53 protein-coding genes and 1 tRNA gene (2 of these 54 only partly in view) are annotated in these 55,748 nt (G+C 69.0%); 35 read left to right on the top strand and 19 right to left on the bottom strand.

The annotated features are described in order from the left end of the window. Positions 1–1,005: the 5' portion of an ABC transporter permease gene (locus tag PSC72_RS14360; RefSeq protein ID WP_274322106.1), read on the bottom strand. Its footprint begins 33 nt before the window's first position; the window shows 1,005 of its 1,038 coding nt (coding positions 1–1,005); the start codon lies at positions 1,003–1,005; the stop codon falls past the left edge of the window. A 605-nt stretch (positions 1,006–1,610) separates the two neighbouring features. Here PSC72_RS14360 and PSC72_RS14355 point away from each other — a divergent pair. The 4 genes from PSC72_RS14355 to PSC72_RS14340 all read left to right on the top strand — a co-directional run bounded on the left by PSC72_RS14355 (position 1,611) and on the right by PSC72_RS14340 (position 4,441). Next, a complete protein-coding gene (locus PSC72_RS14355; protein WP_274322105.1) occupies positions 1,611–1,949 on the top strand; it encodes a DUF7855 family protein in 339 nt (112 codons plus the stop codon). Further along, positions 1,946–2,824 carry a DUF7856 family protein gene (locus tag PSC72_RS14350; RefSeq protein WP_274322104.1) on the top strand — a complete coding sequence of 293 codons (879 nt, stop codon included), beginning with the start codon at positions 1,946–1,948 and terminating at the stop codon, positions 2,822–2,824. Before PSC72_RS14355 ends, PSC72_RS14350 begins: the two co-directional genes overlap by 4 nt. 76 nt (positions 2,825–2,900) lie before the next feature. Beyond that, positions 2,901–3,758, top strand: coding sequence for a DUF7857 domain-containing protein (locus PSC72_RS14345; protein WP_274322103.1), 858 nt, complete (start codon positions 2,901–2,903; stop codon positions 3,756–3,758). Next, positions 3,755–4,441, top strand: a complete 687-nt coding sequence (locus PSC72_RS14340; RefSeq protein ID WP_274322102.1) for a MinD/ParA family ATP-binding protein — start codon at positions 3,755–3,757, stop codon at positions 4,439–4,441. Before PSC72_RS14345 ends, PSC72_RS14340 begins: the two co-directional genes overlap by 4 nt. 38 nt (positions 4,442–4,479) lie before the next feature. Here the strand turns inward: PSC72_RS14340 and PSC72_RS14335 are convergent, their stop codons facing one another. From PSC72_RS14335 to PSC72_RS14325, 3 genes are all read right to left on the bottom strand, one after another. Further along, positions 4,480–6,450, bottom strand: coding sequence for an ABC transporter ATP-binding protein (locus PSC72_RS14335; RefSeq protein ID WP_274322101.1), 1,971 nt, complete (start codon positions 6,448–6,450; stop codon positions 4,480–4,482). Continuing rightward, positions 6,447–8,360 carry an ABC transporter ATP-binding protein gene (locus PSC72_RS14330; RefSeq protein ID WP_274322100.1) on the bottom strand — a complete coding sequence of 638 codons (1,914 nt, stop codon included), beginning with the start codon at positions 8,358–8,360 and terminating at the stop codon, positions 6,447–6,449. Before PSC72_RS14330 ends, PSC72_RS14335 begins: the two co-directional genes overlap by 4 nt. Before the next feature lie 201 nt (positions 8,361–8,561). Further along, positions 8,562–9,431, bottom strand: a complete 870-nt coding sequence (locus tag PSC72_RS14325) for a transcription initiation factor IIB (protein ID WP_274322099.1) — start codon at positions 9,429–9,431, stop codon at positions 8,562–8,564. A gap of 385 nt (positions 9,432–9,816) precedes the next feature. On the opposite strand from PSC72_RS14325, the gene PSC72_RS14320 reads away from it, so the two are divergent. Both PSC72_RS14320 and PSC72_RS14315 read left to right on the top strand, forming a co-directional pair. Beyond that, positions 9,817–10,398 (top strand): helix-turn-helix domain-containing protein, encoded by a 582-nt coding sequence (locus PSC72_RS14320; RefSeq protein ID WP_274322098.1) that lies wholly within the window; start codon positions 9,817–9,819, stop codon positions 10,396–10,398. Positions 10,399–10,469: 71 nt separating this feature from the next. Beyond that, entirely contained in the window at positions 10,470–10,919 is a 450-nt protein-coding gene (locus PSC72_RS14315) for a DUF4870 domain-containing protein (protein WP_274322097.1), read from the top strand. A 203-nt stretch (positions 10,920–11,122) separates the two neighbouring features. Here the strand turns inward: PSC72_RS14315 and PSC72_RS14310 are convergent, their stop codons facing one another. Then, positions 11,123–12,160, bottom strand: coding sequence for a Gfo/Idh/MocA family protein (locus PSC72_RS14310; protein WP_274322096.1), 1,038 nt, complete (start codon positions 12,158–12,160; stop codon positions 11,123–11,125). A 124-nt stretch (positions 12,161–12,284) separates the two neighbouring features. Here PSC72_RS14310 and PSC72_RS14305 point away from each other — a divergent pair, with 124 nt between their 5' ends. Further along, on the top strand, positions 12,285–12,803 hold the full coding sequence (locus PSC72_RS14305) for a DUF7858 family protein (RefSeq protein WP_274322095.1): 519 nt from the start codon (positions 12,285–12,287) through the stop codon (positions 12,801–12,803). Between the two features lie 72 nt (positions 12,804–12,875). After that, positions 12,876–13,379: a helix-turn-helix domain-containing protein gene (locus PSC72_RS14300; protein ID WP_274322094.1), complete on the top strand. Its 504-nt coding sequence runs from the start codon at positions 12,876–12,878 to the stop codon at positions 13,377–13,379. 331 nt (positions 13,380–13,710) lie between these two features. Here the strand turns inward: PSC72_RS14300 and PSC72_RS14295 are convergent, their stop codons facing one another. From PSC72_RS14295 to melA, 3 genes are all read right to left on the bottom strand, one after another. Then, positions 13,711–15,048, bottom strand: coding sequence for a sulfatase-like hydrolase/transferase (locus PSC72_RS14295; protein ID WP_274322093.1), 1,338 nt, complete (start codon positions 15,046–15,048; stop codon positions 13,711–13,713). Positions 15,049–15,115: 67 nt separating this feature from the next. Next, positions 15,116–15,895, bottom strand: coding sequence for an IclR family transcriptional regulator (locus tag PSC72_RS14290; protein WP_274322092.1), 780 nt, complete (start codon positions 15,893–15,895; stop codon positions 15,116–15,118). Positions 15,896–16,070: 175 nt separating this feature from the next. Continuing rightward, on the bottom strand, positions 16,071–17,417 hold the full coding sequence (gene melA / locus PSC72_RS14285; RefSeq protein ID WP_274322091.1) for an alpha-galactosidase: 1,347 nt from the start codon (positions 17,415–17,417) through the stop codon (positions 16,071–16,073). A 220-nt stretch (positions 17,418–17,637) separates the two neighbouring features. On the opposite strand from melA, the gene PSC72_RS14280 reads away from it, so the two are divergent. The 7 genes from PSC72_RS14280 to PSC72_RS14250 all read left to right on the top strand — a co-directional run bounded on the left by PSC72_RS14280 (position 17,638) and on the right by PSC72_RS14250 (position 26,025). Beyond that, positions 17,638–18,819: an ABC transporter ATP-binding protein gene (locus PSC72_RS14280; protein WP_274322090.1), complete on the top strand. Its 1,182-nt coding sequence runs from the start codon at positions 17,638–17,640 to the stop codon at positions 18,817–18,819. A 91-nt stretch (positions 18,820–18,910) separates the two neighbouring features. Next, on the top strand, positions 18,911–20,290 hold the full coding sequence (locus PSC72_RS14275; protein ID WP_274322089.1) for an ABC transporter substrate-binding protein: 1,380 nt from the start codon (positions 18,911–18,913) through the stop codon (positions 20,288–20,290). Positions 20,291–20,305: 15 nt separating this feature from the next. Further along, a complete protein-coding gene (locus PSC72_RS14270; RefSeq protein WP_274322088.1) occupies positions 20,306–21,220 on the top strand; it encodes a carbohydrate ABC transporter permease in 915 nt (304 codons plus the stop codon). Then, positions 21,220–22,128, top strand: coding sequence for a carbohydrate ABC transporter permease (locus tag PSC72_RS14265; RefSeq protein WP_274322087.1), 909 nt, complete (start codon positions 21,220–21,222; stop codon positions 22,126–22,128). Before PSC72_RS14270 ends, PSC72_RS14265 begins: the two co-directional genes overlap by 1 nt. 863 nt (positions 22,129–22,991) lie before the next feature. Continuing rightward, positions 22,992–24,332, top strand: coding sequence for a glutamate-1-semialdehyde 2,1-aminomutase (hemL, locus tag PSC72_RS14260; RefSeq protein ID WP_274322086.1), 1,341 nt, complete (start codon positions 22,992–22,994; stop codon positions 24,330–24,332). A gap of 141 nt (positions 24,333–24,473) precedes the next feature. Then, the gene (locus PSC72_RS14255) at positions 24,474–25,124 is read left to right on the top strand and encodes a DUF7344 domain-containing protein (protein WP_274322085.1); all 651 of its coding nucleotides are present in this window, start codon (positions 24,474–24,476) and stop codon (positions 25,122–25,124) included. A 94-nt stretch (positions 25,125–25,218) separates the two neighbouring features. After that, entirely contained in the window at positions 25,219–26,025 is an 807-nt protein-coding gene (locus PSC72_RS14250; protein WP_274322084.1) for an HVO_0234 family beta-propeller protein, read from the top strand. A 37-nt stretch (positions 26,026–26,062) separates the two neighbouring features. Here the strand turns inward: PSC72_RS14250 and PSC72_RS14245 are convergent, their stop codons facing one another. Then, entirely contained in the window at positions 26,063–27,418 is a 1,356-nt protein-coding gene (locus tag PSC72_RS14245) for an endonuclease/exonuclease/phosphatase family protein (protein WP_274322083.1), read from the bottom strand. 169 nt (positions 27,419–27,587) lie between these two features. Here PSC72_RS14245 and prs point away from each other — a divergent pair, with 169 nt between their 5' ends. After that, a complete protein-coding gene (gene prs, locus PSC72_RS14240) occupies positions 27,588–28,439 on the top strand; it encodes a ribose-phosphate diphosphokinase (RefSeq protein ID WP_274322082.1) in 852 nt (283 codons plus the stop codon). A 137-nt stretch (positions 28,440–28,576) separates the two neighbouring features. Continuing rightward, positions 28,577–28,777 (top strand): hypothetical protein, encoded by a 201-nt coding sequence (locus PSC72_RS14235; RefSeq protein ID WP_274322081.1) that lies wholly within the window; start codon positions 28,577–28,579, stop codon positions 28,775–28,777. Here the strand turns inward: PSC72_RS14235 and PSC72_RS14230 are convergent. The 3 genes from PSC72_RS14230 to PSC72_RS14220 form a co-directional block, all read right to left on the bottom strand. Beyond that, positions 28,758–29,078 (bottom strand): HalOD1 output domain-containing protein, encoded by a 321-nt coding sequence (locus PSC72_RS14230; protein ID WP_274322080.1) that lies wholly within the window; start codon positions 29,076–29,078, stop codon positions 28,758–28,760. The two genes, PSC72_RS14235 and PSC72_RS14230, sit on opposite strands and share 20 nt — an antisense overlap. A gap of 406 nt (positions 29,079–29,484) precedes the next feature. Beyond that, entirely contained in the window at positions 29,485–31,239 is a 1,755-nt protein-coding gene (ilvD, locus tag PSC72_RS14225) for a dihydroxy-acid dehydratase (RefSeq protein ID WP_274322079.1), read from the bottom strand. 161 nt (positions 31,240–31,400) lie between these two features. Continuing rightward, on the bottom strand, positions 31,401–31,553 hold the full coding sequence (locus tag PSC72_RS14220) for a hypothetical protein (protein WP_274322078.1): 153 nt from the start codon (positions 31,551–31,553) through the stop codon (positions 31,401–31,403). Between the two features lie 162 nt (positions 31,554–31,715). Between PSC72_RS14220 and PSC72_RS14215 the strand changes: the two genes are divergently transcribed. Together PSC72_RS14215 and priL are read left to right on the top strand one after the other, a co-directional pair. Beyond that, positions 31,716–32,327 carry a DUF7139 domain-containing protein gene (locus tag PSC72_RS14215; protein ID WP_274322077.1) on the top strand — a complete coding sequence of 204 codons (612 nt, stop codon included), beginning with the start codon at positions 31,716–31,718 and terminating at the stop codon, positions 32,325–32,327. 144 nt (positions 32,328–32,471) lie between these two features. Further along, positions 32,472–33,629, top strand: a complete 1,158-nt coding sequence (gene priL, locus PSC72_RS14210; RefSeq protein ID WP_274326182.1) for a DNA primase regulatory subunit PriL — start codon at positions 32,472–32,474, stop codon at positions 33,627–33,629. Positions 33,630–33,726: 97 nt separating this feature from the next. Here the strand turns inward: priL and PSC72_RS14205 are convergent, their stop codons facing one another. Next, positions 33,727–33,975, bottom strand: a complete 249-nt coding sequence (locus tag PSC72_RS14205) for a DUF7472 family protein (RefSeq protein ID WP_274322076.1) — start codon at positions 33,973–33,975, stop codon at positions 33,727–33,729. Positions 33,976–34,208: 233 nt separating this feature from the next. Between PSC72_RS14205 and PSC72_RS14200 the strand changes: the two genes are divergently transcribed. After that, complete coding sequence (locus PSC72_RS14200) at positions 34,209–34,883, top strand: SWIM zinc finger family protein (RefSeq protein ID WP_274322075.1); 675 nt, start codon at positions 34,209–34,211, stop codon at positions 34,881–34,883. A gap of 95 nt (positions 34,884–34,978) precedes the next feature. After that, positions 34,979–35,323, top strand: coding sequence for a hypothetical protein (locus PSC72_RS14195; protein ID WP_274322074.1), 345 nt, complete (start codon positions 34,979–34,981; stop codon positions 35,321–35,323). 40 nt (positions 35,324–35,363) lie between these two features. Here PSC72_RS14195 and PSC72_RS14190 read toward each other — a convergent pair whose 3' ends face one another. After that, on the bottom strand, positions 35,364–35,546 hold the full coding sequence (locus PSC72_RS14190; RefSeq protein WP_274322073.1) for a hypothetical protein: 183 nt from the start codon (positions 35,544–35,546) through the stop codon (positions 35,364–35,366). 118 nt (positions 35,547–35,664) lie between these two features. On the opposite strand from PSC72_RS14190, the gene PSC72_RS14185 reads away from it, so the two are divergent. Beyond that, complete coding sequence (locus PSC72_RS14185) at positions 35,665–36,552, top strand: polysaccharide deacetylase family protein (protein ID WP_274322072.1); 888 nt, start codon at positions 35,665–35,667, stop codon at positions 36,550–36,552. A gap of 40 nt (positions 36,553–36,592) precedes the next feature. Beyond that, positions 36,593–36,769: a hypothetical protein gene (locus tag PSC72_RS14180; protein WP_274322071.1), complete on the top strand. Its 177-nt coding sequence runs from the start codon at positions 36,593–36,595 to the stop codon at positions 36,767–36,769. A gap of 6 nt (positions 36,770–36,775) precedes the next feature. On the opposite strand, the gene hjc is transcribed toward PSC72_RS14180, so the two are convergent. From hjc to PSC72_RS14165, 3 genes are all read right to left on the bottom strand, one after another. Beyond that, positions 36,776–37,297 (bottom strand): Holliday junction resolvase Hjc, encoded by a 522-nt coding sequence (gene hjc / locus PSC72_RS14175; protein WP_274322070.1) that lies wholly within the window; start codon positions 37,295–37,297, stop codon positions 36,776–36,778. A 110-nt stretch (positions 37,298–37,407) separates the two neighbouring features. Continuing rightward, the gene (locus tag PSC72_RS14170; protein ID WP_274322069.1) at positions 37,408–39,354 is read right to left on the bottom strand and encodes a cellulase family glycosylhydrolase; all 1,947 of its coding nucleotides are present in this window, start codon (positions 39,352–39,354) and stop codon (positions 37,408–37,410) included. Between the two features lie 151 nt (positions 39,355–39,505). Further along, entirely contained in the window at positions 39,506–41,425 is a 1,920-nt protein-coding gene (locus PSC72_RS14165; RefSeq protein WP_274322068.1) for a sensor histidine kinase, read from the bottom strand. A 149-nt stretch (positions 41,426–41,574) separates the two neighbouring features. Here PSC72_RS14165 and PSC72_RS14160 point away from each other — a divergent pair, with 149 nt between their 5' ends. From PSC72_RS14160 to PSC72_RS14130, 7 genes are all read left to right on the top strand, one after another. Next, positions 41,575–42,204, top strand: a complete 630-nt coding sequence (locus PSC72_RS14160; RefSeq protein ID WP_274322067.1) for a TetR/AcrR family transcriptional regulator — start codon at positions 41,575–41,577, stop codon at positions 42,202–42,204. A gap of 105 nt (positions 42,205–42,309) precedes the next feature. Further along, positions 42,310–42,936 carry a TetR/AcrR family transcriptional regulator gene (locus PSC72_RS14155; protein ID WP_274322066.1) on the top strand — a complete coding sequence of 209 codons (627 nt, stop codon included), beginning with the start codon at positions 42,310–42,312 and terminating at the stop codon, positions 42,934–42,936. A gap of 165 nt (positions 42,937–43,101) precedes the next feature. Further along, entirely contained in the window at positions 43,102–45,042 is a 1,941-nt protein-coding gene (locus PSC72_RS14150) for an ABC transporter ATP-binding protein (RefSeq protein ID WP_274322065.1), read from the top strand. Next, complete coding sequence (locus tag PSC72_RS14145) at positions 45,039–46,943, top strand: ABC transporter ATP-binding protein (protein WP_274322064.1); 1,905 nt, start codon at positions 45,039–45,041, stop codon at positions 46,941–46,943. Before PSC72_RS14150 ends, PSC72_RS14145 begins: the two co-directional genes overlap by 4 nt. Positions 46,944–47,070: 127 nt before the next feature. After that, positions 47,071–47,562, top strand: a complete 492-nt coding sequence (locus tag PSC72_RS14140) for a GNAT family N-acetyltransferase (protein ID WP_274322063.1) — start codon at positions 47,071–47,073, stop codon at positions 47,560–47,562. A 61-nt stretch (positions 47,563–47,623) separates the two neighbouring features. Then, a complete protein-coding gene (locus PSC72_RS14135; protein WP_274322062.1) occupies positions 47,624–48,208 on the top strand; it encodes a homing endonuclease associated repeat-containing protein in 585 nt (194 codons plus the stop codon). A gap of 114 nt (positions 48,209–48,322) precedes the next feature. Further along, positions 48,323–48,395: transfer RNA gene (locus PSC72_RS14130), tRNA-Gln, on the top strand. Between the two features lie 43 nt (positions 48,396–48,438). Here the strand turns inward: PSC72_RS14130 and PSC72_RS14125 are convergent. After that, positions 48,439–49,446 (bottom strand): alcohol dehydrogenase catalytic domain-containing protein, encoded by a 1,008-nt coding sequence (locus PSC72_RS14125; RefSeq protein ID WP_274322061.1) that lies wholly within the window; start codon positions 49,444–49,446, stop codon positions 48,439–48,441. Positions 49,447–49,565: 119 nt separating this feature from the next. Here PSC72_RS14125 and PSC72_RS14120 point away from each other — a divergent pair, with 119 nt between their 5' ends. Further along, positions 49,566–49,997 carry a universal stress protein gene (locus PSC72_RS14120; protein WP_274322060.1) on the top strand — a complete coding sequence of 144 codons (432 nt, stop codon included), beginning with the start codon at positions 49,566–49,568 and terminating at the stop codon, positions 49,995–49,997. A 125-nt stretch (positions 49,998–50,122) separates the two neighbouring features. On the opposite strand, the gene glmM is transcribed toward PSC72_RS14120, so the two are convergent. Next, entirely contained in the window at positions 50,123–51,502 is a 1,380-nt protein-coding gene (gene glmM / locus PSC72_RS14115; protein WP_274322059.1) for a phosphoglucosamine mutase, read from the bottom strand. Positions 51,503–51,654: 152 nt separating this feature from the next. On the opposite strand from glmM, the gene pyrE reads away from it, so the two are divergent. The 4 genes from pyrE to PSC72_RS14095 all read left to right on the top strand — a co-directional run. Beyond that, positions 51,655–52,215 carry an orotate phosphoribosyltransferase gene (gene pyrE / locus PSC72_RS14110; RefSeq protein ID WP_274322058.1) on the top strand — a complete coding sequence of 187 codons (561 nt, stop codon included), beginning with the start codon at positions 51,655–51,657 and terminating at the stop codon, positions 52,213–52,215. A gap of 210 nt (positions 52,216–52,425) precedes the next feature. Further along, on the top strand, positions 52,426–54,417 hold the full coding sequence (gene thrS / locus PSC72_RS14105) for a threonine--tRNA ligase (protein ID WP_274322057.1): 1,992 nt from the start codon (positions 52,426–52,428) through the stop codon (positions 54,415–54,417). Between the two features lie 61 nt (positions 54,418–54,478). Beyond that, positions 54,479–54,760, top strand: a complete 282-nt coding sequence (locus tag PSC72_RS14100) for a hypothetical protein (protein WP_274322056.1) — start codon at positions 54,479–54,481, stop codon at positions 54,758–54,760. 53 nt (positions 54,761–54,813) lie between these two features. Beyond that, a protein-coding gene (locus tag PSC72_RS14095; protein WP_274322054.1) for a S8 family serine peptidase crosses the window boundary here: on the top strand, positions 54,814–55,748 show its 5' portion. The gene runs 349 nt beyond the window's last position; only the first 935 of its 1,284 coding nucleotides appear in the window; the start codon lies at positions 54,814–54,816; the stop codon falls past the right edge of the window.

The following is a 55,748-nucleotide window of genomic DNA, read 5'->3' as shown; positions in this document are numbered from 1 at the left end:
CCGCGGATCGAGGAAGGAGTACGTCAGGTCCGCCACGTACATCGCGATGACGACGGTGACGGTGATGAGGATGAACGCGCCCATCATCAGCGGGTAGTCCCGGGCCTGGATCCCCTGGAAGAGGTAGTAGCCGACGCCCGGGTAGGCGAAGATCGACTCCAGGTACACCGACCCCGCGAACACGAACGCGATCTGGATCAGCATCTGGGTGTACATCGGGAGGATCGCGTTCCGGCCGACGTACAGCAGGGCGATGCGGTCGGAGGCGATACCGCGGAGCCTGGCGGCTCTGAGGTAGTCCTCGCCGAGCACCTGGATCGAGTTCGCCCGCATCGCGAGCGCCCCCTGTCCGAACGAGACCCAGACAAGCGAGACGATGGGGAGCGCGGCGTGCCACAGTATCCCCTGGACGAACGGGACGTTGAGCCCCGGTGTCGCGTTGGCGTTCACCCGGCCCGAGATGGGGAACCAGCCGTACTGGTACCCGAACACGTAGATCAGGACGATAGCGATGATGTAGAAGGGGATCGAGTGGCCCCAGATCAGCGCCGTCGTCCCGCCGAGGTCGAGCTTCGATCCCTCGATGTACGCCAGGAGCGCGCCGATGACCACCCGGGTCGTGAACGACACCGTGACCGCGATCGATCCGAGGAACACCGTCCACGGGACCGCCGGGAACAGGACCTGTGCGACCGGTTCGCCGTACCAGATCGACTGTCCCAGGTCGCCCTGCAGGAGGTTGACCATGTAGTCGGTGTACTGGAGGTAGATCGGCTTCGACGGGTCGATGCCGACGTACTGCTGAGCGAGCTGGGAGAACTGGTCCATGTCCACCGACCCCGATCCGCCGCCACCGGACCCGGGCCCCAGGTTCCCCAGTGCCATCTGGGCCCTGATGAAGTCCAGCGGTCCACCGGGCATGTAGCGCGTCAACACGAACGTGAATGTTAACGTCGCCCACACGGTGAAAAACGCCTGGAACGTACGTTTTACATAGTAGTTCATCAGCAATGTAGTGGCTGAAGTGATTCGTCCTTCAAACTTTCGGTCATATAAATGTTTGGTGAGTGTGGAGGTGCGTGAGACTGCAGGGCTCTCGGTGTCCACGAGGGCCACAGTCGGGGCCCAGTTGGGGCTACATGGATCCTCACAAAACATAGAGTTCAGAGAACACATAAAATCCAATAGATTATCTCGACAGATTCTCCCATTCGCCAACACGGTCGGGAAAACAGTGGTTTCGTCCGGAGGGATCGACGCGAATACGGCGCCTCTTGTCCGCGATAGCGCCCAAATATTCAAATTCACCGCTCCGAAAGTACTGCGGAGCACACGGCGAAGTCGCTGTCCGAGATTACCGGAACTGCACGCTCTCCGCCGGCTATTCGCCGTCGAGAGCCGAGCGTCGAGCGGTCGCCGTCGATGCTGACCGATCGCCGGAACCGAAACGCCGATCGGTATTTTCGTAAACTCGTTGTTATACATTCGAATACGAAAGGTATCGATACCGGACCGAGGTGCATCCGCGTCACTTCCCGGAGCGAGCGATCGGCGAGACTCGTTAATTCCTAACGACACTTTTATCTCGCCCGGCAGTGCAATCGCTGGCCGTGCTACTGGTGGTGGCCTACTCGCGGGCGGCGCGGGGGACGCTCCGGAACGTCTGTCGGACCCACGAGGGGGTCGTGGTCCGGCGGTTCGGGCGCGTCGCGCTGCTCGCCGAGACGGAGTTCGCGGCGTTCCAGGCGCTGCGACTGCGCGAGAAACACGGTGGGGACGTACAGATCGAGCGGACGCGCCCGTTCAACGAGTTCGAAGCCCTCGACGCGTCGATCCGGGAGGCCGCGTCGGCCTACGAGGCCCGCGACGAACCCGCGCTCCCGTACGCGACTTTCGCCGACGGGAGCGAGCACCCGGCGCCGGAGCAGATGCGCGATACCGAGCTATGAGCACCGAGGAGGGGTCGACCGTCCACATTTGCTGCGGGCGGGAAGCGGATCGCGCGGTCGACCTCCGGGGTCGCGGGATCGACCCCGAACGGCTCGTCGCCGCGATTCGCGGGCAGGCGCCGTCGAGCGGCGGGGAATCCGCGGACGCCGAAGCGACGGTCGCCGTCGACTGCGCGCCGCCGCGGCCGGTCCACGAGCACGTCGGATGGGTCCGACCCGCGACGACGATCCGGGTCCGGACAGCATTGGCAGCGGCGGCGCGGTCGCGAGGCGGCGAGGCGCCGCAGGACGACGAACTCGCGGAGGTCCGCGAGGCGTTGTCGGACCTGACGGTTCCGTCGCCACCGGACGTGCGGGGGCCGCGCGAGCGCCTCGCCGGGACCGACGCCGCAGTCGACCGGATCCACGAGCGGGTGGCCGCACTGCGGGGACGAGTTCAGGCGGGCCGCGAAGCCGGACGGGACGTGAGCGACCTCGAAGCCGAACTGGCCGACGCGACCCGCGAACTCTCCGAGCGCGAGACCGAGCGGGCCGCCGCGCGAGAGGCGCTGGAGCGGGCCGAGCGGCGGGCCCGCGAGAGCAGGGACGCCCGCGAGCGGCGGCGTCGGCTCGAAGACCGGCGGGCCAACCTCGAACGGCGCGCCCGCGCCCACCTCGTCGACCGCATCTGCGGGGAGTACGAGACGGCCATGGCAACGGTGCCCGGGGCGCCCGCGGACGCGGCCGACGACCCGTTCGACGTCGACGGCGTGACCGCCGCTCTCGCGGTCGCACGCGTGGCCGAGCTGCGCGCGCCAGTCGTGCTCGCTTGCGGCCGGTTCGAGACGGCCGACACAGCCGCGGAGTGGCTCGACGCGCCGGTCGTTCGGGTCTGATCGCCGACGATCGCGGCGGCGCACGAGCGGCAGGTCGGTCCACGAATTTAAGTTCGAACGGGCGACCACCGGCCCCATGGTCACGCTGGACTGGAGTCTCGAACGGAGCGACGGGGTGACGCTGGTCGGGCTCGTCGTCGCGGCGGAGCGGCCGTGCCGGGTACGGATCGAGAACCGCCTCGACGGTCCCGTCTGGCCGCCGCGGTGCCGCGGCCAGCCCGCCGATGGCTGGGAGGACAGCGTCTTCACGGGAGACGTGCCCGCTGAGGGACGATTGACGGTCGGCTACGCCACCCCCGCGTCACCCGCAGACCCGCCGGCGGAAGTGGTAGCGACCGAACCCGCGCCAGACCACGACGGAACGGGGAGCGACGAGACGGCGCCAGCGAGACCGGTCCCCACGGTCGAGTCGACGCCCGCCGGCGTCGTCCGCGCGCTGGGCGATCCGGTCGTCCCGCGGGACAGCGTCCCGGTTCCCGACACGTCCCGCTCAGAACCGGACGGAACGCCGGAACGGAGACCGGGAGGCGACCGGTCCGACGGCCCGGTCGAGGACTGCGAGGGCGCCGCCGAGCCGACCGACGCAGACGCGAGTCCGCGACCCGAGCCGCGGCAGCCCGACCGCGCCCGCGCGGCGGACCGATCCGGCGAGGTCGAGAAGCTGGTCGTCCCGAGCGGCGTCCGGGCGTGGCTTCGGGACGTCGAAGCGCGACTCGAAGCGGACCGCAACGCGAGTGAGTGCGGCCGGGCAGACGGCTCACAGCGCCGTACGGCGGAATCGGCGCTCGCGTCGGCACGTGCGGCGGACAGGCAGGCGCTCCGGCGAGTGCGACGGCGAGCGGACGCGCTGCTCGCGCGGACCGAGGAGTCTTGCCGGGCCGATCCAGAGTGCGAGCGGACGGACGCGGGCGACGCCGGCACGGCAGGGCGATGATCCTCGCGGTCGTCGGCGGGAAGGGCGGCGTCGGCAAGTCGACCGTCGCCTACAACCTCGGCGCTCACCTCGACGGCGTCGTCGTCGACGCCGACCTGGCGATGGCGGACCTGCCCGCCGACCGCGGTCCGGACCTGCACGACGTGCTGGCCGGGCGGGCGGCCCCGACCGAAGCCGTCCGGGAGGGCGGTCCTGTCGCCCTCCTCCCGTGCGGTCGGTCGCTGGCGGGCGCGCGGGCCTGCGAGCCGACAGCGCTGGTCGAGACGGTCGAGCGCGTCAGGGACGAGTACGGGCGCGTCGTCGTCGACTGCCCGGCGGGGATGTGCGGCGACGTGGGGCTCGGGTTGCTCGCCGCCGACGCCTGCGTCCTCGTCACCGAACCGGCGCCGCCGGCGCTGGGCGACGCGCTCCGGGCGCGAGCGCTCGCCCGCGAACTCGACGCCGGCCTCGCGGCCATCGTGTTGAACCGGTCGAACGAGTCCTCGCCGACGGACATGGTCGCGCGCGAACTCGGCGGACCGGTGACGGCGGTGCCCGAGTCCGACGCCGTCGCGGACGCACAGGCCGCCGGCGTGCCGGTCCGCGAACACGCCCCCGACGCGGCCGCGGCCGCGGCGTTCGCGGATCTGGCGGGGACCGTCGAGCAGGCGTGCCGGCACGCCGACCCGATGACGTACTCGTGAGCGGCGCACGCTCGGCCGAAGCCGACGGAGGGCGGGGCTCAGTCGCCCGCGTCGAGCGCGTCGGCGCGGCGTTCGATCCGGTCGACGAACGCCGACGGGAGCGACTGGACGTCGCCGACCTGCACCCGCCAGAGCGTGGCGTAGAGGCCGTCGCGGTCGAGCAGGTCCTCGTGGGCGCCCTGTTCGGCGACGCGGCCGTCGTCGAGGACGACGATGCGGTCGGCGTCTCTGACCGTCGAGAGGCGGTGCGCCACGACGAGGGTCGTCCGGTCCTCGATCAGGGCCTCGATCGACCGCTGGATCAGCGCCTCGGTCTCGTTGTCGACGTGGCTGGTCGCCTCGTCGAGGACGAGGATCTCGGGGTCGTGGACCATCGCGCGGGCGAGACAGATCCGCTGGCGCTGTCCGCCGGAGAGCTTCACGCCGCGTTCGCCGACCTGCGTGTCGATGCCGTCCGGCAGCGTCTCCACGAACGCGGTGGCCTCGGCGCGGTCGAGCGCTTCCCGGACGGCCTCCTCGTCGGCGTCGGGCGTGCCGTAGACGACGTTCTCGCGGATCGTCCCCGAGAAGAGGAACGGGTCCTGGCTGATGAACCCGACCGCGTCGCGGAGACTGTCGACGGTGAGATCGCGCACGTCGGTGCCGTCGACCCGCACCGCCCCCTCGTCCACGTCGTAGAAGCGGACGAGGAGTTTGAGGAGCGTGGACTTGCCGGCGCCGGTCGGGCCGACGATGCCGACGGTCTCGCCCGGTTCGACCTCGAAAGTCACGTCTTCGACGACGGGGCCGCCGTCGGTCGGGACGGTCGGGTCGTCGGGCCGCTCGCTCTCGGGGTAGGCGAAGGTCACGTCGTCGTAAGTGACTCTGCCGCGGACGTCGGTCAGTTCGGTCGCGTCGTCGCGTTCCTCGACGGACTGGGCGACCCGCTGCACCCCGAGGAGGCGCTCGGCGGAGGCGGTGGCGCTGCTGTAGCTCTCGATGACGCCGGCGATGTTCTGGAGCGGCCATCCCATGTGCCGCACGTACATGACGAACGTGACGAGCGTGCCCGCGGTCAGCGACGCGGTGAAGGGACCGGGCGGTCCGTTCATCACCCAGAACCCGCCGACGCCGAAGGTGACCGCGAGGCCGGCGCCGGTGAGCCCGCGCATCGTCGGGTAGTGCAGCGCGCCCAGCCGTATCGCGTCGAGGAACGCGTCGACGACGGTCCGCGAGGACTCGGCGACGCGCTCGCGTTCGAACGGCTCGGCGGTGTAGGCCTTGACAACCGAGATGCCGCTGATCGAGTTTCGAAACTGGGCGTTGAGTTCGCCCTGAGTCCGCCGGACCCGGCCGTAGATCTCGTGCATCCGCTGGGAGAAGTAGTAGTTGGCGACCGCGATGACCGGCGCGACCGACAGCGCGACCAGCGCGAACTGCCAGTTCAGCCAGAGCATGTAGACGGAGATCCCCAGCATGTACGCGACGATGGTCATCGCGTCGTCGATGGTGTCGGTGAGGAACGTCTCCATCGCGTCGACGTCGTTGTTCAGGATGCTCATCACCTCGCCCGTCTGGTGGTCGTCGAAGAACCCCATCTCCAGGCGCTGGACGGTGTCGTAGCTGTCGACGCGCACGTCGTGCTGGAGGCGGAAGGCGAACGCGCCCCACGACAGCGTGCGCAGCCAGTTGACCGCCTGCCCGAGCACCGAGAGCGCGAGGACGAGGCCGGCGACGAGCCAGACCTGTCCGACCTGGGTCTCGGGGATCCACGCCGCGGGCACGAACGGGAGCGTGAACGGTCTGGCGTCGCTGAACACCGCGTCGAAGGCGTAGCCGATCAGCGCCGGGGTAGCCTGCCCGGGCACGATCCACAGGAGACGGACCAGCAGTCCCGCGACGGCGAGGGGCCAGTGTGACCGGCCGTACTCCCGGAGGAGCGCGAGCACCGGCCAGTCGGCGTCGGCGCGGTACGGGTTATCGTCCGGTGATTCGCCGTCGGTATCGGACCCGTCAGATCCGTCGCTCATGCGGTGTCACCTCGGCGGACGCGCCGGAGGAACGAGTCCGGCAACGCGGTCACGTCCCCGACCTGCACGTTCCAGAGGTTGGCGTACAGGCCGTCGCGAGCGAGCAGGTCCTCGTGCGTTCCGCGCTCGACGACCTCGCCGTCGTCGACGACGATGATGCGGTCGGCGTCGCGGACCGTCGATAACCGGTGGGCGACGAGGAACGTCGTGCGGTCGGCCGCGAGTTCGTCCAGCGTCCGCTGGATCAGGACCTCGGTCTCGTTGTCGACGTGGCTGGTCGCCTCGTCGAGGACGAGGATGGCCGGATCGCGGACGATAGCCCGCGCGATTGAGACGCGCTGGCGCTGTCCCCCGGAGAGCTTCACGCCGCGTTCACCGACCTGCGTGTCGTAGCCGTCGGGCAGCTCGGCGACGAACTCGTGGGCGCCCGCGAGCTTCGCCGCCTCGACGACGGTCTCCTCGTCCGCGTCCGGGTCGGCGTAGGCGATGTTCTCCCTGACGGCCCCGTAGAACAGGAACGGGTCCTGGGAGACGTAGCCGATCGACTCGCGGAGGCTCTCGACGGTCACGTCGCGCACGTCCGTCCCGTCGACGCGGACGGCCCCCGAATCGGGGTCGTAGAAGCGCAGCAGGAGCTTGAGGATCGTCGACTTGCCGGCGCCGGTCGAACCGACGATGCCGACGGTGTCGCCCGGTTCGACGTCGAACGTGACCCCGTCGAGCGTCGGCTCGTCGCGGCCGGGGTAGCTGAAGGTCACGTCGTCGTAGGCCACCGCTCCCTCGGGGTCGGCGAGTTCGGCGGCGTCGCGGCGCTCGGCGACGCTGTCGTTGGCGACGATGTCGCGCAGGCGGGTGGCCGCGGCCTTCCCGTTCTGGTAGCCGTCGACGACCTCGGCGATGCCCTGCATCGCGGTCAGCAAGGAGCCGACGAACACGTAGAAGGTGAACAGCGCGCCGGGGGTGAGCGTGCCCGTGAAGAACAGCGGCGGGCCGGTGAGCACCCAGATCCCGCCGACGAGGAGCGTGATGACGCGGGCGAGCTGGGAGACGGTGCGCGAGACCGGGTCCATGGTCGCCTGCGCCCAGTGGGCGTCCCACTGGGCCGTCCGGAGGTCGCCGGAGGCGTCGCGGACGCGCTCGCGCTCGGCCCGCTCGGTGCCGAAGGTCTTGATGACCGAGACGCCGTCGACGTTGTTGTTCAGCCGGCTGTTCAGGTCGCCGACGCGCTCGCGGACGGCCATGTGTTTCGGCTCGATCCAGTTCGAGAACCAGTAGCTCAGGGCGAACAGCGCGAACGGGACGACGGCGAGGACGACCGCCAGCTGCCAGTTCAGCCAGAGCATGTACGCGTAGGTCGCCACGGCGGTCATCGTCATCGTCGACCCGCGCGCGAGGACGCCGAAGACGAGCGTCTGGACCTCCTGGACGTCGTCGTTGAGGACGCTCATCACCTCGCCGGTGTCGTGGTCGTCGAAGTAGCCCATCTCCAGGCGCTGGACGGTGTCGAACACCTCGGTGCGGATCTCGTGCTGGAACGACTGGCCGAACCGCCCGAGGACCCGCCGGCCGAAGTAGTTGACCAGCGCCACGGCGGCGAAACTGCCGACCAGGAGAGCGATCAGGACCGTCAGCTGGTCAGCCATCTCCGTCGGAAGCCACGCGTCGGGCACCAGCGGCAGCCGAAACGGACCGGTGTTGAGCAGCACCGCGTCGATGGCGACGCCGACGAGTACCGGCGGCAGCCGCGCCGGGATCTGCTCGACGGTCGAGAAGCTCAGCCCGCCCACTAGCTGCTTCCAGTGCGGCCGCGCGTACTCGTCGAAGAGCCAGACGACCGGGTGACCCGGTTCGGCGCCTGCACCGTTGCCGCCGCCATCGTCCGCCCCGTCACCGTTCGCGGTTACACCCATGGATCCACCTCGTTGACATCCCCCTGGGAAAGAACGATCGGTGGTGTGCCACAAATCCTCACCCTGTCGGGGCGACCAGGCCCTGTGGAATCAGAATGCCCGAGCACAGGCGAACGGTCACAACGCCGCCCGATAACTGTTTTCAGAACTACATTTCGGAAAGCGATCTGATAGGTTTTGCGTCTGCGCGGGAGACCGGTGTCAGTCGCCGCCCTCGGTCAACGCCTGATAGGTCGCCCGGAGGGTGACCGGCGTCACGTCGGCGGCGTCGGCGGCCTCCTGCTGGGTGAGCGGGTAGGCGCGCTCGTCGGCCGCGGTGTAGAGACAGCCCGCGGCGACGCCCGCGGGGTTACGGCCGGTGACGTGGTTCCGTTCGCGGGCCGTTTCGACCAGTTCGCGGGCGCGGCCTTCCAGTTCCTGCGGGAGGTCGAGGTCGCTCGCGAAGCGCGCGAGGTACTCTGCGGGGTCGATGGGGCCCGTGGGGAGTCCCAGTTCGCGGTTGAGCGCGTCGTAGGCCGCCGAGAGCTCGGCCTTCGAGGCGCGGGCCTCGCCGACGACTTCGTCGACGGTCCGGGAGACGTCTGCGGTACGGCAGGTGGCGTACACCGTTGCGGCAGCGAACCCTTCCAGCGAGCGCCCGCGGAGCAGGTCCTCGTCTTGGGCGGACTCGAAGAGGACGCACGAGCGATCGCGGATGTGGTCCGAGAGGCCGAGCGCGCCGACGAGCCGACGGATCTCCGTGAAGCCGTACACCTGGTTGCGCTCGGCCTTCGAGCCGATCTTCGTGCGGTTGTGCTGGCGGCGGAGTCGTGCCATCCGCCGGCGCTTGCGACCCTTGAGGCGGGTCGATCGACCGATCTCCGTCGAGAGGCCGCGGTCGTGGCGCGACCGGGTCAGCGGCGCGCCCGTGCGTTCGCGGTTGGTATCGTCGTCGTCGAACGACCGCCACTCCGGGCCGTGGTCGATGTTGTCCTCGGCGACCACGAGGCCGCAGTTGGCGCAGACCGTTTCGCTGTCGTCGCTTCGCAGGCGCCCGTCGCATTCGGGGCACGCAGTGACTGTCGTGCTCATATGCGACGCTTCGCCGGGAGAGGGGTTAATAAACGGTGCGGTCGACCCGGGTTTCGGGCCCGTTCGCGGCCGATCCACCGACCGGTTACCGGTAGGTGGGGCGGTCGTCCAGTCATCCACCAGTCCGGTCGCCCGATATCCGCCACCCGTCGCCGCGAATGTGGCGGAGATCAGGTCCCGGTTTCGACGGTGATCGACGGACCGTTCGGTCGCTCATCGGGCAGATCGCCGGATTGTCCCAGATATCGGATATCCAGTCGTTTCAGCGGTCGTACAGGCCCGTTCCGCGGGCGCCGAACGGCGTTCCGCGGGCGTCGATCGGCAGTTTGCGACCGCGGAATCCGCTTTTGGTTTTAACTACCCACCGGTCCGAGTGGCGGGTGCCGTGTCAGACCCTCCAGAGTGGATCGAAGAGCGGGTCAGTCGCGACCTCAACAACAAGCTGACCCAGCAGCACGTCGTCGAGACGATGCTGGAGGCCGACCGCCCGTTCTTCTCGATCCGGCAGATACAGGCGCGCGTGAAGCCCGACGTGGGGAAGGGAACCGTCCGGAACCGGCTCAACGAGCTCCAGGAGATCGACGTCGTCGCCACGGAGACCTATCCCGAGTCGATCACGCTCTACTACGTCGACCACCCCGAGTCGGACTGGCCGCTGTCGCCGGCCGGGAGGCGCGCGCTGACGAACGAGTCCCCGCTGGACCGCCTGTCGCTCCGCGGATTCCTCTCGCTTCGAGACACGGCCGGGATACGGTCGCTCGTCCTGGCGGGCTTCCAGCTCAGTCTGGTCCTGCTGGCCCTCGGCGCCGTGGCGCTGGTGCTCGGCGTCGACCTCGGGACCAGCAGCGACAGCAGACTCATCGCGGCGGCGTTCGACCTGTTCGCCGTCTCCCTGCTGTTGTCTCTCCTCGAACGAGCCGCCCGCTGGGTCCGAAACAACGGCTGGACGCCGGGTGGCGACCGATGAGAGCCCCCGACCCCGGTATCTACCCGCCAGACGAACGCAGCCTCCGATCGATGCGAATACGTCGTAATACAATGTCAACGCCTTCGCCACCCTCCGACCAGTCGCCCGACCTGTTGAACCAGCGTCCGCTCGCCGGGATCGCGGTCCACCTCCTCGCCTTCCCGACCGGGATATTCGGCGCCGGACTCGTCTACCTCCTCGCGAGCCACGAGTTTACGAGAGCGAACGCGCGGAACGCGCTGAACTGGCACCTCTCGCTGACGGTGCTGCTGATCGCGACCCTCGTCGTGTTCTTCCTGGGCGCCGACGAGATCGAGGTCTCCGGCGGAGCCACGATCGAGGCGCTGTCGTTACCGGCGCCGCTGAACGCGCTCTTCAGCGTCGCGGCGATCGTGCTGGGCCTGTCGCTGGGTATCGCCGTGCTGCTCAACTTCGTGTTCGCGGTCGTCGCGACTGCGAAGGCGATCTTCGGCACCGCGTGGAAGTACCCCTTCGCGTACCCGTTCGTGGGCGACGACTGACGCGCAACGGCGACGGAACTGGGCGTCGATCTGTCCGAGCGGTCCTCTCCCGAGCGGGCACCCGGCAGACGTTCCCGGTCACCGCGTTCGACCCACACGCCGAAGTGGCGCCGGAGCTGACAGGGCTGGAGACCGGCCACATCGGACTCCGGACGGGAAGTAAGGCGTAACCGGAGAGTGGCACTTGCGGAACGACGAGACGTCTATACGCCGCGGATCTCGTCTAACTGGACGCGCTCGCCGGTCTCCGACGAGCGGTAGGCCGCGAGGATGATGTCGATGGCCGTGCGGGCCGCTCGGCCGGTGACCTCGGGTTCGCGACCCTCCCGGACGGCAGTCACGAAGTCCTGGACGACGCCCGTGTGGCCCGTGCCAGCGTCGTGCGGGTCGCCCTCTGCGAGTCGCTGTTCGGTCTCCGCGTGGTACCGGGACTCCTCGCCGGTGCCGACGCGGAAGTCGGTGATATCGGTCTCGTCGAGCGCGATGGTCCCCTCGGTGCCGTTGATCTCGGTGCGGTCCGTGCCTCCCTTGGTGGCCGTCGTGACCGCGACGGTTCCCACGGCGCCGTTCTCGAAGCGCAGGACGAGCGCGCCGGTGTCCTCACACTCCAAGTCGCGGTCGAGCGCGTCGAGTTCGGCCTGCACGGACTCCACGCCGCCCATGATCCACTGGAGCGCGTCGAGGGAGTGGATCCCCTGGTTCATGAACGCGCCGCCGTCCATGTCGCGGGTCCCCCGCCACGCGGCGTCGTCGTAGTAGAACTGCGGCCGGAACCACTTGACGTGGGTGTCGCCGAGGACGGGCCGACCGATCTCGCCGTCGTCGACGGCCCGCTTCGCCCGACGGAGCCCCGGTTCGAAGCGCCGCTGGAAGACGCCCGCGAGCGTGACGCCCCCGTCCTCGCACGCCGCGATCATCCGGTCGACGCGCTCGGCGGTCACGTCCAGCGGTTTCTCGCAGAGGACGTGCGCGCCGGCCTCGGCGACCGAGGTCGTCACGTCGGCGTGAGTGCCGCTCGGCGTGCAGACGCTGACGGCGTCGACATCGCCGTCCTCGACCATCTTCGCCGGATCCTCGTACGTGTCGGACACGTCGTGTTCGTCCGCGAACGTCCCGGCGGCCTCGGCGTCGAGGTCGGCGCAGGCCGCGAGCGTCGCGCCCGACGCCTCGCGGACGGCCTCGGCGTGCGTATTCCCGATCCCCGCGCATCCCACGATCCCGTATCTGAGCGGATCAGCCATGCACACGTGGCGCACTGCCAGCCGCAAGTATCTGCCGCCGCCGGAGAGATCGGCTGAGACCGCGCACGGGCCGGTGGTGTCGAACCACCAACACTTAAACCGGAGAGGGTTGAAGTCGCGGGCAATGGGGCTGTCGGACATCGCCGCGGGGATCGAGGTGGTCGACGAGCAGCGCGACTCGGGGGTCGCGACGGTCGACCGGACGACGGATTCGCTCGCCGAGCGACTGGAACCGTTCGCCGCCGACCTGCCCTGCACACCGGGGGAAGCCGCGGCGCTCGTCGACGCCTACGCCGAGGGCAAGAGCGTCGGCGCGAGCGCTCGCGTCGCCGGTATCGCGCCCACAGACGGCGCGAAAGCGCTACACCTGTTCGGCGAGTCGGTCTCGCCGGTCGGCCCGATGGGCCGGGAGATCGTCGGCGACTGGCTCGCCGGCGAGCTACCGCGAACCGAGGCCGTCGAACTCGCCGGCGTCTCCGACCAGGAGTTCGCACTCGCCGCCTACGTCGAGACCCACGAGCCCATCGAGGGAGCGATGGAAGCCGTCGAAGGCGCGCTGTCGCTCGACGGCGACGGCTCGGTGGCCAAGCGCGACGCGCTGGGAGACACCATGGACGGCGTCGGCGACCTGAGGAACTGCTGACCGCCCAGCAGCCCGGGAAACCGGACAGAAGTAACCGAAATTTTCTATTCGTTCCGCTATAATAGGGGAGCAATGGCACGGCTGGAGAACGTCCCCGTGGCGGAGCTAGAGGCCGCGCTCGACGAGGCGACCGGCGCGACGGAAGCGACGCGGCTGGTAGTGGCGATCATCTACAAGCGAGGCCCGTCCGTGCCGATGATCGCCGAGTGGCTCGACGTCCGCGAGCAGACGATCTACCGCTGGTTCGACCGCCTCGAAGCGGAACCGATCGAGCGGGCGGTCCGAGACCGGCAGCGCCCGGGGCGGCCGCCGAAACTCGACGACGGCGACCGCGCCGAGTTCCGCGACGCCGTTCGACAGACGCCGGAGGCGGTCGGATACGACCGACCCGCCTGGACGACCGCGCTCGCGCGCCAGTTTCTCGAAGACGCCTTCGGCGTCGAGTACTCCCGCCGTCACGTCCGCAGACTGCTGAAAGACGCCGGCCTCGGTCGGACGGAGCGGCCGGAGTCCGAGACGGCCGACGGGGACGGCGAGGACGGTCGCACCGAGTTCTGGGACGCGGCCGGCGAGTGACTCGGGCGTCGCGAGTCCGCCAGTACTGCCGCTAATCCACGGAAACAGTCCCAACAGGGCGGTGACTCGATGGATGCCCCGTACAGCGAGACCCGGGGTCAGATCGCGAGCGCGCCATAATATTTGAAATGAGTGATTTCTATCCGATTACTTCTGTCATTTATCGCCAGTGGGTGTCACGCGACATTCGGGGAACGATTCGAGACAGCGAATCCGACTCCGTGAATAACAGACATATGCCTGTAATCTCGGCGGCAGGAGCAGAGCGGCGGCGCTCACCCGTCCCGGTTCCTGCCCGTCGAACGGCATTGCGACGCCGGTCGGCAGTCGGCTACGGGAAGCCCCTGTCGTAGGGCTTGATCCGCGGGGTCTCGCCCTCCACGTCGGCGATGTAGTCGAGCAGTCGCTCCCGCAGGTCGTCGGCGACGTTCCGGTAGGACGGGCGGCCGGCGAGGTTCACGGACTCCGCCGGGTCGCGGTGCAGGTCGTAGAGGTACCGCTCGACGTACGTGTCGCTGGACTGCTCGCTGCTCCCGCCGCGCCAGCCTGTCGTCGAGGGGGCGGCGACGGCGTACTTCCAGCGGTCGGTCCGGAGCGCCCGCCCGACCTGCGATTCGCTGATCTGGACGAACGCGTCGCCGTCGGCGTCGGGTTCCTCCCGGCGGAGGACCGGGAGGAGGCTGTCGCCGCGCATCTCGTCGGGGACGTCGACGCCGGCGGCGTCCAGTAGCGTCGGCGGCAGGTCCAGGAGACTGGTCACTCGCTCGACGGTCCCGCCGTTCCTGAACCCGGGACCGGACAGGATGGCGGGCACGCGGACGGCCGACTCGTGGGGCGTCCGCTTGTACTCGCCGGGCCGCGTGCGGAAGTGACAGCCGTGATCGGCGGTGTAGGCGAAGACCGTGTCGTCGCGGAGCCCCCGTTCGTCGAGAGCGTCCACGAGGTCCGCGATGCACTCGTCGAGCCGTTGGACGATCCCGTAGTAGTCCGGCAGTTCGCGGAACCACTCGCCGGGTCGGTCCTGTAGGTCCGGCGGGACGTACGGGTCGGTCTCGTGGTCGTCGGCGTAGCCGTCGGGCGCGACGAAGGTCCACAGTTCGTTCTGGTCGTGCGGTTCCAGATAGGAGACCATCAGGAAGAACGGCTCGGAGAGCTCGTCGAGCCCCTCGATGGCGTAGTCGGTGAACGCGTCGGCGCGGTACCCGTCGAACTCGACGGCGTTCCCGTCGGCGTCGTAGAGGTGGCCTTCGTCGGGACTGGTGGTGAACTCCGGGACGTCCGCAGCGATCCAGAAGTCGTCGTAGCCGCCGCGTTCCTCCGGGGGCACCGGTTCGTCGAACGTGCTGGCGAGGTGCCAGTTGCCGACGTAGCCGACGTCGTAGCCCGCATCGGCGAACCGGTGGGCGAGCGTGCGCTCGTCGTCGGGGAGCCGCGTCGACCCCTGCCAGACGCCGGTCTCGGTGGCGTGCTTCCCGGTCTGGAAGGCCGCGCGGAACGGGCCGCAGATCGGCTGGGGCGAGATGGCGCGCTCGATCCGCGTCCCCGTCGCCGCGAGGTCGTCGAGCGTCGGCGTCAGGTCCATCGGATTACCGTACGCGCCGACCGTGTCCCACCGCTGCTGGTCGGTCACCACGACCAGCACGTTCGGGGGGACGCCGTCGTTGTCCATACCGTCCCGAAGTCTCCGGAGGGTCTTGTATGTAGCCGTAGCCCGCGAGCGGTCGGCGCCGGCGCCGTTACAGTCGACTCTCGATCGACGCGGTGGTGCTGCCGACCAGGCTGGCGAAGTCCGCCTTGATCGACTTCTCGGCCATCCGGTCGGCCGGCCCGGAGACCGTCACCGCCCCGATCGCGACGTCGTCCGCGTCGACGATCGGGTTCGCGACGCAGTGCTGGTCCGAGCGGTACTCGCCCGTGTCGTTGGCCAGTCGGCGGTCGCGGATCCGGCGGAGTTCCTCGTCCAGCGCCTGGCGGTCGGTGATGGTCGCGTCGGTCATCTCCGGCAGCCCGTGCTGTTCGATGATCCGTTCGCGGCGCTCCTCGGGCGTGTACGAGAGGATCGCCTTCCCGCCGGCGGTCGCCGTGAGGGGGACGCTCTCGCCCTCGCGGATGTCCACGTCGGGTCGCCCCTCGTTGCTGACCCGGAGGACGTAGACGCCGTAGCCGTGTTCCGGGACCATGACGCTCGCGACCTCCCCCGTCGCGTCGGCGAGTTTCTCGAGCGGGTCGTAGGCGATCTCGTACAGGTCGAGGTTCAGCCGCGCGCTCGTGCCGAGGCCGAGAAAGCGGACGCTGAGCCGGTACTCCTCGCCGTCCTTGACCACGTAGTTCACCTCGCGGAGCGTCGAGAGGTGCTTGTGGACGGTCCCCTTCGCGAGCCCGAGTTCGTCGGCGAGATCGGTCAGTCGCGCGCTCTCGCGGCGGTCGAGCGCCTCGACGATCCGGAAGCTCGTCACCGTCGTCTTGGCCGTGCGCCCGTCGAACGCCGACGCCGGAGGGATGGGTGTCTCGTCCATGCCGCAGTCTCCGTCCCGCAACGACATAATTGTTCATATATTATGAACAGCCTCGCGAGCGTGACCGGCCACCGCGGTCGCATCGGCCGATTTCCGTCGATTCGCGAGCGAGCCGGAGCTGGGCGGAGAATTCTCGTTCACACATCGTGAAAAACAGGCGGGCGCCGGGGTCGGTTCAGTCGTCGGCGGCCGCGGGCGGGCGGGCTCGTCCGCCGCCGTCGAGGTCCGGGATGTACGCCTCGTTCGCTTCGATGAGTTCCTCGGTCATCTCGTGGATCTCCTCGAGCGTGCAGGAAGCGGCCGTGAGCGGGTCAAGTTTGAGCGCCTGGTGGATCTTCTCGCGGTCGCCCTCTAGAGCGCCCTCGACGGCGAGTTCGTACACCGTCGTGTGCTGGCGGTCCAGCGCGGCGACTTCCGCGGGGAGTTCGCCGACCGAACAGGGGTGGACGCCGGCGCCGTCGGCGAAGACGGGCACCTCGACGCAGGCGTCGTTCGGCAGGTTCTCGATGGCGTTGTCGTGGTTCGGGACGTTGAGGTTGAACCGCCGCGGCGTGTCCGTCTCCAGCGAGTGGATGAGCCGCGCGGCGTACTCCTCGGAGCGCTCGACTTCGACCTCGTCGAGGTCGACGTCCAGTTCGGGGCTGTCGCGCTCGTCGGAGCGCTCCTGCCAGCCCTCGAGGTACGTCGCCGTCGCCATCCGCTCGGCGTAGTCCGTCCCGGCCATCTCCTCGATGACGTCCCCGTCGGTCCGGAAGTACGGGACGTATTCGCTCATGTGGTGGCTGGACTCGGTCGGGAAGTAGCCGAAGTGGCGCATCATCTCGAAGCGGACCGTGTCCTTCCGGTAGGTCTCCTCGTCCTCGTAGGCCGCTTCGAGCGCCGGATAGACGGACTCGCCGTCGTGTTCGGCGGTGAGGAACCAGGCCATGTGGTTGATGCCCGCGACCCAGTAGTCCAGTTCCTCCTGGGGCACGTCGACGTACTCCGCGATGGCCTCGGCCGTGTGCGGGACGGAGTGACAGAGGCCGACGACCTCGACGTCGGTCGCCTCGTAGACGGCCTTGCAGACGATGGCCATCGGGTTCGTGTAGTTGAGCAAGAGCGCGTCGGGACACAGCTCTTCCATGTCCGCGGCGATGTCGAGCATCGTCGGAATCGTCCGGAGGCCGCGGAACACGCCCCCGGGCCCGGTCGTGTCGCCGATGGCCTGCTCGACGCCGTACTTCTCGGGGATGCGGATCTCGTTCTCGAAGGGCTCCGTCCCCCCGACGTTGATCATGTTGAGGACGTAGTCGGCGTCCTCCAGCGCTTCGCGGCGGTCGGTGGTCGCCTCGACGGTCGCGTCGAGCCCCTCGTTGTCGACCATCGCCTCGGCGATCTGCCGCGTCTGTTCCAGTCGGTGTTCGTCGATGTCCATCAGCCGGATCCGGCTGTCGGACAGCGCCTCGTAGGAGAGGATGTCCCCGACGAGATTGGTGGCGAACACCATACTCCCGGCTCCGATGAACGTGATAGTTGGCACAGGTAGGTATGACGAACAGCAGTATATAAATTCTTCCGTGGTTCGAGGTGAGACCGGTCGCTCCGGTCCCGAGGGCGCAAAACGTCCGGCCTCGCGTGTGCGAAGCGGTCGTCGCACCGCCGCGCGACGACCACCGAGAAGTCCCTCCGCGACCGACCGGAGCGGATCGAATCGGCTAACCCGGACAAGGCTTAAGTACCTGTATAGGGAGTATCCGGTCATGGGTGACCTCGAGATCGAGAAGCTGCAGAAGGTGTTCCACGACGACGGCGGCGACATCGTCGCCGTGGACGACTTCGACGTCGACATCGAGGACGGCGAACTGATCGTCCTCGTCGGCCCCTCCGGCTGCGGCAAGTCGACGACGCTCCGGTGCGTGGCCGGGCTCGAATCGCCGACCAGCGGCCAGATCGTCCTCGACGGCGAGGACGTGACAGACAAGAAGCCGAAGGAGCGCGACATGGCGATGGTGTTCCAGTCCTACGCGCTGTACCCGCACATGACGTCGCGGGAGAACATGGCCTTCGGCCTGAAGATGACCACCGACCTCTCGAAGTCGGAGATCGACGAGCGGATCGACGAGACGGCGGAGATGCTCGGCATCCGCGACCTGCTGAACAAGAAGCCCGACGCGCTCTCGGGCGGCCAGCAACAGCGCGTCGCGCTGGGACGGGCCATCGTCCGCGAACCCGAGGTGTTCCTGATGGACGAGCCGCTCTCGAACCTCGACGCCAAGCTGCGGACGCAGATGCGCACCGAGCTCCAGTCGCTCCAGCAGGAGCTCGGGGTCACGACGCTGTACGTCACACACGACCAGACGGAGGCGATGACGATGAGCGACCGCATCGCCGTCCTCGACGACGGCAAGCTCCAGCAGATCGGGACGCCCCTGGAGTGTTACCACGAGCCGGCCAACCGGTTCGTCGGCGGGTTCATCGGGTCGCCGTCGATGAACTTCTTCGAGGTCGAACTGGACGAGTCCGGGGAGGTTCCCGCCCTGGTCCACGAGGGGTTCACGTACGAACTGGACGAGGCCGTCCACGCGGACATCCGCGGCCACGGCGACCGGTTCACGCTGGGCATCCGCCCGGAGGACATCGAAGTCGTCGCCGGCGACGCGCACAACGCCGTCTCGACGACGGTCGAGGTGACCGAGCCGCTCGGCGAGGTGACCTACGTCTACGTCGACGTCGCCGGCCAGCAGTACACGGCGACGCTCGAAGGCGACCTGGTCATCGACCCCGGTCGGACGCTCACCGTTCGGTTCCCGCAGGACCGGATCCACGTCTTCGACGGGGCGACCGGCGAGGCGCTCCGCAACCGCGCGCCGCCGGACGAAGACGAGTTCGAGGCGCTCGTCGGCATCGAAGACGCCGGCGGAGCGGAGGTCGGCGCGGAGTGAGCGCGTCTCCGGCCGCTCGACGGCGGTCGTATTAGAAATTTGAAGTAAAGTATAAATAGTAATAGACTCACGTGGACGATAGACGTTACTTATGCACGACGCAGACTCACCAGGGAGGACGCGGCGGTCGATAGTCAAGGCGGTCGGTGTCGGTGCCGCGGCGGGGCTCGCCGGCTGTATCGGCGGCGGCGACGGCGGGAGCGGTGACGGTGGCGACGGCGGCGACGGGAACACCGAAACCACCGGGAGCGGCGAGAAGGCGCTCATGTGGGAGTACGGATTCCCGAACGAGGAAGGCGCCGAGCCCGTCTGGAAGAACGCGTTCAAGGCGAACTACGAGGAGCGCGTCGGCCAGGAGATCGAGATCGGCCGGTTCGCCTACGAGGACCTGCGCCAGAAGTACCTGACCGGCGCGCGGACCGGGAACCCCGACGCCATCGAAGGCGTCCTGAGCCACCTGACGGAGTACGTCAAGGCGGGCCACCTCGAATCGCTCGACGGGTGGGCCGAGAACCTCGAACACTACGACGGCTTCGTCGAGAGCGCGCTCGACGCCTGCCGCTACAAGGGCAAGCTGTACGGCCTCCCCTACGAGGGCAACGGCCGCGCGTTCATCGTCCGCAAGGACATCCTCGACGAACTCGGGCAGGACGTCCCCCAGACGACGAGCGAGATGCACGAGGTCGGGCGGATGATAAACAAGGAGGTCGACGGCGTCACCGCCTTCCACAACTGCACGAAAGACGGCAGCGTCCGGGCCTTCCAGGAGTTCATGAGCAGCGTGTACCAGTTCACGGACAGCCTCTACGTCCCGGACGGCGACTCCTGGAAACTCGACATCGAGGCGGAGCCGCTCGGCAAGATCCTCGACGACTACTACTACCAGATCTACGCGGCCGACAACCCGGTCGGCAACCCCGACGACCTGGGGACCGGCTGGCAGACCAACGACCCCGGCTACATCAACGGGAACTACGCGTTCATCGAGTGTGGCACGTGGCTGCAGGGCTGGACCAGCGGCGAGAACATCAACGACACCGAGACGGCCAAGGACATCCTGAACAACAAGACCCGGGTCGCCCACATCCCGCGCAGCGAGGGCGGCGAGAAGGGCACGTTCCTCGAGATCAAGCCCGTCATGGTCAACAGCCACTCCGACCAGACGGACAAGGGCAAGAGCGCCGTCGCCGCCTGGACCGCACCGGACACGCTGAAGGCGATGGCCGAGGACTCGCCCGGCAAGGCGATGACGCCGGTCCACGAGGGCATCGAGTCCACGATCGAGGACGACGACTGGGCGCCGTTCACCGAGGTGTTCAAGACCGGCAGCGCGCTGGAGAAGATCACCTGGGGCCCGGTCCGCCAGGAGTTCTACCCGCTCATGCAGGAGGTCGCCTACGGCCGGACCGACCCGTACAAGGCCGGCGACCAGCTCCACTCCGCGCTCAAGGGCCTCGAGAGCGATCTGTAGGCCCACGGACTAATCATGGCTACACCCACGAAATCACGATTCCGCCGCTACGGGAGCGAGTTCAAGTCGTTCCTCTCGGAGACGTGGCTGGGGTACGCGTTCGTCATCCCGGCGACGCTGATACTGGCGGTCATCATCGCCTACCCGACGCTCCGGGGGATTCAGCTCGCGTTCTACCAGGCGTCGCTGCTCAACCCCGGACAGATGCAGTTCGTGGGTCTGGAGAACTTCGCCCGCCTCCTCCGGGACGCGACGTTCCACGAGGCGCTGTGGCACACCGTCTTGCTGACCGGCGTCGCCGTCTCGCTCCAGTATCTCCTGGGGCTCGGGCTGGCGCTGGCCCTCAAAGAGAAGGTGCCCGGCGCGGGCGTGTTCCGGAGCCTCTCGATGGTAACCTGGGTGATGCCCGTCATCGTGATGGTCATCATCTTCCGCTTCCTGGTCCAGAACGGCTTCGGCCCGGTGAACATCATCCTCGGCAACCTGGGGATGCGGACGACCTACTGGTTCGGTGAGCCGGGCGTCGCGTTCCCGCTCATCGTGTTGATGCACGTCTGGCGGAACGTCCCGTTCTACGGCATCGCGCTGCTCGCGGCGATGAAGTCTATCCCGGCCGAGCAGTACGAGGCCGCCCGCCTCGACGGCGCCGGCCCCCTGGAGCGGTTCCGCTACATCACCCTGCCGCAGATCTCGTACGTGTCGATGATCATGATCATCCTGCACGTGACGTTCACGTTCAAGAACTTCGACATCGTCTTCCTGTCGACGGGCGGCGGGCCGCTGGGCAACACCGAGGTCCTGGCGACGTACGTGTACAAGCAGGCGTTCCAGCAGTACGCGCTCGGGTACGGCGCGAGCATCGGCGTCGTGATGCTCGTCATCATGCTCGTGTTCACGATCATCTACGTCCACATGGAGGAGACCGACTAATGGCGACCGAGACCGACAGCCGCGACCGGACCGGGGGACTGAACGCCGTCCAGCGACTGGACGCCTGGCTGGACGAGGACATGTCGCCTCGCCGCGCGCTGGTCGTCTACCTCGTGCTCGGCCTGTACTTCACGTTCCTGCTCCTGCCGGTGGTGTACATGGTGCTCGTCTCGTTCACGACCCAGGAGTTCCTGTTCTCCTCTGCGCTCGTCCCGTCGCTCAGCGACCTCTCGCTGGACAACTACGCGACGGTGCTGTCGCGGGGGCAGTTCCAGCAGTACTTCGTCAACTCCGTCATCGTCTCCACGAGCACCACGCTGACGGTGCTGGTCGTCGGCATCTTCGCCGGGTACTCGATGAGCCGCTTCGAGTACCCCGGCCGCGGCGGGCTGCTGTACGCCTTCCTGTCGACGCAGATGCTGCCCATCGTGCTCATCCTGATCCCGTTCTACCTGCTGATGTTCAACCTGGGCCTCATCGACTCGCTGCTCGGGATCATCGTCGCCCACTCGGTCATCGGCATCCCGCTGGGCACGTGGCTCCTGAAGGGCTACTTCGACGACATCCCCGAGTCGCTGGACGAGGCAGCCAAGATGGACGGCTGCTCGGAGTTCGGCCTGCTGTGGCGCATCCTCGTGCCGCTGGCGATGCCCGGCATCGCCGTCGCCGGCTTCTACACGTTCATCCTCTCGTGGAACGACTTCCTACTGGTGTCCGTGCTGTCCCAGACGGCCGCGACCCGGACGCTGCCGTTCGGCCTGCAGCTGTTCCAGTCCCAGAACGCCGTCGCCTGGAACCTGCTCATCACCGCCGCGGTCATCACGATGATCCCCGTCATCCTGCTGTTCGCCGTCGCCCAGAAGTGGGTCGTCGAAGGGCTGGCCAGCGGCGGTATGAAGGGCACCTGAGCGGCGCCCGCTTCCCTACTCTAGCGAGTGCAGGTTCTTTTCTCGTTCTGACGCTGAACAGATATTTCGCCAGACCACTGGGATTCAGCGACGAGATTGATGATATATCTTATAATACTCTATTACGGTAATACAGGTTATGTGTACTCGACTGTGATCTCGGCAGTAACTTCGCCTGCGGTCGGGGGTAGACGGTCATCGAGAACCGACCGAGTCGACAGCCGTCGGTGGAACGGAGATAGCAGAATGAGAAGCGCGGATATCACGGCAGAGTATGCCTTTTCGCCGTGATCTATAGACTCGTCCATTCGAAGGGCAAGTTGTGGTCGAACGATGCCCGACTGGTCGCGGCGACGCACTCGATCTCGGAAGCGCGACCCGAAGTAGACGGAACAAGCCGCCAGAACATCGGAATACCGCTCTATTCACAGCTCGTGCCCAGGCGAGACTGACTTTAGATGCCGCCAGACGGTGTCCACTAGGCCGTGGACAGTAGATCGGGCCTCGCCGGCGATCATATCAGATTAGAAGTTACACTCTCAATCAGGTATTTTTGTCGCAGAAAGCGTCGAATACGAGAAGGAGTTATCCGACAGAGTTGTTGCCGCTACGGAACAGACCTGACAGTGAACCTTCCCGATGGGTAGACGGCGGTAACCATCCACGCGAACGGTGCGGAGTTCGACGCCGCGTTCGCGGAACAGCCGACACTGCTTCGGCGGGTCTGATCGCTCCCGTTGAAGCGGTCGATGCGAGCGGGTCGCGGCGGTCGACCGAAGGCGTTCGGGTCCCAGGGCGGCGCGAAAGCGGCAGACGCGTCTCACCTCGGTACGCCTTTGGGCGACGAGCGAGAAGGCGCGGACATGAACCACGACCGGTCACGGGACCTCTACGATCGCGCACTGTCGGTCATGCCCGGCGGCGTCAACTCGGCCGTGCGGGCCGCCATCGAGCCGTATCCCTTCTTCGTCGAGCGCGGCGACGGCGGCCACGTCATCGACGCCGACGGCAACCGCTACATCGACTGGGTGATGGGCCTCGGCCCGCTGCTGTACGGCCACGACCTGCCCCAGCCCGTCGAGTCGGCGATCCAGTCGCGGGTCAGCGAGGGGCCGATGTTCGGCGCGCCGACGGAGATCGAGGTCGAACACGCCGAGTTCGTCGCCCGCCACGTCCCCAGCGTCGAGATGATCCGCTTCGTCAATTCGGGGACGGAGGCGACCGTCTCGGCCTGCCGGCTGGCCCGCGCGGCGACCGGCCGCGACAAGATCGTCGTCATGCAGGGCGGCTACCACGGCGCCCAGGAGACCACCCTCGTCCAGGGCGAGTACGACGACGTCGAACCGTCCAGCCCCGGCATCCCGGATTCGTTCGCCGAGCACACGCTCGCGGTGCCGTTCAACGACGAGGAGGCCGCCCAGCGGGTCTTCGAGGACCACGGCGACGACATCGCGGCCGTCCTCGTCGAACCGATCCTCGCGAACATGGGCGTCGTCGCGCCCGTCGACGGCTACCACGAGACGTTACGGGACCTGACGGAGGACAACGGCGCCCTGCTGGTCTTCGACGAGGTCATCACCGGCTTCCGCGTCGGCGGCCTCCAGTGCGCCCAGGGCAAGTTCGGCATCGAACCGGACATCACGACGTTCGGGAAGCTCATCGGCGGCGGGTTCCCCGTCGGCGCCATCGGCGGCCGGTCGGACCTCATCGAGCAGTTCACCCCCTCCGGCGACGTGTTCCAGGCCGGCACCTTCTCGGGCCACCCGGTCACGATGGCCGCCGGCCTCGAATCGCTGCGCTACGCCGCCGAACACGACGTCTACGACCACATCAACGGCCTGGGCGAACAGTTGCGGACCGGCCTGCAGGAGATCGTCCGGGACCAGGCGCCGGAGTACACCGTCGCCGGCACCGAGGGGATCTTCAAGGTGCTGTTCACCCGCGAGGCGCCCGATACCTTCGAGGACCACTGCGAGGGCGGTTGCTCCCAGCGGCCCGAGTGCCCGCGCTACGACATCTGTCCGAAAAACGCCGCGGACGTCGCCGCCGGCCAGACCGACCGCTGGAGGCGCGTCTTCTGGCAGGAGATGAAAGAGCAGGGCGTGTTCCTCTCGCAGAACCAGTTCGAGGCGCAGTTCGTCACCTACGCCCACACGGAAGACGACGTCGAGGAGACGCTCGAAGCGTACAAGGCGGCGCTGTGACGGGGCCGCGCCGTCGCGTGTCCGCGGCGGTCGCCGACTCGTAGTCTCGGCGGATCGCCCGTCTCCCGTCGGTCCCGGCGCTATCAGCCGGTGAAACGGGTCGCGACCGTTTATTAGTCTCGGGCGCGCTACCGGTGGAGCATGGACATCCCGACGGTGCCGCCGACGGCGCTGGACGCGCTGTCCGCCTCGGTCCGGCGGGCCGCGCTCGCAGCGTTGCGCGACCGCGAGAGCGCGACGTCGGTCGACGCGCTGGCGTCGGCGGTGGCGAGTCGGCTATCCCGGTCGTCTGCCAACGGCCACGCGGACGTCGACGGGATGCGGCGGTCGCTCTATCACGCCCACCTCCCCGTACTCGGGCAGACGGGCGCGGTCACGTTCGACCCGGAGTCCGGGCTGGTCGCCGCCGCGAACGAGCCCCCGTTCGACGAGGCGTGGGTCGGCCGCCTCGTCACCGACCATCCCGACAGGGAGTACGACTCCCTCCTCGACGCGCTCGCGAGCGCGCGCCGGCAGGCCGTCCTCTACGAACTGTTCATCGGGGAGTCGGCGACGGTCGACGCGCTGGCCGACGCGGTGGCGGTCCACGAGCGCGACGGCGCCGAGGCGTCCGAACCCGTCTCGCGCGTCGTCGGGCTCTCGCTGGCGCACATCCACCTGCCGCTGCTCGCGGACGTCGGATTGGTCGCCTGCGACCCGGCTGCCGAGACGGTGCACGCCGGGGAGACGGCCTGGCGGTCGCACCCGTGGGTCGGCCTGAGTCCGATCGGCGAGTGGGCCGCCGTCGAGTGAATCGCCGTCGATCGGCCCGCGATCGAACGGGTAGCTCGCGGTCTCCGAACCGGTACGGCGGCAGGTTTTCACGCCGGGGCCACCCAGCGGAGGTATGAGCACGCTCGAGGAGAAGCGGAAGTACGGCGAGCACCGCGAGGAGACGGTCGCGTATCTCGCGACGGGACAGGGGGTGGCCACCGTGCGTATCTCCGGCGACCAGGTCGGCCGGTTCGGCCTCGCACACCGCTGTCGCGCTCGCGACGTCGCGACGACCGACGGCGCGGCCCTCGTCGCCACCGACGAGGACGTGCTCGTCGGCCCGGACCCGTTCGAGTCGCTGGCGTTCGGTCCGGCCGTCGCGGTCACCGCGGACGCAGCGGGGACGGTCGTCGCCGCCGACGAGACCGGCCGCGTCTCGCGCTACGACGACGGCGAATGGACCGAGCTGGGTGCGGTCGAGGAGGTACGCGCCCTGTCTGCGGGACTGGTCGCCGCCGCCGACGGCGTCTTCCGGATCGACGGCGACGGACTCGCCAGCGTCGGCCTCGACGACGCCCGCGACGTCGCGAGCGCGGACGGGGTGCCGCTCGCGGCGACCGGCGACGGACTCTACAGGCTCGGCAACGGCTGGCTCCGGGAGTCCGAGGGGTCCTACACCGTCGTCGCCGCCGGCGACGGCAAGTCGCACGCGGCGACGGCCGAGGCGCTGTACGCCCGCGGCGCCGACGGCTGGGAAGCGGTCGACCTACCGGCCGAGGGGTCGGTCGTCGACGTCGCCTACGGGGAGTGCGTCTACGCCGCGACCGAGTCCGGGACCGTCCTCGTCGAGGCCGACCCCGAACTGACCGCCGACGGCACCGGGGGCTGGCGGTCGCGCTCGATCGGACTCCCGGAGGTATCGGCCCTGGCCGTCGCCTGAGTGACGGTCTCCTCGCCGTAGTGACGGCTCCTTGCGCCTACTTTCGCCCCCGCGCCAGCGCGGCGAAGACGAACGCCGCTGCGCCCGCGAGGGCACCGAACCCCGCTCCCGACCCGTTGGTCGTCCCCGACGGATCGTCGGTCGCCGCAGAAGACCCGGACGCGGCCGACGGTTCGTCGCCCGGCCCGGTCGGGACCGGCGTCCCGGTCCCGGTCCCGGTCGTCGTCTCGGCCCCTCGCGTCCGCGTCGACCGGCGCGTCTCCGTCTGCGTCGGCGCGGACGCCGGCACTTCGAACGTCCCGACGACGCCGGCGTGATCGGACGGCCACACGGCGACCGTCTCCCCGTCGACCGTCGTCTCGCCGCGGTCGGCCGACTCCTCGCCCAGGCGCTCGACCGCCGTCGGTCGCGCCTCGCCGCGGGCGAGGAGCCCGTCGATACGCTTCGTGAGGCGGGAGCCGCCCTCGCCGACGATGGACGCTCGACAGCAGGTGTACCCGTCGTCGTCGGGCCGGAGCTGTGCGTGAGCATCCGTGAGTGAGTCCGTCAGCGCGTCGTACGCGCTGGTGATCGTCCCCGGGCCGCTGTTGAAGTCGCCCCCGACCACGACGGGTCCGTCGGCCGGGAGCGCGTCGAGCAGTTCCATCGCCTGCCGGCGCCTGGTCGACGCCGACACGGACTCCAGATGCGTCGAGACGGCCGTGAACGCCGCGCCCTCGGGCCCGACATCGGCCCGGCAGTACCCCCGCCGGAGCGCGACGGTCCGGTCGGTCCCGGGGACGGGGAACTCCATGCGCTCGTCGTATGTCTCCCCGCGCGCGTTCCGCGCGTCGACTCCCGGCCTGACGAGCAGCACGTCCCGGTCGGTCAGTCGGACGGTCTCCCGGCCAGACTCGCTCTCGACGGGCAGTTCGACGTCGGTCGTGACGGTCGAGGCCGCGACCTCGTACGGCCGGTCGCGGGCCTCCAGCGCCGACCGCACCGAGTCGAGCAGGTCGGCCACAGTCTCGCCGTCCCCGTCGGTCTCGGTGGAGCCCGCCCGGATGCGCGCCGCTTCCTGGAGCGCCACCGCGTCGGCGTCCGCGGCGACCAGCGCGTCCGCGATGGCGGCGGCGCGGGCTTCGTAGGGGTGTTTCCGGGCACCGGCGAGCAACTCGCCCGCGATCTCGCGCACGTCGTCGGCCGAGCGGGCGTCGAACAGTTTGAACAGGTCGACGCCGAGCGCGACGTTCCAGGTCGCGACGGTCACCGGTCTGGTCGCGGGCGGTCGGTCCGTCGAGCGCAACCGTCCGGATCGGCGGCCCGCGATCCCCGCGGGAAGCCCCGCGACGCCCGCGAGGACGGCGCGACGCGAGCACGACGGGTCGTCGGAATCGGGAGACGCGGAGGGCATCGTTGGCGGTCTTTGCGAGCACAGCCTCTTGAGGATGTCGCGCGGTTCGCAGCGGTGACACTGCCGGCCGTCGGATGGGTGAACCGCCGTCCCGCGGTGGGATCCGACGGCCGCGCGACCGGCCGCTGCAACCGAAACGGTGTTTACCGGCGAAAGCGACCACCCGCACATGATCGTCAGCGGGTCTACGTCACAGGCGTTCGCGGCCGCACTGGCCGAAGCGACGGGTCGGGGGCTGGCCGCCGTCGAGTACGACCGCTTCCCCGACGGGGAGATCCAGGCGGCAGTCCCCGAGTTCGCGGCCGACGACGCCGTCGTCGTCGGTTCGACCGTCTCCAGCGACGCCCACCTCGAACTGCTCCAGCTCCAGGACGCCGCCCGCGAGGCCGGCGCCCACGAGGTGACGACCGTCCTGCCCTACATGGGCTACACCCGGCAGGACCGGGCGTTCTCCGCGGGCGAGCCTGTCTCGGCACGCGCCGTCGCCCGCGCCGTCTCGACGGGGACCGACCGCGTCCTCACCGTCAACCCCCACGAGACCGCCGTCTGCGACTTCTTCACCGTCCCCGCCGAACCCGTCGACGCGGCCGGCCGCCTCGCCGACCCGCTCCCCACAGACCTGACGGACCCGCTGTTCCTCTCGCCCGACGAGGGCGCCGTCGACCTCGCGGCGACGACCCGCGACGCCTACGGCCGCGGCGCGACCGACTACTTCGAGAAGGACCGGGACTACGACACCGGCGAGATCGAGATCCAACCGAGCGACGCCCCCGTCGCCGACCGCGACGTCGTGCTCGTCGACGACATCGTCGCCACCGGGTCGACGATGGCCGAGTCGATCGACGTGCTGACCGACCGCGGCGCCGCCCGCGTGTACGTCACCTGCGTCCACCCCATGCTGGCCGCGAACGCCCGGACGAAACTCGAACGCGCCGGCACCACCGCCGTCTTCGGCACCGACACCATCGAGCGACAGGTCAGCGCCGTCAGCGCCGCCCCCGCCGTCGCCGAACACCTCTGACGGACCCGGCCGCTCGACCGCCCGCGTCCGCCACGCCGCCGTTTGCGGGCCCTCCCGTTCGCCCCCGGAGCGTCTGACAGGTGTCAATACCGTAACCTATAAAGTAGCGGTGGGAGAGTTAGCGAGTAACACGGACGATGACCGGCAAGACACACAGCCAGTCCGGCACCTCCGAGGACGCGCTCGGCACGCTCGATCCGGACTCCATAGACCGGATCGACGTTCACCTGCAACGAGCGCTGGGGGCGGAAGACAGGGACGAGAAGGACTTCCACGTACGACACGCTCGACAGCTGCTCGAGGCCTGCCGGGAGTATCCTACGACCGGTCGGTCGTGATCTCGACCCGGCCGGTGCCGGTGATCGTCACTTCGGTCCCCGCGTACGCGAACGACACGCGGACGGCCGACGGGTCGCCCGATCGGACCATCGCGTTGAGTGCGTCGGCATCGATCACGTCCTGTAACGGCGGAATCGCGGTCACGCCCCGGTTCGTGACGGCGGCGACCGCCTCCGGGACCGCGATGCTCGGCGTGTCGTCCCCGTCCCAGTCGTAGTGTTCGAACCGTACCGTCTCCCCCGCCGCGTCGCTCTTCTTTCCGGTGTCGCCTGTATCGTCCCCCTGTTTTCGATCTCTCATGTCTCGGTGGCTCGGTGAGCCCGCCGTTTCGACGGCCAGTTCACCAGCAATAGTTGCACGTAAGTTGTCGTCCCAGATATGCCTTGTGACAGTAATATCGTTAGTGAAATTAACATCCGCGGACCGAACGACGGGCGTTCTCCCGATCTACGGCCGCAAATCCGCCCCAGACAGTCGCGTTCAGCGCTGGATCGCCGCGTTTCTCACATTCGATAGACTCGATCGGTTCCGCCCTCGATCTGCGTACCGGGAAACAGGCGCGCCCAGTTTCACTGCACACCGGGTTCGTCGCGCTCATCCGGTTCGCCTCGGGGTCGCACAGCGATCCACTCGGCCAGGCAGATGCGGCAAAAAAGCGCGAATCGCGACGGGGTTCGCGAAAACTGCTACCGAAGGCGATTCCCGCTCAGTCCCACTTCGCGCCGGGGTTGGTGACCGCTCCGTTGGATGCGGACCCGAAGTCACGGGTGTACTTCGCGAGGACGCCGTCCTCGTAGTTGGGTTCGGGGTCGTGGTCTTCGAGGCGCTCCTCGAGTTCCTCGTCGGAGAGGTCCACCGAGAGTTCGAGTTCGTCGATGTCGATGGTGACGGTGTCGCCGTCCTCCAGCGCCGCGATGGGGCCGCCGACGAACGCCTCGGGGGCGACGTGGCCGATGGAGAAGCCGCGGGTCGCGCCCGAGAAGCGGCCGTCGGTGAACAGCGCGACGTCCTCGGCGTGGCCGTGGCCGGCGACGGCGGAGGTGACGCCGAACATCTCCCGCATGCCGGGGCCGCCCCGCGGGCCCTCGTTGCGGATACAGAGGACGTCGCCCGACTCGACTTCGTTCTCCTGGACGTACTTCATCGCCTCGGCCTCCTCGTCGAAGACCCGGACGGGGCCCTCGTGGTAGAGGTGGTCCTCGCCGGTGATCTTGATGACCGCGCCGTCGGGCGCGAGGTTGCCGGTGAGGATGCGGATGGCGCCGCGCTCGTGGATCGGGTCGTCGACCGTGTTCAGGAAGTCGACGTCCAGGTCCTCGATGGCCGGCGGGTCGACGCGCTCGATGGCCTCGGCCATCGTCTCGCCGGTGACCAGTTCGGCGTCGCCGTGGAGCTTGCCCGCCTCCAGCAGTTCGCGGAGGACGACGGGGACGCCGCCGACCTCGTGGAGGTCGTTCATGACCCGCTCGCCGCCGGGCTGCAGGTCCGCGATCTTCGGCGTGCGTTCGCTGATGTCGTTGAACTCCTCGATCTCCAGGTCGACGTCGGCCTCGGCGGCCATCGCCAGCAGGTGCATGACGGCGTTCGTGGAGCCGCCGATGGCGACCTGCAGCGCGATGGCGTTCTCGAAGGACTTCTTCGAGAGGAAATCCGAGGGCTTGCGGCGCTCCTGGACGACCTCGACGGCGAGTTCGCCCGTCTCGCGGGCCACCTCGTAGCGCGCGTCGCTCTCGGCGGGCGGCGAGGCCGACCCGAGCGGCGCGAAGCCGATGGTCTCGGAGATGGAGGCCATCGTGTTGGCGGTGAACATCCCGCCGCAGGATCCCGCGCCGGGACAGGCCTTGTACTCCATCTCCTCGAGTTCGTCCTCCGTCATGTCGCCCGCGGCGACGGAGCCGACGCCCTCGAACATGTTCTGGATGGTGATCTCCCGGCCCTCGTGCTCGCCGGGCATGATGGACCCGCCGTAGAGGAACACGGAGGGCAGGTCCGTCCGGATGGCCGCCATCATCATGCCGGGCATGTTCTTGTCGCAACCGCCGATGGTGACGAGGCCGTCCATGCGCTCGCCGAAGGTGACGAGCTCGACGGAGTCGGCGATCATCTCACGGGAGATGAGCGAGGCCTTCATCCCCTCGTGGCCCATGGAGATGGCGTCGGAGATGGTGATGGTACCGAACTCGATGGGCATGCCCTCGCCCTCGTCGATGGCCCCGTAGGCCTGCTCGGCGAGGTCGTCGAGGTGGACGTTACAGGGGGTGATGTCGGCGGCGGGGTTGGCGACGCCGACCATCGGCGAGGTCAGGTCCTCGTCGTCGTACCCCATCGCCCGGAACATCGCCCGGTGGGGCGCCCTGTCCGTCCCTTCCGTGACTTCGCTGCTCGGCAGGTCGTCCGGTTTCCCGCCGGGGACTCCGTCGCGCTCCTCGTCGTCTCGAGGTTCGGGTTCCTGTCGACTCATACCCCTGAATCGTCGCTTGGCCCCTAAACCCTTTACTAACACGTGACGGCGGTTGCCATGCGATCACGAACCAGTTCGGCGAACCGGGCCAGCGCGACCCCGACCGCGCCCCGGGTCCGCTCGGAGTCCGCCCCGGACTACACTCCGAACGGCCGCCGGGGTTACTCCTCGGACGGCTCGCCCAGCGAGACGCCACAGCGCAGTTCCGCCAGTTCGACCGCGTCCGTTTCGAGAATCGCGTCCGGCTTGTCGTCCCCCTGGCTGGTCCCCTCCTCGTCGCTCGTGGCCTCCGTCGACTCGGAACCCGATTCCATGGGAATTATAACCACGATACTCGCACTTAAGCGTTGTTACCGTCCCCCTACCGCGGGGTTCGAGCCGGTCGACGGCGCGCGCTACGACGCTGTGCCGTCGCGCGCTCTCGTCTTGCGCGCGTCTGACGGGTAGTTTTGTAGGTCGCGTGTCAACGGAGATCCATGCCCAGTCTCTCGGAGGCCTACGACCGCGGGGAGTGGACCGGCAGGGACCCGCGGCGCGTGTCCGCCGGCGGGAGCCTGTTCGTCGTCGGCGCGCTCGCGGTCGTCGCCGCCATCCTGGTGTTGACCACCGGGCTGGCAGCCGTCTTCGACGCGACCACGACCACCGAGACGCGCCGCGTCGCCGGCGTCCTCGCGGGCCTGGGGATCCCCGCGATGTTCCTCGGCGTCGTCGCGGTCCTGCCCGCGAGCCGCCGCGAGCGCCTCGGCGTCCTCGTCGGCGCCGCGCTGAACGTCGGCGGCGTCGCCCTGTTCCACCACGCCTACCCGAGCCAGTGGGTCGAGGCCAGCGAGTCGCTCGCCTTCCCCACCGCGATGGTGTACTTCGTCGGTGGCTCGGTCGCGCTGTGGTTCGTCCTCTCGGCCGTCGCCTCGTTCAAGCTCCGCAACAACCCACAGGGAACCGTCAGGCTGGAGGTCACCCGCCAGGGCGAGACCGAGGAGATCCGCGTCTCCCGCAGCCAGTACCGCCGCTACAAGCGCGCCGTCCAGGGCGACGACGAGCACAGCGAGGCCGTCGCCGAGGAACTGCGCGCGCTCCACGAGGACTGACGGGCCGAGTCAGCTACCCGGATTTCACGCTGCAATCTCACGCTGCGATCGCTACTTCCTGTCGCCGACGACGGATCGGCGTCTCGCGTCCCCGGTGACCGTCGGGTTTATTCGGCGGTGGAAATAACGGACGGGTCGATGAGTATCCAGCCCATCCACGCGCGCTACCCGTTCCGGCAGGTCTCCCGTCAGGCGGTCGGGGAGGCCGGCGTCGACCTCGCGGCGGTCGTCGCCGAGGAACCGGAGGTCGTCGCGCGCGGCGTCGAGCGCGTGGTCTGGGCGCTGGAAGACGGGACCGTCGGCGAGGCACACGACGTCGACCGGATCGAGTTGCTCTCCTACCCGGTCGCGCGCGTCCTCGTCTCGCTCGTCGACGAGCACATCCTGACGCGCCGGTACGCCCAGGCGGAGGCGGCGACCGCCTACGAGCGGTTCACCGCCGACTTCGCCGACACCTCCGAGCTGAAATACGCCAACACCGACCGGCTCACGCTCCCGGACCTGCTCGCGGAGTTCGACCTCGCGGACGCGGTTCGGGCCGCCGGCGGGACCGTCGGCGACGGGTCGGCGGCCGTCGCTGACGGCCAGTCCCGCGAGTTCCTGGTCGGCGTCGGGACTTACCTCGATCTGGCCTCCGACCAGCGCGGCGACGAGTGGCGGCTGGTCAACCGCGCGCTCGCGGACGGCGAGGTGGTCGTCGACGGCGAGGAACTGCTCGTCCTCCTCCGCCAGGCCGTCCGCCACCGCATCGACGACGGGCTGCCGCTGTCGGTCCCCGAGGCCATCGAGTCCGAAGTCACCGAGGAAGTCGAGGACGTCCGGGAGCGGCTCTCGGAACTCGACCTCACGCGCGAGATCGACACCGTCGTCCCGGAGCTGTTCCCGCCCTGCATGAAGTCGCTGCTCGACCGCGTCCAGAAGGGCGAGCACCTCGAACACCACTCGCGGTTCGCCATCGCGTCGTTCCTGACGAGCATCGGGATGACGACCGACGAGATCGTCGACATCTTCCAGGTCAACCCCGGTTTCGGGGAGGAAGCGACGCGCTATCAGGTCGACCACATCCGCGGGGCGACGAGCCCGACCGACTACTCACCGCCCTCGTGTGCGACGATGCAGTCCTACGGCGACTGCGTCAACAAGGACGACATCTGCGAGGACGTCATCGACGAGTCCCACCCGCTGAACTACTACGAACACCGCCTCGACCAGGAAGACGAGGACGAACTGACCGACTGGCGCGACGAGCAGGGCGACGACGCGTCGGACGAGGCAGACGAGGCCGACGCCGAGGAAGCCTGAGCGGGAGGCGACGTGCGGAGAAACGCGAACGCACCGAGCGCAGCGAGCGCGAACGAGTCGAGAGTCGGGAGAACGGACGCGTCGCGAGAGCGAGCAGTCACTCCTCGTCGAAGTCGGCGCGGTACATGATCAGGCCGGCGATGGCCATCACGACGACGAACAGGCCGATGACGCCGACCATCGCGAGGCCCCCCTCGGGCTGGAGGATCGGCGAGGCCGACCCGTTGTTCGTCACGTTGCCCGGCGTGGTGTAGTTCGAACTGACGACGTACGCCGCACCGACGAACACGACGACCGAAACCGCCGACACGGCGAGTTCGGCGGCGAACTTCCGGTCGATTTCCATGACCAAGCGTTTCCTCGGCCCCGGCAAAAGCGCTTCGAAGCCCCCGCCTTCCCCCACCGGCGAGTCCGACTGCCGTCGGTCGACCGCGACGCGTGTCACAGACAGTTATTCACGGCCTCGACTGCGACCGGCAGAGACCTCCGTCCGACGCACGACCCCGACGGACTTAGGTTCGTTCGGAACCTACGTTTCGTGTGGACGCAGAAGCCGAAAACACCAGCGTCCAAACCCCTATGTCCGAAACAAACGCCCCTACCCCTGCCCAGAAGACCGCACTCGCACCGGACGTTCGGCGGCTCGACGAGCGGGCCGCGCGCGCCTGGACCGAGCGCATGGCCGTCCGCCCGCTGGGCGACGGCCGCTACGCCGTCGACAGCCAGAGCGGCGCGACCTACGTCGTCGACCTCACCGAGCGGAGTTGCACCTGCCCCGACAACCAGATCCGTCACAATCGCTGCAAGCACATCCGCCGCGTGGGCATCGAGATCACGACGCGGCGCGTGCCCGCACCCGGGAAGCGCGCCGCGTCCTGCGACGCCTGCGGCATCGAGACGTTCGTCCCCGAAGACGACGACGAGCCCCACCTCTGTGCGGCCTGCCGCCTGGAGAACGGCGACGTCGTCCGCGACCGCGAGGCCGACGACCGCCTCGTCGTCGTCCGCGTCACGCCCGAGCGCGCCGACGAGGTCCTCATCGAGGGCGTCGGCGAGACCGTCGCCGACTACCCCACCAACGCGGACTACCCCGCCGACGACCTCGTCGCCGAGGTCGTCTACCTGAGCGACCTCACGCGCTCGGCGTCGCCGCGGCGCTACTCGTTCCCGCTCTCGCGGCTGGAACGGGTCGACGACGCCGAGATCGTCGACCGGGACCTGCGCGAGCAGGTCCCGGCCGCAACACAGGAGTGACCTCCGCGGACCCGACGGTCGCCCGAAGTGACGACGGCTCCGACCAGCGACGCCAGCCGTCAGTGTTTTAGCAGTTGGCGAACGCGCGTTCGACCATGTCCGGAGTCCTCGGTCTCCCGACCTGGGTCGTCGCTCTCGCCGTCGTTTCGGCCGTCGTCGCGCTGGCGTACTTTCTCCTCCGCGGCCTCCGCGACGACCACGCGACCGGCCAGTATCACTTCACGTGGGGCGTCGGCGTCGTCGCCCTCTTCCTCATGGGATTCGCGCCCGGGCTGGTCGGACTGGGCCTGTACCTCGCCGTCGAGTGCGGCTACCCCGTCTACTGGCTACTCGGGCTGGTCGTCGCCGCGTTACTCGTCGTGACCGCGCTGAGTTACGGCGTCGACGTCTCGACCGCCGCGGCCGTCGCCCCGACCGCCCCTCCTCATATCCAGGGATGAACGAAGACGACGATTCGACTCGGTCGCCGTCACCGCCGGTTCACGCGGACGCCTCGCGCGCCTGCCTCGCGCACAGCGCGCCGAAGATCAGCACGACGACCGGAGCTATCAGACCCATGACGCCCATCTCCGGATACTGGAGATACAGCCACAGCACCAGCGCGGCGATCGCGGCCGATTCCAGTGCGCCGAGCGCGAAGAGGATTCGTTCGACAGTGGCCATGCCGTCTCGTATTCGACGGGTTAGCGTTTCGTCATAAACATTTTCGGACGGGAGCGACCGGCGATACGGCCGGTGGCGCCTGCCGAACACTTATCAGCGGGCCGCGGAATCGACGCACATGAGCGACGGCAGGCTCGCGCTGACGTTCGACGACGGCTACGCGACGGACTACGAGGACATCTACCCGGTACTCGACGACCGCGACGCGCCGGCCTCGCTGGCCGTCGTCGCCGACTGGCTCGGCGAAGAGGGGCACCTCTCCGTCGAACAGCTCCGCGAACTCGCGGACGACGGTTGGGAGGTCGTGGCCCACGGGCGGAAACACCGGTATCTGCAGGCCCACGGCCTCGCCGCGGACGCCAGCGCCGGCGACGAGCGCCTCCTCCTCGACAGCGACCACGCCTTCCCCGAGGCGGACCACGGGCTCTACCCCGAGGACACCTTCGAGGTGACCGACGGCGAGCGGACGGAGACGGTGACGCTCGCCGAAAAGGGGGTAGCTGCGGGCGACGCCGGCGACCCGTTCGTCCGGTTCGAGGCCCCGCTCGGGTCGAGTTTCGACGCGGAGGAGGCCGTCTTCCGGCCGACGCGCGAGCAGATTCGAGACGAAATCGAGGGGTCGAAGCGTGACCTCCAGGAGCTGGGCTTCGAGCCGACGACGTTCGCGCTCCCCTACGACGCGGCCGACGCGCGGGTCTGGGGCGTCGTCGCCGAGCACTTCGAGGCGCTGGCCGACGCAGCGGTGCGCTCGCTGCCGAACCCGCCGGGCGCCTCGCCGCTGGACCTGCAGCGGTACTACCTGGAGACCGACGCGATGCGGCTGGCCGAGATCGAGACCTACCTCGACGGCGTGGCCGAGCGAGGCGGGCTGGGCATCCTCGCGGGCCACACCGCCTGGGATACCGTCCCGCCCGAGCGCGTCGCCGCCGTCGTCGACGCCGCTCACGAGCGCGGGATCGAGGTGACGACCGTCCGCGAGGCGGTCGAGTCGGACGCCGATTCGTAGCCATCGCCGGCCCTATATGTAGTACGGTATACACGTCTGTATGGACTGGTCGGAGTTCCCGGTCGTCGAGGCGGAGACAGTGGTCGTTGCGCTCGTCGGGGTGTTCTTCCTCGGCGGCAGCGTCGGCTTCGGACTGGCCAACGCGCTCCAGTTCGTCGGCTGGGTGGGCGGGCTCGTGTACCTCGTCGAACGCGGGCGAGCCGCCCTCTCGCACTGAGCGGCGTCAGAGCATCTCCGCGGCTTCCTCCTTCGTCAGGTCGCCGCGTTCGAACGCCGAGAGCACGTCCAGCGTGCCCTGGTCGGGTCCGTCGTCGGCGACTTCTTCGAGGGTGACCTTCTCGGAGTGGCCGACGAGTTCGTCGAAGTCGGTGCCGTGGGCGAGCGCCGTCTCCTTCTTGATCCGGTAGTTGCCGCCGTCGGTGACGTGGACGGCCTCGTCGCCGGGGTGGAAGAAGTACCAGTCCTCGCGGTCGTAGCGGACGCCGATGCGGGGTTTGGCGCCGAAGTTCCGGGAGAAGAAGAGCAGCGCCTCGACCTCGGCGCCGTCGAGGTAGATCGGGTCGCCCGACGAGGACTTGGCCTCGATGGCGTAGAAATCCTCGCCGTCGCCGGCCAGCACGTCGGGGAGTTCGCGTTCGGTGGCGCTCCCGCTGGCGGGGGCGCGCATCACCGCGAAGCCGGCCGCGTCGAGTTCGTTGACGAGCTCGCGCTCGCGGCGGTCGCCTTTCGCGTTCGAGTTCGCCATCTGCCGAGTAGTTGCCGGTCGACGGCTAAAGGGTATCGGGACCGGAGCGAAAGTGATCGCCCGACCGCGCCGCGGCAGTGGAAGCCGAGACCGGGCGCCGTCGCCGCCGTTCACTCGCCGAGTTCGACCGTGGCGAGTTTCGCGGGGACTTCCCACACCCGGTCGGACTCGTCGTGCCAGACGTGCTTCGCGTCGCGGTCGTCGTCGTCGTCCAGGTCGTCGGCGACGTGGACGTCCATCCCGAAGCGCAGGCCCGTCAGCGGCGTCACGTCGTAGGATTCCCAGGGAACCGAGAGCTCGACGCGCCACCCCTCGTCCGTGTCGTCCGTCCTGACGAACACCGGGTCGGAGGTCGCGGAGTTGGGGCCCTGCCACGCCTGTTTGATCCCGGGGATCATCACCAGTTGCAGGTCGTCCTCCCCGTCGTAGGAGTCGCCGCGGCTGTTGTCGAGGTCGAGGAACACCTCGACGGCGTCGGCTTTCTGAAGGGTCCCGTCGGCCACGGAGACGAACACGTACAGGGCCTCCTCGTCCCACAGCGCCCGCCACTCGGCAGAGATATCCGACGCCTGGTCGCCCCAGGCGAGGACATCGATCCCCTTCGGTTCCGCTCGCTGCCAGACGTCGTCCAGCGTGCCGTCGACCGTCGGCCGCGTCGGGGTCCGCGGGATCGTCGCCTTCGACTCGGCGGCCTCGGTCGTCGTGAACTCGACGCTGGCCGCGTCGGACTCCAGCCCGAACTCGTCGACCGCAGTGACGGTCGCGGTGTACGATTCCCCGGGCTCCAGCCCGGTCAGCTCGAACGATCGGACGGACCCCCGGAGGATCGTCCGCTCGCCGTCGCCGACGCCGACGCGGTACTGGAGGACGTCGTCGCCGTCCGGGTCGAGCGCGCCATCCCAGGCGATCCGCGTCGTCGTCTCGCCGACGGCTTCGACGCGCAGGTCCGCAGGCGGGTCCGGCGGCCGTCCCTGCGCGAGCGGCGTCGCCGTCGGCGCGCCGGCGCCGTTCGGCGGCCAGTAGCTGTCTCGCTCGTCGGCCAGCCACTGCTTGGTGAGCACGCCCATGTGCGCGTTCCCGCCCAGCAGGTTCCACTCCTCGTCGAACATGCTGGGGACCCACTGCGAGTCGAACGCCCGCGCGCACCAGCTGACGTTCTCGTGGGCCTCCAGCCACCGGCGGAACGGGCGGCCCCACGACTCCGTCGTGCCGACCACGTGCGAGTCCGGGATGCTCTCGTCGTCGACGTACCCCCACTCGGTGACGAACACGGGGACGTCGAGCGCCGGATCGCCGAACGTCGGCTCCCACGTCTCGGGCTCCCACGAGGGGTAGACGTGTGCCGAGTAGAGCACGTTGTCGTCGTCGACGGGCTCGGCGGCCGCGTGGCGAGTCATCGACGACCACCGCGGCGAGCCCACGACCACGGGCGTCTCCGGCGACTCCTCGCGGATCAGGGCCAGCCACGGCTCGGCCGCGTCCTTCCACGTTCGCCAGCTCTCGATCCCGTCGCTCGCGGGCTCGGTCGGCTCGCTGAACAGCTCGTAGAGGACGTGCGAATCGTCGGCGTACCGCGGCGCGACTTCGCTCCAGAACGCCCTGATCCGCTCGTCGATCCCCTCGGTGTCGTAGCGCTCGACGGCGTGGTAGTCGATCAGCGCGTAGACGCCCCGCTCCGCCGCGATCGACACTGCGCGGTCGAGGTAGTCGCGCGCGACCGCCTCGACGCCGGCGTCCTCGATCGACTGGGGTTCGACCGGAATCCGGAGCACGCGGGTGTACCAGTCGGCGTTCCGGTTGGTCGCGAACCGCAGCGTCTGCCAGTAGCTCTTCCCGCGCGCGTCGGCCCGCTCGGTTCCCCACACCGGATCCGGCACGTTGACACCCCGGAGCACCACCCGGTGGCCGGACGGGTCCCGCAGCCACCGCCCCCCGACGTGTAGCCGCGGCGGCCCTTCGACCTCCGCGTCCCCGCCGAACCCCGCGAACGCCCCGCAGCCCGCGACCCCAGCGGCGGACCCCACCCCCAGCCCCGCCAGAAGCTGTCGTCGTCGCATATCCCGTAGTTACCAGTTGCTCCGTAAAACCCTAGCGCCGTCGTTATCAATGCGTGTTTTTCTGGCTTCTTTTCAGGGATAAATCGGTCCCAGATCGCCTTTCTGAGAGTGTCGTAATTACCACATCCGATAACGAGCGGCCATCGACCCGTCAGTCCTCGAAGACGCCGGAGACGACGAACTTCGCGCCGGCGTCGTACTCCTCGTCGACGGCGATCGACCAGCCGTGAGCGGTCACGATGGTCTCGACGATAGCCAGCCCGAACCCGGTGCCGTCCGGGTCGGTCGTGTGCCCGTACTCGAAGACGTCCTCGACGGCGTCGGACGGAATCCCCGAGCCGTCGTCGGCCACGTAGAAGCCCGTCTCGGTCAGCCCGACCTCCACCGATAGCGGCCCCTCGCCGCCGTGGGCGACCGCCCCGTCCTCGCGGTCGGGCAGGCCGTGGTCGACGGCGTTGCGCAGGAGGTTCTCGAAGGCCTGGCGCAGGCGGTCGGGGTCGGCCTCGATCGTCCGGGTCCCGGCCACGGCGAAGGCCGCTTCGCCGCTGTCGACCGTCTCCCAGGCGTCGCGGGCGATAGTCCCGAGATCGACCGGCTGGGTCTCCTCGATGTCCCGGCCCTCCCGGGCCAGCGCCAGCACGTCCCCGATGATCGCTTCCATCCGGTCGTGGGCGTCGGCCGTCTTCTCGACGTGCGATTCCAGCGACTCGGCGACCTCCTCACCCAGGTCGTCGGCCTTCCGCTCGATCAGCCGGAGGTGGCCGCTGGCGACGTTCAGCGGGTTGCGCAGGTCGTGGCTGACCGTGCTGGCGAACTGGTCGAGCCGTTCGTTCTGCCGCTGGAGTTCCCGCCGGGACTGTTCGGCTTCCTCGCGGGCGGCTTCGGCCTCGCGGATCTGCCGGCGGAGCGCCCGGCGCATGCTGTCGAACGCGACGAACAGCCGTCCGATCTCGTCCTCCCGGCTCGTTCGCAGGTCCACGTCCAGGTCCCCCTCCTCCATGGCTTCGGCCCGGCGGCGCAGCCGGGTCAGCGGGAGGACCGTCCCGCGACCGAGCACGAACCCGACGACGGCGAGCGTCGTGATCGACGCCACCACGAGGACGACGACGTTCCGGCCGACCGTCACGCTGGCCTGGTAGAGCTGCGATTTCGGCGCCTCGGTGACCGCGACCCAGTCGGCGCCCCTGACCGGCGCGAACGCGAGCACGTCCGTCTCGCGCTCCAGGGTCGTCGTCTCGCCGGCGAGCGCCGCCTCGAAGGCGTCGGTGTCGGCCAGCGGACTCGGGCGGGTCTGCCTCGAAGCGAACACGTCCCGTCCCCGGGGGTTCAGCAGTCGCGTCCGCACGATGCTGCGCGTCCGGTGGAGCTGTTCGAAGTCCTGGCGCACGTCCCCGACCGCCACGAGCACGCCGTCGCCGACGCGGACGCGACCGGCGAACGCCATCAGCAGCCGGCCGTTGTTCTCGTAGGCCCGGTCGGAGGTCCCGACGCGCCACTCGCCTTCGGGCGCCGCCGTCGCCGCTTCGATCGGGCCGCGCCACCGCGGTCGCTGCGCGCCGACCGACTGCCCTTCGAGGTCGGGCGACGTGCTCGCGACGATCGTCCCGTTCGGACCGACGTAGTGGAGGCCGACCACGTCGGTGCTCGCCCGCGAGAGCGAGTCCGAGAGCGCCTCGCCGATCCGGGCGCTGTCCGACGACGCGTACACGTCAGAGCCGGCGAACCCGCTGACCTGTGCCCGCATGCTCGCCATCCACTCGCTGACGGAGTCGGCCTGGAGCGTCGCGGTCGACTGGAGCGTGTTCTCGGCGTCGTCCTCGATGATCCCCCGGATCTGGACGTGACTCCCCACGCCGACGACCGTGATGAGCAGAATGACGACCAGCATGGCGACCGCGAACTTCAGCGCGTAGTTGCGGCGGATCGGCCCCGGGACCAGTCGCCGGCCGAGTCGGCCGAGCGGGCCCGCGGGCTCGGTCCGCACGCTCGCGGCGTCCGACTCCTCCGCGCGTCCCGTCACCGGGCTTGCGTCGACCGACCCGTCGTCGTCGGATTCGTTCGGCCCCTCCATCTTCGACGTCCATGTACATCTCTGGAGCCCCTCCTTGACTGTTGTCCCCCAGTATCAGCGCGCGAGAAACGCCGCTGGGAGCGAGGGTCCCGGCGGCAACCCGCCCGGCGATCCGTCCGCTTAAGTCCTGACTGAACGTTCGAACAGGTATGACCGGGGAGGACTCCACGCGCGAGGCGATCATGGATGCGACCTTTCGGGCGCTCGCGACCCACGGCTACGCCGACCTGACGATCCAGGCCATCGCCGACGAGTTCGACAAGAGCAAGTCGCTCATCCACTACCACTTCGACTCGAAGGCCGACCTCATGGTCGCGTTCATGGCCCACCTCCTCGAAGGGTTCATCGACGAGGTCGAGGCCGGCGCGGACGCCGACCCGCGGGACCGACTCCGCCGGATGACCGAGATCGTCGTGTGCGGACTGGGCGGCGACGAGGAGACCCGCGATTTCCACACCGCCCTGCTCGGGATGCGCGCGCAGTCGCCCTTCGACGCCGACCTGCAGGACCAGCTGGTCGAGAACGACCGGCTCATCCGCGGCGTGATCGCCGACGTCGTCCGCGAGGGGATCGACGCCGGGCAGTTCCGCGAGGTCGACCCCGAGCGCTACGCCGCCCTCTTCCGCTCCGCCATCGAGGGCGCCCAGTCCCACGACGTGATCCTCGGCGACGACGCGCCCACCGAGGAGGCCGTCGCCGGCATCGAGTCGTACCTGATCGACGACCTGCTCGTCGCGGACGGTGCCGACGAATCCGCCGGTGGCGAGACGGAATCGTAACCGCGCGACGGTCGGGAGATCCGCGGGAACGTACCGACCGACGAGTTCCGGAACCTCGCGCCGCATCCATCAGTTATTTGTTTGATTAAGTGCTCAATCAACAGCATGAGTGATAGTTCGGGCGACGCCGCGGAGGGCGACGGGGAGCCGTCCACGGCGGACGAGATCCGGTGGGCCGCCTTCGACGTGCTGGTCGAGCGCGGCTTCGACGACTTCACGACGCACGCGGTCGCGGACGCGGCGGGCGTGAGCCAGTCGCTGGTCCACCACTACTACGACACCAAGGAGGACCTGGTCTTTTCGATGTTCACGAACGGGCTGGACCACCTCACCGAGGAGGTCCGCGAGCGGGCCGACAGCGACGACCCCCGGGAGCGGTTGCTGGAACTCGCCCGGTTCATGCTCAGAGAGCCCGAGGGCGACGACGTCGTCGAGTTCTCGCGGATGCTTCTCGAGATCGAGGCCCAGGCGCCCTACGACGACCGCCTGCGCGAGGCCGTCGAGTACGACTCCGAGTTCCTGGAGGAGTTCGTCGCCGACGCCGTCGCGGAGGGCATCGAGTCCGGGCAGTTCCGCGACGTCGAGCCCGAGCCGTTCGCGGTCACCTTCGTGGCCGCCATCCGCTCGGGCCAGAACCGCCGCGCCATCTTCGCCGACGACGCGAGCGTCGAACCCGTCCGCGACGGACTGGAGGCGATGATCGACGATTACCTCACGGAGGGCGACCCGTGAACGGTCGGTCGGCGTTGGCGTCCCCGAACGACCGCAGCGACGGACGACCGCGCCGCGGTGGTGCGCTAACACCACTCACACCACCGGTAGCGATATCCGGGCCCCGGCGACAGATCGCTGTACGCGGCGGAATCGGCCTCCGAGATCCCGCGGCGGTGATCGAACGTGAGTGAGTCCTCCGAGTCGTCGAAGTTCGAAGTGCCGGACAGCGTCGGCAATCCGCTCTGGCACCTGGTCCGCCGATACGCCCGTCCCTACGTCCCGCGGTACGTCGTCGCGATCGTCGGGACGGCGCTGGCGCAGGTGCCCCAGCGGGTGCCGGCGCTCGTCGTCGGCGTCGCGCTTGACGCCATCCTCCTGTCGAGCACGCCCTACGCGCTCCCCGGCGTCCCAGCCGGGTGGATCCCGAAGACGACCGAGGGACAGGTCGCGTTCACCGTCGGCCTGCTCGCGGGGGCGTACCTACTCGACGGCGGGCTGAGCTGGTTCGCCGGCAGGATCGCCGGGACGGCGCGCCTGCGGACGCTCCACGACATCCGCGTCGACACGTTCGACGCGCTGGTCGGGCGCGACCTCGGATTCTTCGACCGGCGCCAGACGGGCGACGTGATGAGCGTCCTCAACAACGACGTGAGCAACCTGAACGGCTTCGCCGACAACGCCGTCCAGGGGCTGCGCTTCGTGACGCAGATCGCCGTCGCCTTCGCGTTCATGGCGACGCTGCACCTCCGGCTGGCGGCGCTGCTCCTCGTGGTGCCCGTCGGCCTCGCCCTGCTCGGCCACTGGTACACGACGCGCGTCGAGACGATCTACGAACACGTCCGCGAGAGCGTCGGCGCCGTCAACTCGCGCCTGGAGGACAGCATCGACGGCATCGCGACGGTCAAGAGCTTCGCCCGTGAGGACCGCGAGCGCGACGCCGTGGCGAGCGCGTCCCGCGAGTACCGCGACCGCAACTGGTCGGTCATCCGCCTGCGCCTCGCGTTCAACTTCAGCAGCTGGTCCGTGTCCTCGTTCTCCTTCATCGGCCTGTTCGCCGTCGGCGCGTACGTCAATCTCAACGGCGCGCCCCCGGTCCTCGGCCACTCGCTGACCGCCGGGACGCTCCTGACCTTCCTGCTGTACAGCAAGTCCTTCTACGGCCCGATCCGCCAGCTCATGCTCGACGTGCTCGACAGCTACGAGAACGCGCTGGCCTCCAGCAAGCGGATCGTCGCCGTCCTCGAAACCGACCGCGACGCCACCGAGACCGGCGACGACCTCGACGTCCGCGAGGGCCGCATCGAGTACGACGGCGTGGACTTCAGCTACCGCGGGAGCGACGAGCAGATCCTCTCCGACGTGAGCTTCACCGCCGAGCCCGGCTCGCTCGTCGGCATCGTCGGCCCGACCGGTGCGGGGAAGTCGACGATCACGAAGCTGCTGTTCCGGTTCTACGAGCCCGACGACGGGTCGGTCCGGGTGGACGGCACCGACCTGTCCACGGTCTCCCCGCGCAGCCTGCGCGAGCACCTCGGCTACGTCTCCCAGGACCCGTTCCTGTTCTACGGGACGATCCGCGAGAACATCGGCTACGGCGCGGATGACCCCGACGAGGACGAGATCGTCGAGGCGGCGAAGCTGGCCGGCGCCCACGAGTTCGTCACCGGCCTCGACGACGGCTACGACACGCAGGTCGGCGAGCGCGGCGAGAGCCTCTCGGGCGGCCAGCGCCAGCGCATCGCCATCGCCCGCGCGCTGCTGCGCGAGCCCGAGATCCTCGTCCTCGACGAGGCGACCAGCCACGTCGACAACGAGACCGAGCGGCAGATCCAGCAGAGCATCGACGCCCTGGCCGGCGAGCGGACGACGCTGGCGATCGCCCACCGCCTCTCGACGGTCAGGAACGCCGACACCATCGTCGTCGTCGACGACGGCCGGATCGTCGAGCAGGGTACCCACGAGGAACTGCTCGCCCGCGACGGCCTGTACGCCGACCTCTGGAATGTGCAGGTCGGCGACCTCGACGCCGTCTCGGAGGCGTTCCTGGAGCGGGCGCGGGGCCGCGAGCGGAGCGGTGAGAACGACGCGGCCGAACCGGTCGCCGACGGGGAGGTGCCCCGATGAGCGATAGCGAAGGCGAGGGCGAGCGAAGCGAGCCCTCGGAAGACGCGAGCGATGAAATCGAGGGCCGCGAGCGCGGACGGATCGCCGCGGCGGCCGAGGACGAGCGCTGGCCGCTGCTCTCCCTGCTCCGCGACGGCGGGCGCGGCGACCTGCGCTGGGTGGGACTCGGGGGTATCTCCTCGGTCGGCGCCCAGTTCATCTCGAACCTCGACATGTTCATCATCGGGCTGGCCTTCGACGCGATGTTCAACGACCGGGCCTACGCCCTGCCACTGGTCCCGACGGGCTGGATCCCGAGCGAGCCGACGCCGCAGCTCGGGTTCACCGTCGCGCTCCTGTTCGGGTTGAAACTCGTCGACATGAGCCTGGGCATCCTCGCCGAGTACTCGTTTTTCCTCTTCGCCCAGCGGACGCTCCACCGCGTCCGCGTGGACGCGTTCGACACCGTCCAGCGCCTGGACATGGGATTTTTCGACACCCAGCAGACCGGCGAGGTGATGAGCGTCCTCAACAACGACGTCAACTCACTGGAGCGGTTCCTCGAGGTCGCGCCGAACCTCGGGGTCGTCTCCGTCTCCATGATCGCGAGTTCGCTCGTCTACATGGCCCTGCTCAACTGGCACCTGGCGCTCATCTCGCTGGCGGTCGCGCCGGTCCTGATCGCCGTCAACCACTGGTACGGGGCGCGCCACGAGGCCAGGAACGACGACGTTCGCGAGGAGACGGGCGTCCTCAACGCGCTGCTGGAGACGAACGTCAGCGGCATCCAGACGGTCAAGGCGTTCGGCGGCGAGGGCCACGAGACCGACCGCGTCGAGCGCCAGTCGGCCGCTCACCGGACGGCGAGCTGGCGCGCCAACCTCGTCGGCGTCCGCCACCAGCCCTCGCTGCGCATGCTGGCCGGCGCCGCCTTCGTCGCGACCCTGTTCGTCGGCACGGAGTGGGCCATCAACGGCCGCTTCTGGTTCCTCCCGGGCACGATCACCGCCGGCGAACTCGTCCCGTTCATGTACTACACCCAGAGCCTCGTGCTCCCGGTCCGCTTCGCCGCCTGGGTGACCGGCCTCTACAAGGGCGCCAACTCCTCCGCCAAGCGCATCCTCGGCGTCCAGCGCATCGAACCGCCGCGCGACGACGGCCGGACCGAACTACAGACCCCCGAGGGCCGCGTCGAGTACGACGACGTGTCCTTCAGCTATCCGGGGACCGACGAGCGCGTCCTCCGCGACGTCGCTCTGGACGTCGAACCCGGCGAGACCGTCGGACTCGTCGGCGAGACCGGCGCCGGCAAGTCCACCCTGCTGAAACTCCTGCAGGCGTACTATGACCCCGACGAGGGCACCGTCCGCGTCGACGGTCACGACGTCCGCGACCTCTCTCGGGCCTCGCTCCGCCGGTCGATCGGCTACGTCGCACAGGACCCGTTCCTCTTCACCGGGACCATCCGCGAGAACATCGCCTACGCCGTCGACAGCGCCACGGACGCCGATATCGAGGCCGCCGCGCGGGCCGCCGGTGCCCACGAGTTCATCAGCGACCTGGAGGCGGGCTACGACGCCGAAGTCGGCGAGCGGGGCGTCATGCTCTCGGGCGGGCAGCGCCAGCGGATCGCCATCGCCCGCGTCCTACTGGCGGACCCGCCGATGCTGGTGTTCGACGAGGCGACCAGCCACGTCGACAACCGCACGGAGGTCCTCATCCAGCGCTCGCTGGAGGAGGTGACCGCCGAGCGGACCACCTTCGTCGTCGCCCACCGGCTCTCCACGGTGCGAAACGCCGACCGAATCGTCGTCATGGACGACGGGCAGATCGTCGAGCAAGGCACTCACGACGACCTCCTCGCCCGCGACGGGAAGTACGCCGACCTCTGGAAGGTGCAGGTCGGCGCCGTCGACTCGTGAGCGAGTCGGCGGTCCGCGGAGCCGCGCCGAGCGATCGCAAGATTGCCGAGGTGCGACGGGCTCTGCGGATGCGGCAGTCGTTGCCGCTCGCCGAGACGGTATCGCCGAGACGCCTCATCGATCCGCCGTGTCCGACCTCACCGTCCGCCGGTACGAAGCCGACGACGAGGACGCGGTCTGGGACCTCCACGAGCGGGCGCTCCGGGACGTCGGTGCCTACGACGAGGAGTACGCCCACCTGGACGCAGACCTCCGGCGCGTCGAGTCGGCGTACCTCGACGCCGGCGGTACCTTCCTCGTCGGTGAACTCGACGGCGCGCTCGTCGCGATGGGCGCGGTCCAGTCCGCGACCGCCATCGACCACCACGAGAGCGACCCCGCGGCAGCCGTCGTCCGACGGATGCGCGTCGACCCCGACCACCAGCGACAGGGGTACGGCAGTGAAATTCTGCGGGAACTGGAGGCCCGCGCGGTCGAACTGGGGTTCGAACGGCTGGTACTCGACACGACACCGCGCCAGCAGGCCGCGATCGGGCTGTACGAGTCGTTCGGCTATCGGGAAGTGCGCCGGGAAGAGACGCCGACCGGGGAGCGGATCGTTTACGAGAAGAGACTGTAGACTCAGTTTCACTTTCACTCCGTGGCTACTCATTAATAAATCGAAACTAGTCTGCGAGAACATGGAGAGAACGGAACAGGAATGCATCGAATCGCTCCATAGAGCGGCGGAACTTCTGGACGAGGCGCCCACGAAGAAGCAGTACGTCGAACTGGAGTTGACGCCAGCGGCATCGACGATCATGCGGATCATGGGAGGATGGAACGAAGCGAAAGAGAAAGCGGGACTGGAGACGTACGCACAGGGGGAAAACGGTGGGTTTCCCGTTCAGCCGAAACCCGACGACGTCGAACTACCCGAGGACAAAGTGTGGCAAGAGCTGTCCGGATACCAGCGCTGGTACTACAAGAACCGAGAGAAGGAGATCCAGAAGAAAGAAGATCGGAGGGAGATGCTGCGCGCCTGGCTCCACGAATTGAAGCGTGACCACTACGAGTGTGAGCGGTGCGGGGCCGGTCATCCCGCATATCTCGACTTCCACCACACTAACTCCGCAGAGAAGGATCTTGGCGTCGGAGAGATGGTCAGTTACGGCTACGCGAGAGAGAGCATCCGCGACGAGATAGAGAACTGCGAAGTGCTCTGTGCCAACTGTCATCGCAGAGAACACTACGACGTCCCGTCTCCGATCGACGAGGAAGCCTAATTCAGCAGGGACGTTACCGTTTCACAGGACCTCTCTGCTCCGCAACACTCAAGTATTACTCCGTCCAACCTACGGGTGTAGCGTTGCCCAAAACACGGTAGGGCGACATGTCAGAGTCCCGTGGGGTAGTGGCCAATCCTGTCAGCTTCTGGGGCTGACGACGGAAGTTCGAATCTTCCCGGGACTATCTTCTCAATTCCGTCACACGTTCGCGAATCACAGTTACTCGGCTACGGTTCCACGACGAGCTTCCCGACGCTCTCGCCATCCTGCATCGCCGCGAACGCCGCGCCGGTCTCCTCCAACGGGTAGGTCTCGTCGATCACCGGCGAGAAGGCGCCGTCGGCGACGAACTCGACCAGTCGTTCCAGGTCGGGCTGGGTGCCCATCGTCGATCCAATGATCTGTTTGTGCCCGAGGAAGAGGTCGGCGACGTCGAAGGTCGAGGTGTTCCCCGCCGTCCGTCCGCAGACGACCATCCGGCCGCCGCGCCGGAGCACGGACTGGCCCAGCTCGGAGAACTCGCCGCCGAGGTGGTTGATCACGGCGTCGACGGGCTCGTCGACGGACTCGCTGATCTCGTCGATATCGGCGGATTCGATCCCGTGGTCCAGCCCGACCTCGCGAACGCGGTCGAGCTTCGCCGCCGAGCGCGAGGTGCCGACCGATTCGAGGCCGAGGACATCACAGAGTTGGACCGTGGCGACGCCGACGCCGCCGGTGGCGCCGGGGACGAAGACGGTGTCGCCGGCGTCTACCTCGGCGCGCTCGAGCATCCGATAGGCGGTCATGTACGCCGTCGGGAGCGCGGCGGCGGTGGTCGCGTCCACGCCGTCGGGCAGCGGGACGAGCCGGTCGGCCGTCACGCGGGCCTGCTCCGCGAGGCCGCCGTGGTACAGCGAGAAGTTCTCGCAGCGGTTTTCGGGGCCCTCGCGGCAGAATCGGCAGACCCCGCAGGTCTCGTTCGGACAGAGGACCACCCGGTCGCCGGCGTCGAGGCGGGCGACGTCCGGCCCGACCTCGCGGACGGTCCCGGCCACGTCGAGGCCGGTGACGAAGGGCAGGTCGTCGGCGTCGACCATCGCGGAGTCGCCCTCCAGGATCCAGAGGTCGTGGCGGTTGATCGCGCACGCGTCGACGTCGACCACCGCCTCGCCCGGTTCGGGCGCCGGGTCGGGTCGGTCGATCACGTCCACGCCGTCCGGTCCGACGAGTTCGGTGAAGGCTGCGGCACGCATTATCGGGAGGTGCGTGAGCGAGCGCAAAGAGTGCGGCGTCGGCGGCGATATCGTGCCGTTCTTGCCTCGGGCCCCCGGCTCGCCGTGGATACTTGGGACTCGACGCGCAACCATCACGTATGCCGCCTTCGCACGTGCTCGTCCCGCTGGACGGGTCGCCGCTCGCCGACGACGCGCTCGCGCACGCACTGGAGACCTTCGACTGCGGCGTCACCGTGCTCAACGTCGTCACCCCGATCGACGCCTCGATGAGCGAAGGGGGCGTTCTCGAACCCGGCGACGAGCGCGAGTCCGAGGCCCGCGAGCGTGCGGAACGACTGGTCAAGCAAGCGCGCGATCGAACGGCCGAGGGCGATCGGCGCGTCGAGGCGGTGGTCGAGACCGGCGACCCCGCGGAGACGATCCTGAAGGCCGTCGGCGAGCGCGGCGTCGACCACGTCGTGATGGGCGGTCACGGCGGCGATCGGTCGGACCTCGGTCGGCGGCTCCTCGGGACCGTCGCGACGACGGTCGTCGGCGAGGCCCCCGTGACCGTGACCGTGGTCCGGTGAGATCTCGACCGTGACCGCCGTCTATCGACGGTTCTGACCGTGCGTATCGCGCGGCGGGCCACCCCTCATCGAAAACGTGTCAACCGATTTTCTCCACCCGAAACGGAGGGGTTTGGGGACCGTTCTCAATCGACCCGGAGCCCGGAGAGGGCGCCGTAGAGCTGATCGGCAAGGTCCTCGGCGCGGTCGGCGGTGCGCGCCTCGGCGTAGATGCGGACGACGGGTTCCGTGCCGGAGGGGCGCGCGAGCACCCAGCCGTCGCCGTAGTCGAGGCGGTAGCCGTCGGTGGTGTCGAGGTCGGCGACGGACTCGCGGGCGGTCCGTTCGATGGCGTCGAGCATCGCCTGGCGCTGGCGCTCGCCGTCGTACTCGACGTCGCGGCGGACGTTGACGTAGTCGTCGTAGCGAGCGACCACCTCGCTGGCGGGCTCGCCCCGGTGAGCGAGCAGTTCGCAGAAGCGCGCGGCGGTGTAGGCGCCGTCGCGGGCGATCCGGTAGCTCGGGAAGAGGATGCCGCCGTTGCCCTCGCCGGCGACGGGGACGGTCTCGCCGGTGGCACGCAGGTCGCGGATGCGCGAGACGATGTAGGTGCTCCCGATGGGCGTCAGCGTCAGGTCGGCGCCGGCCTCGTCGGTCACGTCGACCAGTCGCTGGGAGGCGTTGACGGCGGAGACGACGGTGTCGCCCTCGTCGATAGCCGCGGCGGCCAGCGCGGCGAGCGCGGCGCTCCCCTCGACGTACTCGCCGCGCTCGTCGACGAAGATGGCGCGGTCGGCGTCGCCGTCGTGGGCCACGCCGAGGTCGGCGTTCGTCGAGCGGACGAACCGCTGGAGGTCGCCGAGGTTGGAGGCGACGGGTTCGGGGTCGCGGCCGGGGAAGTGGCCGTCCGGCTGTGCGTGGATCGTCTTGACCGAGCAGCCGAGGCGGCGGAAGAAGTCGGGGCTGGTGATCGAACCCGCGCCGTGGCCGGGGTCGACGGCCACGGTCAGGTCCGCGGCGGCGACGGCCTCGCGGTCGACGGCGGCGAGCAGGCCCTCGATGTAGGCTCGGCGGACGCCGTCGACGCGGCGGCTGTCGCCGGTCTCGTGCCAGGCGACGCGCTCGACGGTCTCGTCGAGCAGGCGGCGCTCGATGGCTTCGAGGCGCTCGCGGGGGAGTTCCACGCCGTCGGCGCCGACGAGTTTGATGCCGTTGTACTCCGGCGGGTTGTGCGAGGCGGTGACCATCACGCCGGGGACCCCCTCGCGCTCGGCGTAGGCCTGCAGGCCGGGCGTGGCGAGGACGCCCAGGCGGTCGACGTCAAGGCCGACGCTGGCGAGGCCGCTCGCGACCGCGTCGGCGAGCATCGCGCCGGTCGCGCGCGTGTCGCGCGCGATGGCCACACGGTCGACGTCACCGTCCCTACCCCAGACCGAACCGGCCGCCTGTGCCACGTCCGTGGCGTACTCGGGCGTGAGGTCGTCGTTGACCACCCCGCGCACGCCGCTCGACCCGAAGACCCTCATTGGGGAGTACTCAGCGGTCTGGCCGCATAGTGGTTCCGGACGCACATTGAGGGGTCTCCCCAGTGCGCGTCGCGCCCGTGGACGGTCGCTCCGCCGGCCGCCCGCAGACGGACACCGAATCGGATAAACGCCGGGGTGCCGAGGGAACGGGTATGGACAAGCAGGGACTCATCGACGCGCTCCGCGACGCCGAGGCCGTCAAGTTCGGCGAGTTCGAGCTCTCCCACGGCGGCACCTCGAACTACTACGTCGACAAGTACGTCTTCGAGACCGACCCCCACTGCCTCGAACTGATCGCCGAGGCGTTCGCCGAACGCATTGAACGTGCCGGCGGGCACGCAGGGGAGACCAAACTCGCCGGCGTCGCCCTCGGCGCCGTCCCGCTCGTCGCCGTCACCAGCGTCGAGTCGGGCAGCCCCTACGTCATCGTCCGCAAGCAGAAAAAGGAGTACGGCACCGCGAACCTCGTCGAGGGCGACCTCGCCGAGGGCGAGGAGGTCGTCGTCCTCGAAGACATCGCGACGACCGGCCAGAGCGCCGTGGACGCCGCCGAGGCGTTGCGCGAGGCGGGCGCCGTCGTGAACCGCGTCCTCGTCGTCGTCGACCGCGAGGAGGGCGCCGCCGAGAACCTCGCCGACCACGACCTGGAACTGCAGTCGCTGCTGACCGCCTCGGATCTGCTCGCCGACGCCCCCGACGACGTGGACGTCTGACCGGCCGAGACCGGGAGTGCCATTGTCTCGCAAGGGCGCCCGGCGGTCGGCGCACGTCACAACCCTTTTATCCGATTGCGCGTTAGCGGAGTCCAAGATGGCAGGTGACTGCTTTACACGCGGGCCTCGCGCCCCATAACCAGTCACCGCCACGTTCTCACGCTCGCACTCAGCCGGCAAGCGACGCGTGGCGATCCGGAGGTCGATGACATGTCACGACAGGAATCCTCAGTAACGGTCGAACTGCCCGATGGAAACACGCTCGACGTTCCGTCGGGCACCACAGTCGAGGGCGTCGCCTACGAGATCGGGCCCGGCCTCGGCGACGACACGGTCGCGGGGAAGCTCGACGGCGAACTCGTCGACAAGGCCGACCCCGTCTACGACGGCGCGACCATCGAGATCGTCACCCCCTCGGCGGACGAGTACCTGCAGGTGCTGCGCCACTCGGCGGCCCACGTCCTCGCCCAGGCCGTCCTGCGCCACTACCCCGACGCCAAGCTCGCCACCGGCCCGCCGACCGAGGAGGGCTTCTACTACGACTTCGACGGCGTCGACATCGACGAGGGCGACCTGGACGACCTGGTCGCCGAGATGGAGTCCATCGTCGAGGACGACCTCGACATCGAGCGCGAGGAGGTCCCCCTGGAGGAGGCCCGCGAGCGCGTCGCCGGCGACCCCTACAAGGAGGAGATCCTCGAAGACCTCGCCGCCGGCGACCGCGGCGCCGCCGAGGACATCGAGACCGTCTCGTTCTACAGCCAGGGTGACTTCGAGGACCTCTGTGCCGGTCCGCACGTCGCCTCGACCGGGGAGATCGGCGCGGTCGACCTGCGGGAGATCGCCGCCACCAACTGGCGCGGCGACGAGGACGAGGCGCGGCTCACCCGCGTCTACGGCACCGCCTTCGAATCGGAGTCGGACCTCGAAGACTACTGGGAGCGCAAAGAGGAGGCCGAGCGCCGGGACCACCGCCGCATCGGCCAGGAGATGGACCTGTTCTCTATCCCCGAGCACTCCCCCGGTTGCGTCCACTTCCACCCCGACGGGATGGCCATCCGCCGCGAACTGGAGGACTACATCCGCGAGAAGAACGACGAACTCGGCTACGAGGAGGTCTGGACGCCCGAACTGAACAAGACGGACCTGTGGAAGACCTCGGGCCACTACGAGCACTTCTGCGAGGAGGACGAGATGTTCCACTGGGAGCAGGCCAGCGCCCGCACCGACGACGACGAGGGCGACGAGTACGGCCTGAAGCCGATGAACTGCGCCAACCACGTCCACCTCTACCAGCGCCAGCGGCGCTCGTATCGCGAACTCCCCAAGCGTTACTCCGAGTTCGGCACCTGCTACCGCAACGAGCGCTCGGGCGAACTGTCGGGGATGCTCCGCGTGCGCGGGTTCACCCAGGACGACGGCCACGCGTTCGTCCGCCGCGACCAGATCCAGGGCGAGGTCACCCGCACGCTGGAGGTCATCGACGAGGTGCTCGACGACTTCGGCCTCGACGTGACGTTCAAACTCGAAACGCAGCCCGACGAGGCCTTCGGCGACGACGCCCTCTGGGAGCGCGCCGAGGACGACCTGCGTAGCTCGCTCGACTCCCTCGGCGAGGGCTACGAGGTCGAGGCCGGCGAGGGCGCCTTCTACGGGCCGAAGATCGCCGCCGACGCCGAGGACGCCATCGGCCGCGAGTGGACCGTCGGCACGGTCCAGCTCGACTTCGTCCAGCCCGAGCGCTTCGACCTGAACTACGTCGGCGAGGACAACGAGGAGCACACGCCGGTGATGATCCACCGCGCCCTGCTGGGCACCTTCGAGCGGTTCATGGGCGTCATGATCGAGCACTTCGCCGGCCGCTTCCCGCTGTGGCTCGCGCCCGAGCAGGTCCGCGTGCTCCCGCTCAACGAGGAGGTGCTCGGCTACGCCCACCGCCTCAAGAACGACTTCGACGACGACGGCTTCCGCGTCTCGGTCGCGGACGGCGACGACACGCTCCAGCGGAAGATCCGCCGCGCGCACGACGAGAACGTCCCGTACATGCTGATCGTCGGCCCCGACGAGGAGGAATCGGGGACCGTCTCGGTCCGGGACCGCGCCGAGCGCGAGGCGCGCGATGTCGACCCCGACGACTTCCGCGCGCACCTCCGCGACGAGCGCGAAGCGAAGCGCCTCGAACCGGACTTCCTCGACGAGTAGCGGCCGAGGCGTCGGCGCCGATCCCGACCGTTTTTGCCGCTCGCGGTGCCACTCGACCGATATGGCAGACGAAGCCCTCCAGCGGACGGTCCGTCGCTGCGCCGCGACGGTCGTGATCCCCCTCTCGGTGCTCGTGATCCAGTTCCACCGGTACATTCGGGCGACGGTCTACGAGGAGCGGCTCACCCCCGCGCTGACCCTGCTGATCCCCGGCGGGCTCCTCGTCGGTGCGATCGGGTATCTCGTCCTCTCGACGCTCCAGATCGACCGGCCGCCGTCCGACGACGGACAGTCCGGCGGCCGCGACGAGGCAGACGGCGACAGCGCCGCAGAGACCGCGTAACCACACCGGTATCGTTTTTTCGACGCCGGACCGAGTGGCGACCAGTCCCCCGCATGCCCTCCCGCACACGAGCCCTCGCGGTCGTGGCGGCCGCCCTCCTCTGTCTGACGGCCGCCATCGGCGCGCTCGCGCTGACGACGCCCGGCGCGCCGGCGGCCGCCGACCGGGCGCCTCGACCGACCGACACCGACCTCCGGAGCCTCCACGCCGCCGGCGTCGACGGCGGCAACGTCACCGTCGGCGTCGTCGGCGTCACCGGGTTCGACACCGACCACCCGACGTTCGCCGACCAGGTCGTGGACGCTCGCGCCTTCGGCGACGGGGCCACCGTGTCCAACGGCGGCCGCAACCGCCACGGCACCGCGACGGCCGCCGTGCTCTCGCGGACGGCCCCCGGCGCGGAGCTGTATCTCGCCACTTTCGACGAGACGCGGGACTTCCGGCACGCGGTGACCTGGCTCGTCACGTCGGACGTGGACGTGATCGTCGCGCCGGTGTCGTTCTACGGGACGCCCGGCGACGGGAGCGCGGCCGTCGCGCGGCTCGGGGAGTGGGCCCGCCGCCAGGGCGTCGTCTTCGTCGCGCCGACCGGCAACCTCGCCCGCGGCCACTGGCACGGCCGCTACGACGACGTGGAGAACGGCACGCTTCGCTTCGGCGAGACGACGCGCAACTACGTCGCCGGCCGCGGCAGCCGGACGCAGATCTGGCTCTCCTGGGACCGGGCCCACGCCAACGAGTCCTACACAGCCGAACTCTACCGCGCCGAGGGCAACGAGTCGCGGCTCGTCGCTCGCTCGCAGCCGTACAGAGCCGACGACGTCCCGAACGCACGGATCAACGCCCGACTGGAAGGCGGGACCTACTACGTCGCCGTCCGCGGGCCCGAGAACGCGACCGGTGCGCACCTCCGCCTCGCCTCGCCGACTCACCGCTTCCAGCGGGCGAAGCCGGAATCGAGCCTGGCCGCGCCCGCGACCGGCAGGGG

This window comes from Halosimplex aquaticum, from assembly GCF_028747785.1.
Lineage (GTDB): Archaea > Halobacteriota > Halobacteria > Halobacteriales > Haloarculaceae > Halosimplex > Halosimplex aquaticum.
Note: the sequence above shows the minus strand (reverse complement) of the source record. Positions and strands in the feature narration are given on the sequence as shown.

What these genes read in the sequence shown, in the direction of transcription:
- PSC72_RS14155 (WP_274322066.1), top strand. Translation starts at nt 42,310, where the DNA reads ATGAGTGATAGTTCGGGCGACGCCGCGGAGGGCGACGGGGAGCCGTCC.
- PSC72_RS14185 (WP_274322072.1), top strand. Translation starts at nt 35,665, where the DNA reads ATGAGCGACGGCAGGCTCGCGCTGACGTTCGACGACGGCTACGCGACG.
- PSC72_RS14300 (WP_274322094.1), top strand. Translation starts at nt 12,876, where the DNA reads ATGGCACGGCTGGAGAACGTCCCCGTGGCGGAGCTAGAGGCCGCGCTC.
- PSC72_RS14310 (WP_274322096.1), bottom strand. Translation starts at nt 12,160, where the DNA reads ATGGCTGATCCGCTCAGATACGGGATCGTGGGATGCGCGGGGATCGGG.
- PSC72_RS14305 (WP_274322095.1), top strand. Translation starts at nt 12,285, where the DNA reads ATGGGGCTGTCGGACATCGCCGCGGGGATCGAGGTGGTCGACGAGCAG.
- hemL (WP_274322086.1), top strand. Translation starts at nt 22,992, where the DNA reads ATGAACCACGACCGGTCACGGGACCTCTACGATCGCGCACTGTCGGTC.
- PSC72_RS14345 (WP_274322103.1), top strand. Translation starts at nt 2,901, where the DNA reads ATGGTCACGCTGGACTGGAGTCTCGAACGGAGCGACGGGGTGACGCTG.
- PSC72_RS14295 (WP_274322093.1), bottom strand. Translation starts at nt 15,048, where the DNA reads ATGGACAACGACGGCGTCCCCCCGAACGTGCTGGTCGTGGTGACCGAC.
- PSC72_RS14275 (WP_274322089.1), top strand. Translation starts at nt 18,911, where the DNA reads ATGCACGACGCAGACTCACCAGGGAGGACGCGGCGGTCGATAGTCAAG.
- PSC72_RS14325 (WP_274322099.1), bottom strand. Translation starts at nt 9,431, where the DNA reads ATGAGCACGACAGTCACTGCGTGCCCCGAATGCGACGGGCGCCTGCGA.
- glmM (WP_274322059.1), bottom strand. Translation starts at nt 51,502, where the DNA reads ATGAGGGTCTTCGGGTCGAGCGGCGTGCGCGGGGTGGTCAACGACGAC.
- PSC72_RS14245 (WP_274322083.1), bottom strand. Translation starts at nt 27,418, where the DNA reads ATGCCCTCCGCGTCTCCCGATTCCGACGACCCGTCGTGCTCGCGTCGC.
- PSC72_RS14250 (WP_274322084.1), top strand. Translation starts at nt 25,219, where the DNA reads ATGAGCACGCTCGAGGAGAAGCGGAAGTACGGCGAGCACCGCGAGGAG.
- PSC72_RS14190 (WP_274322073.1), bottom strand. Translation starts at nt 35,546, where the DNA reads ATGGCCACTGTCGAACGAATCCTCTTCGCGCTCGGCGCACTGGAATCG.
- ilvD (WP_274322079.1), bottom strand. Translation starts at nt 31,239, where the DNA reads ATGAGTCGACAGGAACCCGAACCTCGAGACGACGAGGAGCGCGACGGA.
- PSC72_RS14165 (WP_274322068.1), bottom strand. Translation starts at nt 41,425, where the DNA reads ATGGAGGGGCCGAACGAATCCGACGACGACGGGTCGGTCGACGCAAGC.
- PSC72_RS14160 (WP_274322067.1), top strand. Translation starts at nt 41,575, where the DNA reads ATGACCGGGGAGGACTCCACGCGCGAGGCGATCATGGATGCGACCTTT.
- PSC72_RS14145 (WP_274322064.1), top strand. Translation starts at nt 45,039, where the DNA reads ATGAGCGATAGCGAAGGCGAGGGCGAGCGAAGCGAGCCCTCGGAAGAC.
- PSC72_RS14215 (WP_274322077.1), top strand. Translation starts at nt 31,716, where the DNA reads ATGCCCAGTCTCTCGGAGGCCTACGACCGCGGGGAGTGGACCGGCAGG.
- PSC72_RS14195 (WP_274322074.1), top strand. Translation starts at nt 34,979, where the DNA reads ATGTCCGGAGTCCTCGGTCTCCCGACCTGGGTCGTCGCTCTCGCCGTC.
- prs (WP_274322082.1), top strand. Translation starts at nt 27,588, where the DNA reads ATGATCGTCAGCGGGTCTACGTCACAGGCGTTCGCGGCCGCACTGGCC.
- PSC72_RS14235 (WP_274322081.1), top strand. Translation starts at nt 28,577, where the DNA reads ATGACCGGCAAGACACACAGCCAGTCCGGCACCTCCGAGGACGCGCTC.
- PSC72_RS14220 (WP_274322078.1), bottom strand. Translation starts at nt 31,553, where the DNA reads ATGGAATCGGGTTCCGAGTCGACGGAGGCCACGAGCGACGAGGAGGGG.
- PSC72_RS14135 (WP_274322062.1), top strand. Translation starts at nt 47,624, where the DNA reads ATGGAGAGAACGGAACAGGAATGCATCGAATCGCTCCATAGAGCGGCG.
- PSC72_RS14200 (WP_274322075.1), top strand. Translation starts at nt 34,209, where the DNA reads ATGTCCGAAACAAACGCCCCTACCCCTGCCCAGAAGACCGCACTCGCA.
- PSC72_RS14125 (WP_274322061.1), bottom strand. Translation starts at nt 49,446, where the DNA reads ATGCGTGCCGCAGCCTTCACCGAACTCGTCGGACCGGACGGCGTGGAC.
- pyrE (WP_274322058.1), top strand. Translation starts at nt 51,655, where the DNA reads ATGGACAAGCAGGGACTCATCGACGCGCTCCGCGACGCCGAGGCCGTC.
- thrS (WP_274322057.1), top strand. Translation starts at nt 52,426, where the DNA reads ATGTCACGACAGGAATCCTCAGTAACGGTCGAACTGCCCGATGGAAAC.
- PSC72_RS14255 (WP_274322085.1), top strand. Translation starts at nt 24,474, where the DNA reads ATGGACATCCCGACGGTGCCGCCGACGGCGCTGGACGCGCTGTCCGCC.
- PSC72_RS14230 (WP_274322080.1), bottom strand. Translation starts at nt 29,078, where the DNA reads ATGAGAGATCGAAAACAGGGGGACGATACAGGCGACACCGGAAAGAAG.
- PSC72_RS14270 (WP_274322088.1), top strand. Translation starts at nt 20,306, where the DNA reads ATGGCTACACCCACGAAATCACGATTCCGCCGCTACGGGAGCGAGTTC.
- PSC72_RS14315 (WP_274322097.1), top strand. Translation starts at nt 10,470, where the DNA reads ATGTCAACGCCTTCGCCACCCTCCGACCAGTCGCCCGACCTGTTGAAC.
- PSC72_RS14350 (WP_274322104.1), top strand. Translation starts at nt 1,946, where the DNA reads ATGAGCACCGAGGAGGGGTCGACCGTCCACATTTGCTGCGGGCGGGAA.
- PSC72_RS14170 (WP_274322069.1), bottom strand. Translation starts at nt 39,354, where the DNA reads ATGCGACGACGACAGCTTCTGGCGGGGCTGGGGGTGGGGTCCGCCGCT.
- PSC72_RS14335 (WP_274322101.1), bottom strand. Translation starts at nt 6,450, where the DNA reads ATGAGCGACGGATCTGACGGGTCCGATACCGACGGCGAATCACCGGAC.
- PSC72_RS14290 (WP_274322092.1), bottom strand. Translation starts at nt 15,895, where the DNA reads ATGGACGAGACACCCATCCCTCCGGCGTCGGCGTTCGACGGGCGCACG.
- hjc (WP_274322070.1), bottom strand. Translation starts at nt 37,297, where the DNA reads ATGGCGAACTCGAACGCGAAAGGCGACCGCCGCGAGCGCGAGCTCGTC.
- PSC72_RS14120 (WP_274322060.1), top strand. Translation starts at nt 49,566, where the DNA reads ATGCCGCCTTCGCACGTGCTCGTCCCGCTGGACGGGTCGCCGCTCGCC.
- PSC72_RS14265 (WP_274322087.1), top strand. Translation starts at nt 21,220, where the DNA reads ATGGCGACCGAGACCGACAGCCGCGACCGGACCGGGGGACTGAACGCC.
- PSC72_RS14280 (WP_274322090.1), top strand. Translation starts at nt 17,638, where the DNA reads ATGGGTGACCTCGAGATCGAGAAGCTGCAGAAGGTGTTCCACGACGAC.
- PSC72_RS14330 (WP_274322100.1), bottom strand. Translation starts at nt 8,360, where the DNA reads ATGGGTGTAACCGCGAACGGTGACGGGGCGGACGATGGCGGCGGCAAC.
- PSC72_RS14100 (WP_274322056.1), top strand. Translation starts at nt 54,479, where the DNA reads ATGGCAGACGAAGCCCTCCAGCGGACGGTCCGTCGCTGCGCCGCGACG.
- PSC72_RS14180 (WP_274322071.1), top strand. Translation starts at nt 36,593, where the DNA reads ATGGACTGGTCGGAGTTCCCGGTCGTCGAGGCGGAGACAGTGGTCGTT.
- PSC72_RS14340 (WP_274322102.1), top strand. Translation starts at nt 3,755, where the DNA reads ATGATCCTCGCGGTCGTCGGCGGGAAGGGCGGCGTCGGCAAGTCGACC.
- PSC72_RS14205 (WP_274322076.1), bottom strand. Translation starts at nt 33,975, where the DNA reads ATGGAAATCGACCGGAAGTTCGCCGCCGAACTCGCCGTGTCGGCGGTT.